The organism is Planktothrix serta PCC 8927 (assembly GCF_900010725.2).
Classification (GTDB): Bacteria; Cyanobacteriota; Cyanobacteriia; order Cyanobacteriales; family Microcoleaceae; genus Planktothrix; species Planktothrix serta.
Map to the genome: position 1 here is coordinate 1 of NZ_LR734871.1, position 56108 is coordinate 56108.

General features: G+C 39.1%; 56 protein-coding genes, 1 tRNA gene and 1 pseudogene. 36 read left to right on the forward strand and 22 right to left on the reverse strand.

The features are described 5' to 3' along the window. The first annotated feature begins 93 nt into the window (after window positions 1-93). Together PL8927_RS13265 and PL8927_RS13270 are read left to right on the forward strand one after the other, a co-directional pair. On the forward strand, window positions 94-1287 hold the full coding sequence (locus tag PL8927_RS13265) for a class I SAM-dependent methyltransferase (RefSeq protein WP_083622231.1): 1194 nt from the start codon (window positions 94-96) through the stop codon (window positions 1285-1287). A 72-nt stretch (window positions 1288-1359) separates the two neighbouring features. Beyond that, on the forward strand, window positions 1360-1986 hold the full coding sequence (locus PL8927_RS13270; RefSeq protein WP_083622233.1) for a GerMN domain-containing protein: 627 nt from the start codon (window positions 1360-1362) through the stop codon (window positions 1984-1986). A gap of 10 nt (window positions 1987-1996) precedes the next feature. Here PL8927_RS13270 and accB read toward each other — a convergent pair whose 3' ends face one another. Together accB and efp are read right to left on the reverse strand one after the other, a co-directional pair. Beyond that, window positions 1997-2527 (reverse strand): acetyl-CoA carboxylase biotin carboxyl carrier protein, encoded by a 531-nt coding sequence (gene accB / locus PL8927_RS13275; RefSeq protein WP_083622235.1) that lies wholly within the window; start codon window positions 2525-2527, stop codon window positions 1997-1999. Between the two features lie 145 nt (window positions 2528-2672). After that, window positions 2673-3230, reverse strand: coding sequence for an elongation factor P (efp, locus tag PL8927_RS13280; protein ID WP_083622238.1), 558 nt, complete (start codon window positions 3228-3230; stop codon window positions 2673-2675). A gap of 132 nt (window positions 3231-3362) precedes the next feature. On the opposite strand from efp, the gene PL8927_RS13285 reads away from it, so the two are divergent. Continuing rightward, the gene (locus tag PL8927_RS13285; protein ID WP_083622241.1) at window positions 3363-4496 is read left to right on the forward strand and encodes a peptidylprolyl isomerase; all 1134 of its coding nucleotides are present in this window, start codon (window positions 3363-3365) and stop codon (window positions 4494-4496) included. A gap of 98 nt (window positions 4497-4594) precedes the next feature. Next, window positions 4595-4909 (forward strand): hypothetical protein, encoded by a 315-nt coding sequence (locus PL8927_RS13290; protein ID WP_083622243.1) that lies wholly within the window; start codon window positions 4595-4597, stop codon window positions 4907-4909. 97 nt (window positions 4910-5006) lie between these two features. On the opposite strand, the gene PL8927_RS13295 is transcribed toward PL8927_RS13290, so the two are convergent. Together PL8927_RS13295 and PL8927_RS13300 are read right to left on the reverse strand one after the other, a co-directional pair. Then, on the reverse strand, window positions 5007-8492 hold the full coding sequence (locus tag PL8927_RS13295; protein ID WP_083622244.1) for a GAF domain-containing protein: 3486 nt from the start codon (window positions 8490-8492) through the stop codon (window positions 5007-5009). 17 nt (window positions 8493-8509) lie between these two features. Next, window positions 8510-10465 carry an AAA-like domain-containing protein gene (locus PL8927_RS13300; RefSeq protein ID WP_083622246.1) on the reverse strand — a complete coding sequence of 652 codons (1956 nt, stop codon included), beginning with the start codon at window positions 10463-10465 and terminating at the stop codon, window positions 8510-8512. A 469-nt stretch (window positions 10466-10934) separates the two neighbouring features. On the opposite strand from PL8927_RS13300, the gene PL8927_RS13305 reads away from it, so the two are divergent. The 4 genes from PL8927_RS13305 to PL8927_RS13320 all read left to right on the forward strand — a co-directional run bounded on the left by PL8927_RS13305 (window position 10935) and on the right by PL8927_RS13320 (window position 13490). Then, entirely contained in the window at window positions 10935-11801 is an 867-nt protein-coding gene (locus tag PL8927_RS13305) for a metal-dependent phosphohydrolase (protein ID WP_231506005.1), read from the forward strand. A gap of 228 nt (window positions 11802-12029) precedes the next feature. Beyond that, on the forward strand, window positions 12030-12353 hold the full coding sequence (locus tag PL8927_RS13310; protein WP_083622249.1) for a hypothetical protein: 324 nt from the start codon (window positions 12030-12032) through the stop codon (window positions 12351-12353). Window positions 12354-12384: 31 nt separating this feature from the next. Beyond that, window positions 12385-13179, forward strand: a complete 795-nt coding sequence (locus PL8927_RS13315) for a YdcF family protein (protein ID WP_083622251.1) — start codon at window positions 12385-12387, stop codon at window positions 13177-13179. A gap of 86 nt (window positions 13180-13265) precedes the next feature. After that, window positions 13266-13490, forward strand: a complete 225-nt coding sequence (locus PL8927_RS13320) for a hypothetical protein (RefSeq protein WP_083622253.1) — start codon at window positions 13266-13268, stop codon at window positions 13488-13490. A 58-nt stretch (window positions 13491-13548) separates the two neighbouring features. On the opposite strand, the gene PL8927_RS13325 is transcribed toward PL8927_RS13320, so the two are convergent. Beyond that, on the reverse strand, window positions 13549-13773 hold the full coding sequence (locus tag PL8927_RS13325; RefSeq protein WP_083622254.1) for a ferredoxin-thioredoxin reductase variable chain: 225 nt from the start codon (window positions 13771-13773) through the stop codon (window positions 13549-13551). Window positions 13774-13984: 211 nt separating this feature from the next. Next, window positions 13985-14266 carry a DUF3288 family protein gene (locus tag PL8927_RS13330; RefSeq protein ID WP_083622759.1) on the reverse strand — a complete coding sequence of 94 codons (282 nt, stop codon included), beginning with the start codon at window positions 14264-14266 and terminating at the stop codon, window positions 13985-13987. A gap of 161 nt (window positions 14267-14427) precedes the next feature. Here PL8927_RS13330 and patX point away from each other — a divergent pair, with 161 nt between their 5' ends. Together patX and PL8927_RS13340 are read left to right on the forward strand one after the other, a co-directional pair. Further along, window positions 14428-14607, forward strand: coding sequence for a heterocyst-inhibiting protein PatX (patX, locus tag PL8927_RS13335; RefSeq protein ID WP_156093191.1), 180 nt, complete (start codon window positions 14428-14430; stop codon window positions 14605-14607). Window positions 14608-14962: 355 nt separating this feature from the next. Then, a complete protein-coding gene (locus PL8927_RS13340) occupies window positions 14963-15199 on the forward strand; it encodes a hypothetical protein (RefSeq protein ID WP_083622256.1) in 237 nt (78 codons plus the stop codon). A gap of 66 nt (window positions 15200-15265) precedes the next feature. On the opposite strand, the gene PL8927_RS13345 is transcribed toward PL8927_RS13340, so the two are convergent. After that, a complete protein-coding gene (locus tag PL8927_RS13345) occupies window positions 15266-16666 on the reverse strand; it encodes a TldD/PmbA family protein (RefSeq protein ID WP_083622259.1) in 1401 nt (466 codons plus the stop codon). 387 nt (window positions 16667-17053) lie between these two features. On the opposite strand from PL8927_RS13345, the gene PL8927_RS13350 reads away from it, so the two are divergent. The 4 genes and pseudogenes from PL8927_RS13350 (at window position 17054) to PL8927_RS13365 (ending at window position 20189) form a co-directional block, all read left to right on the forward strand. After that, the gene (locus tag PL8927_RS13350) at window positions 17054-18799 is read left to right on the forward strand and encodes a sensor histidine kinase (RefSeq protein WP_231506006.1); all 1746 of its coding nucleotides are present in this window, start codon (window positions 17054-17056) and stop codon (window positions 18797-18799) included. Then, window positions 18796-19176, forward strand: a complete 381-nt coding sequence (locus tag PL8927_RS13355; protein ID WP_083622263.1) for a DUF4189 domain-containing protein — start codon at window positions 18796-18798, stop codon at window positions 19174-19176. Before PL8927_RS13350 ends, PL8927_RS13355 begins: the two co-directional genes overlap by 4 nt. 225 nt (window positions 19177-19401) lie before the next feature. Next, window positions 19402-19647: pseudogene (locus tag PL8927_RS28495) on the forward strand (hypothetical protein); the annotation flags it as partial. 356 nt (window positions 19648-20003) lie between these two features. Continuing rightward, window positions 20004-20189, forward strand: a complete 186-nt coding sequence (locus tag PL8927_RS13365; protein ID WP_083622265.1) for a thioredoxin domain-containing protein — start codon at window positions 20004-20006, stop codon at window positions 20187-20189. A 232-nt stretch (window positions 20190-20421) separates the two neighbouring features. Here the strand turns inward: PL8927_RS13365 and PL8927_RS13370 are convergent, their stop codons facing one another. The 4 genes from PL8927_RS13370 to PL8927_RS13385 form a co-directional block, all read right to left on the reverse strand. After that, complete coding sequence (locus PL8927_RS13370; RefSeq protein ID WP_083622267.1) at window positions 20422-20688, reverse strand: type II toxin-antitoxin system RelE family toxin; 267 nt, start codon at window positions 20686-20688, stop codon at window positions 20422-20424. Next, complete coding sequence (locus PL8927_RS13375) at window positions 20688-20894, reverse strand: hypothetical protein (protein WP_083622270.1); 207 nt, start codon at window positions 20892-20894, stop codon at window positions 20688-20690. The genes PL8927_RS13370 and PL8927_RS13375 overlap by 1 nt, the downstream gene beginning before the upstream one ends. A 227-nt stretch (window positions 20895-21121) precedes the next feature. Further along, complete coding sequence (locus PL8927_RS13380) at window positions 21122-21355, reverse strand: hypothetical protein (protein WP_083622272.1); 234 nt, start codon at window positions 21353-21355, stop codon at window positions 21122-21124. Between the two features lie 122 nt (window positions 21356-21477). After that, window positions 21478-21702, reverse strand: coding sequence for an addiction module protein (locus PL8927_RS13385; protein WP_083622275.1), 225 nt, complete (start codon window positions 21700-21702; stop codon window positions 21478-21480). A gap of 331 nt (window positions 21703-22033) precedes the next feature. Between PL8927_RS13385 and PL8927_RS13390 the strand changes: the two genes are divergently transcribed. The 3 genes from PL8927_RS13390 (at window position 22034) to secF (ending at window position 25708) form a co-directional block, all read left to right on the forward strand. Beyond that, the gene (locus tag PL8927_RS13390; protein ID WP_083622277.1) at window positions 22034-23017 is read left to right on the forward strand and encodes an alpha-ketoacid dehydrogenase subunit beta; all 984 of its coding nucleotides are present in this window, start codon (window positions 22034-22036) and stop codon (window positions 23015-23017) included. Window positions 23018-23162: 145 nt separating this feature from the next. After that, complete coding sequence (gene secD, locus PL8927_RS13395; RefSeq protein ID WP_083622279.1) at window positions 23163-24566, forward strand: protein translocase subunit SecD; 1404 nt, start codon at window positions 23163-23165, stop codon at window positions 24564-24566. A 173-nt stretch (window positions 24567-24739) separates the two neighbouring features. Continuing rightward, the gene (gene secF, locus PL8927_RS13400) at window positions 24740-25708 is read left to right on the forward strand and encodes a protein translocase subunit SecF (protein WP_083622280.1); all 969 of its coding nucleotides are present in this window, start codon (window positions 24740-24742) and stop codon (window positions 25706-25708) included. Window positions 25709-25802: 94 nt separating this feature from the next. Here the strand turns inward: secF and aroH are convergent, their stop codons facing one another. The 4 genes from aroH to PL8927_RS13420 form a co-directional block, all read right to left on the reverse strand. Next, entirely contained in the window at window positions 25803-26189 is a 387-nt protein-coding gene (gene aroH / locus PL8927_RS13405) for a chorismate mutase (protein ID WP_083622283.1), read from the reverse strand. 176 nt (window positions 26190-26365) lie between these two features. Further along, on the reverse strand, window positions 26366-27160 hold the full coding sequence (locus tag PL8927_RS13410; RefSeq protein WP_083622286.1) for a TrmH family RNA methyltransferase: 795 nt from the start codon (window positions 27158-27160) through the stop codon (window positions 26366-26368). 58 nt (window positions 27161-27218) lie between these two features. Next, window positions 27219-27302 (reverse strand) — tRNA-Leu (locus PL8927_RS13415). Between the two features lie 241 nt (window positions 27303-27543). Next, window positions 27544-28782 carry a vWA domain-containing protein gene (locus tag PL8927_RS13420; protein ID WP_083622289.1) on the reverse strand — a complete coding sequence of 413 codons (1239 nt, stop codon included), beginning with the start codon at window positions 28780-28782 and terminating at the stop codon, window positions 27544-27546. A gap of 55 nt (window positions 28783-28837) precedes the next feature. On the opposite strand from PL8927_RS13420, the gene PL8927_RS13425 reads away from it, so the two are divergent. The 9 genes from PL8927_RS13425 (at window position 28838) to PL8927_RS13465 (ending at window position 36304) form a co-directional block, all read left to right on the forward strand. After that, window positions 28838-29524, forward strand: a complete 687-nt coding sequence (locus PL8927_RS13425) for an ATP-dependent Clp protease proteolytic subunit (protein ID WP_083622292.1) — start codon at window positions 28838-28840, stop codon at window positions 29522-29524. Between the two features lie 30 nt (window positions 29525-29554). Next, window positions 29555-30169 carry an ATP-dependent Clp protease proteolytic subunit gene (locus tag PL8927_RS13430; protein ID WP_083622295.1) on the forward strand — a complete coding sequence of 205 codons (615 nt, stop codon included), beginning with the start codon at window positions 29555-29557 and terminating at the stop codon, window positions 30167-30169. A gap of 106 nt (window positions 30170-30275) precedes the next feature. Then, the gene (locus tag PL8927_RS13435) at window positions 30276-30896 is read left to right on the forward strand and encodes a DnaJ domain-containing protein (RefSeq protein ID WP_083622300.1); all 621 of its coding nucleotides are present in this window, start codon (window positions 30276-30278) and stop codon (window positions 30894-30896) included. 163 nt (window positions 30897-31059) lie between these two features. Continuing rightward, window positions 31060-31635: a nucleotidyltransferase family protein gene (locus PL8927_RS13440; RefSeq protein WP_083622303.1), complete on the forward strand. Its 576-nt coding sequence runs from the start codon at window positions 31060-31062 to the stop codon at window positions 31633-31635. Between the two features lie 138 nt (window positions 31636-31773). After that, on the forward strand, window positions 31774-32547 hold the full coding sequence (locus PL8927_RS13445) for a glycosyltransferase family 2 protein (protein ID WP_083622305.1): 774 nt from the start codon (window positions 31774-31776) through the stop codon (window positions 32545-32547). Window positions 32548-32602: 55 nt separating this feature from the next. Beyond that, window positions 32603-33292, forward strand: a complete 690-nt coding sequence (locus PL8927_RS13450) for a glycosyltransferase family A protein (RefSeq protein WP_083622308.1) — start codon at window positions 32603-32605, stop codon at window positions 33290-33292. A gap of 29 nt (window positions 33293-33321) precedes the next feature. Beyond that, window positions 33322-34221 carry an SDR family NAD(P)-dependent oxidoreductase gene (locus tag PL8927_RS13455; protein WP_083622310.1) on the forward strand — a complete coding sequence of 300 codons (900 nt, stop codon included), beginning with the start codon at window positions 33322-33324 and terminating at the stop codon, window positions 34219-34221. 29 nt (window positions 34222-34250) lie between these two features. Next, entirely contained in the window at window positions 34251-35198 is a 948-nt protein-coding gene (locus tag PL8927_RS13460) for an SMP-30/gluconolactonase/LRE family protein (RefSeq protein ID WP_083622312.1), read from the forward strand. Between the two features lie 17 nt (window positions 35199-35215). Beyond that, complete coding sequence (locus tag PL8927_RS13465; protein WP_083622314.1) at window positions 35216-36304, forward strand: nucleotidyltransferase family protein; 1089 nt, start codon at window positions 35216-35218, stop codon at window positions 36302-36304. A gap of 75 nt (window positions 36305-36379) precedes the next feature. Here PL8927_RS13465 and PL8927_RS13470 read toward each other — a convergent pair whose 3' ends face one another. After that, on the reverse strand, window positions 36380-37165 hold the full coding sequence (locus tag PL8927_RS13470) for a DUF3226 domain-containing protein (protein ID WP_083622316.1): 786 nt from the start codon (window positions 37163-37165) through the stop codon (window positions 36380-36382). Then, window positions 37165-38343: an AAA family ATPase gene (locus PL8927_RS13475; protein ID WP_083622318.1), complete on the reverse strand. Its 1179-nt coding sequence runs from the start codon at window positions 38341-38343 to the stop codon at window positions 37165-37167. Before PL8927_RS13475 ends, PL8927_RS13470 begins: the two co-directional genes overlap by 1 nt. Window positions 38344-38567: 224 nt before the next feature. Between PL8927_RS13475 and PL8927_RS13480 the strand changes: the two genes are divergently transcribed. Continuing rightward, the gene (locus tag PL8927_RS13480) at window positions 38568-40541 is read left to right on the forward strand and encodes an ABC transporter ATP-binding protein (RefSeq protein ID WP_083622320.1); all 1974 of its coding nucleotides are present in this window, start codon (window positions 38568-38570) and stop codon (window positions 40539-40541) included. Between the two features lie 88 nt (window positions 40542-40629). Here the strand turns inward: PL8927_RS13480 and PL8927_RS13485 are convergent, their stop codons facing one another. After that, window positions 40630-41070, reverse strand: coding sequence for a cupin domain-containing protein (locus tag PL8927_RS13485; RefSeq protein WP_083622323.1), 441 nt, complete (start codon window positions 41068-41070; stop codon window positions 40630-40632). A 159-nt stretch (window positions 41071-41229) separates the two neighbouring features. Here PL8927_RS13485 and PL8927_RS13490 point away from each other — a divergent pair, with 159 nt between their 5' ends. The 4 genes from PL8927_RS13490 to PL8927_RS13505 all read left to right on the forward strand — a co-directional run bounded on the left by PL8927_RS13490 (window position 41230) and on the right by PL8927_RS13505 (window position 45575). Then, window positions 41230-43011, forward strand: coding sequence for a peptide ABC transporter substrate-binding protein (locus PL8927_RS13490; protein ID WP_083622325.1), 1782 nt, complete (start codon window positions 41230-41232; stop codon window positions 43009-43011). A gap of 60 nt (window positions 43012-43071) precedes the next feature. After that, the gene (locus PL8927_RS13495) at window positions 43072-44031 is read left to right on the forward strand and encodes an ABC transporter permease (RefSeq protein ID WP_083622327.1); all 960 of its coding nucleotides are present in this window, start codon (window positions 43072-43074) and stop codon (window positions 44029-44031) included. Between the two features lie 12 nt (window positions 44032-44043). Beyond that, window positions 44044-44940, forward strand: a complete 897-nt coding sequence (locus tag PL8927_RS13500; RefSeq protein ID WP_083622329.1) for an ABC transporter permease — start codon at window positions 44044-44046, stop codon at window positions 44938-44940. Window positions 44941-45050: 110 nt separating this feature from the next. Beyond that, a complete protein-coding gene (locus PL8927_RS13505) occupies window positions 45051-45575 on the forward strand; it encodes a pentapeptide repeat-containing protein (RefSeq protein ID WP_083622332.1) in 525 nt (174 codons plus the stop codon). A gap of 58 nt (window positions 45576-45633) precedes the next feature. Here the strand turns inward: PL8927_RS13505 and PL8927_RS13510 are convergent, their stop codons facing one another. The 3 genes from PL8927_RS13510 to PL8927_RS13520 all read right to left on the reverse strand — a co-directional run bounded on the left by PL8927_RS13510 (window position 45634) and on the right by PL8927_RS13520 (window position 48019). Beyond that, on the reverse strand, window positions 45634-46233 hold the full coding sequence (locus PL8927_RS13510) for a DMT family transporter (protein ID WP_083622334.1): 600 nt from the start codon (window positions 46231-46233) through the stop codon (window positions 45634-45636). Further along, window positions 46160-47581: an RNA-guided endonuclease InsQ/TnpB family protein gene (locus PL8927_RS13515; protein WP_231506007.1), complete on the reverse strand. Its 1422-nt coding sequence runs from the start codon at window positions 47579-47581 to the stop codon at window positions 46160-46162. The genes PL8927_RS13510 and PL8927_RS13515 overlap by 74 nt, the downstream gene beginning before the upstream one ends. Before the next feature lie 147 nt (window positions 47582-47728). Next, window positions 47729-48019 (reverse strand): hypothetical protein, encoded by a 291-nt coding sequence (locus PL8927_RS13520; RefSeq protein WP_083622336.1) that lies wholly within the window; start codon window positions 48017-48019, stop codon window positions 47729-47731. Window positions 48020-48127: 108 nt separating this feature from the next. Here PL8927_RS13520 and PL8927_RS13525 point away from each other — a divergent pair, with 108 nt between their 5' ends. From PL8927_RS13525 to PL8927_RS13540, 4 genes are all read left to right on the forward strand, one after another. Beyond that, on the forward strand, window positions 48128-48922 hold the full coding sequence (locus tag PL8927_RS13525) for an SDR family NAD(P)-dependent oxidoreductase (protein ID WP_083622339.1): 795 nt from the start codon (window positions 48128-48130) through the stop codon (window positions 48920-48922). A 449-nt stretch (window positions 48923-49371) separates the two neighbouring features. Continuing rightward, on the forward strand, window positions 49372-51678 hold the full coding sequence (locus PL8927_RS13530; protein WP_083622342.1) for a sensor histidine kinase: 2307 nt from the start codon (window positions 49372-49374) through the stop codon (window positions 51676-51678). Then, the gene (locus tag PL8927_RS13535; protein ID WP_083622345.1) at window positions 51626-52072 is read left to right on the forward strand and encodes a response regulator; all 447 of its coding nucleotides are present in this window, start codon (window positions 51626-51628) and stop codon (window positions 52070-52072) included. Before PL8927_RS13530 ends, PL8927_RS13535 begins: the two co-directional genes overlap by 53 nt. A 31-nt stretch (window positions 52073-52103) precedes the next feature. Then, the gene (locus PL8927_RS13540) at window positions 52104-53453 is read left to right on the forward strand and encodes a hybrid sensor histidine kinase/response regulator (RefSeq protein ID WP_231506008.1); all 1350 of its coding nucleotides are present in this window, start codon (window positions 52104-52106) and stop codon (window positions 53451-53453) included. A gap of 122 nt (window positions 53454-53575) precedes the next feature. Here PL8927_RS13540 and PL8927_RS13545 read toward each other — a convergent pair whose 3' ends face one another. After that, complete coding sequence (locus PL8927_RS13545) at window positions 53576-54574, reverse strand: ABC transporter substrate-binding protein (protein WP_156093192.1); 999 nt, start codon at window positions 54572-54574, stop codon at window positions 53576-53578. Between the two features lie 124 nt (window positions 54575-54698). Here PL8927_RS13545 and PL8927_RS13550 point away from each other — a divergent pair, with 124 nt between their 5' ends. Then, window positions 54699-55736 carry a trypsin-like peptidase domain-containing protein gene (locus tag PL8927_RS13550; protein WP_231506015.1) on the forward strand — a complete coding sequence of 346 codons (1038 nt, stop codon included), beginning with the start codon at window positions 54699-54701 and terminating at the stop codon, window positions 55734-55736. Window positions 55737-56108: the final 372 nt, after the last annotated feature.

The window sequence follows — 56108 nt, forward strand, 5'->3', positions numbered from 1 at the left end:
TCTGTTTCTTCTGATGCTATCCCCGTTGATGCTAGAAGCCCACACTTACTCGTAGAGAAGTGTGGGTAGTTCACTTCTTAATTTGGTACAACAATGGAAGAAGTTAGTTCTGCGGTTAAACGGCTTTATGATACCTATCCCTTTCCTCCTGACCCCCTGTTAGATGAACCGCCTCCGGGTTATAACTGGCGATGGTCTTGGCCAGCAGCTTATAGTTTTTGTACGGGTCAAAAGCCGAAACATCTTGATATCCGTATTTTAGATGCGGGATGTGGAACGGGTTCAAGTACGGAGTATTTAATTCAACTCAACCCCGAAGCTTCGGTTTTGGGAATTGATCTGAGTGAAGGAGCCATCCAAACGGCCATCGAGCGCTGTCGTCGCTCTGGAATTTCTACCCCAGGTACACCCTCCCCTGAATTTCGCCGTTTAAGTTTGTATGATGCGGGACAGTTGGAGGGACAGTTTGATTTGATTAACTGTGTTGGTGTTTTGCACCATTTACCTGATCCAATTCGAGGCATTCAAACCCTAGCATTAAAGTTAGCTCCGGGGGGGTTAATGCACATTTTTGTTTATGCAGAATTGGGACGCTGGGAAATTCAATTGATGCAGAAAGCGATCGCCCTTTTACAGGGAAAAAAACAAGGCGATTATCAAGATGGGGTTAAAATTGGCCGTCAAATTTTTGAAGCTCTACCGGAAAAAAATCGTTTAGTTCAATATGAATCTCAACGCTGGGGAATGGAAAATCAGCGCGATGAATGTTTTGCGGATATGTATGTTCATCCCCAAGAAATTGACTACAATATTGAGAGCTTATTTGAGTTAATTGATGCGTCTGGATTAGAATTTATTGGGTTTTCTAATCCGAATTATTGGAATTTAGAGCGTCTGGTAGGAAAAGCACCCGAATTGGTGGAAAGAGCCAAGGAATTAAGCGATCGCCAACGCTATCGTTTAATTGAACTCCTCGATCCCGAAATTAGTCATTACGAATTTTTCTTAGGACGTTCACCTTTACCGCGGAACAATTGGTTAAATGATCAAGCGTTATTAGCCGCAATTCCTGAGCGTAGTCCTTGTATGAATGGCTGGCCGAGTCAAAATTTGTTTGACTATAATTATCAAATTGTAAGTTTATCGGATGCTGAATTTGAGTTTCTGAAAGCTTGCGATGAAAATTTAGAATCTCCTCGAACTGTTGGGGAAATTTTAACTCAAAGTCAACTGGATTTAGAAGGAGTGCGATCGCTGATCACTCGACAATTCATTTTATTAAGTTAAACCGCCGGATGGGCATAGCCCATCCTACCTGATCAAATTAAACAATCACCTGAAATTTATAATTCAAAATCAATGGAAGATCCCCAAAAGACTCGTATTATTCCCCTTAGAATTGTGGCTGGAATTGCCTCCGTTTTAGTTGCTGTGGGTGCAGGGTTAACCTGGTGGACATCAACGTCTCGTTCTCCCCAAGAACCCGTTATTTCTTCCCCGGATACAACCTCACCCAGTCCTCTAATTTCTCCTTCTCCATCACAAACCGTTGAAAAAACCCTTTCCCTTTATTGGGTAGAGGATCAAAACGGTAAACAGAATATTGTTTCTCAACCTGTACAAATTCAAGCCCAAAATGATCCAACAGCATTTTTAACTGTTGCTTTTAATCAATTATTAACGAGTTCTCCCGATCCGAATCAATTCAGTGAAATTCCCAAAGGAACAACAATTCAAAAGTTAACCACTAACAATGATGATGTTTATATAGATTTATCCCCAGAATTTACCCAAGGTGGGGGAAGTGCATCGATGATCGGACGTTTAGGACAAGTGGTGTATACCGCTACAACCCTTAACCCCGATAGCAAAGTTTGGCTTTCCGTTGGCGGTAAACCCTTAACTGTTTTAGGCGGAGAAGGGTTAGAAATCCCTCAGCCGATTACTCGTCCGATTTTCGAGAAAGAATTTTTACCTGTTCCCTAACGGCCCGTTTTTAATCCGGTTTAACTCGCATTAACGGTTGGCCATATTCAACGGGGGAGCCATTTTGAATTAAAAGTTCCATCACTTGGCCAGAAAGTTCGGCTTCAATTTCATTCATCAACTTCATGGCTTCAATAATACAAACGGTCTGACCCGTAGAAATGCGATCGCCCACTTCTACAAAGGGCGATTCATCGGGGGCGGGAGAACGATAGAAGGTTCCCACCATCGGGGAAGTAATTTCAACCCACTTAGATTCAGCCGAAGGAAGGGGAGGAGATGTAGATACAGTTGGGCTAGATGCAGGGGAAGTTCTGCCAACGGAATCAACAGCAGTGGGAGCCCCTGGAGACGAGACCAACTGTGAACTAACCCCTGCACCTGTTAATAGCGTCTCAACGGGTGGTAGAGTCCCAGAGATCAGCGAAATTTCTTTCCGAATAGTCAGTTCAAAATCTGCGCTTTTGAGCGTTAGCTCTGAAATGTTGGTTTTATCGAGATCAGCCAGCAGTTCACGAAGCTGGTTCAAATCTAGTTGCACAGTTGGTACGTCTCCCCTAAATTTGCAGTCTATCTTAATTCAGTTTGTTGGGTGGGTGTACAACCAATCGCCCAACATCCTAAACCCTTTGGGTTTTTATGTAAGTTTGGCACGCTTAAAGATCAAATCATGGTTCGGTGCGTCTTTATTCTCGACCTTGATAACTGTCAGTCCGGGTATCAATCCGAATCCGTTCCCCTTGAGTAATAAATAACGGAACCATCACTTGAGCGCCTGTTTCCACAATAGCGGGTTTTGTACCCCCTGTTGCCGTGTCCCCTTTAACTCCGGGATCGGTTTCAACCACTTCCAAGGTGACAGAGTTCGGGAGTTCTACATCCAGAACTTGCTCTCCCCAACGAACCACGTTAACGGTCATTCCATCTTTAAGATATTTAACCCGATCGCCTATTTCACTTGCCTTTAAACGGGCTTCTTCATAAGTTTCCATATCCATAAAGACGTATTCTTCCCCGTCTTTATAGGTATGTTGCATTTCGCTTTTTTCCAGGGTCGCTTGAGGAACAGTCTCTCCCGCCCTAAAAGTACGTTCTACGACACTACCGGTTTGTGAGTTTTTGAGCTTTGTCCGCACAAAGGCGGAACCTTTACCGGGCTTAACGTGAAGAAATTCTACTACACGCCAGACTGACCCATCTAATACAATCGTGACACCTGTGCGAAAGTCGTTACTGGAAATCATGCAAGCTAATACCTGGGCAGAATAATCGGCATCTTATTTTACCCTTGAACGGGGAATAGGGAATTAATTTTTTTCGGATGACTGGTGACGGAATAATGGCAAGATCAGTAAAGAGAACAAACGTTAAGATTTATGTTGCATTGGCCTAATTCCATGAGAAACATCTATCAACACTGGTTGAGAACGGGTTTGGTTGCTGTACTGTTGTTTACCCTATCGGTGGGTCTGAGTGCAGCCTGGTGGGAAGGTGACAGTTCACCGAAACGGGACAGTATTCTACCTCAAGGAAATGCCATTACCGATGGCTCGGCGTTGCTACGCTATGCTCTGCCAATTGATAATGAAACGGTGAGAAAACTGCAATCGAGTTTAGAAGTGATTTCCTCCCAACTGCGAGGAAAGCGTTGGAGTAATATCAATGGAGATATTACCCTCGCCTCCAGAGTTTTAGCGACACGGGAGACGGAACTCTTAGCCAATATTCCAGAGGAACGTCAACCTCAAGCTCAAGCTTTAGTTGAGCAATTAAAACAAGATATTGATCCCCTGCGTTCTGCCGTTGAGGTTAAAGATGCGGCAATGGTGTTAGCAACACGGGGAAAAATGTTAGATAGCATTGGTCAATTAGAAGAATTAATGGTGCAGGAATTTCCCTTTGAAGTTCCGGCAGAATATTCTAATTTACCTCAACTCAAAGGTCGCGCTACCATTGAAATTCAAACCAATAAAGGCAACTTAACGGTTGTTGTTGATGGCTATAGTGCCCCAGTCACTGCCGGGAATTTTGTGGATTTAGTTCAACGGGGATTTTATGATGGCTTAAAATTCATCCGTTCAGAAGAATCCTATGCCTTACAAATAGGAGATCCTGATGGTGCAGAAGATGGCTTTATTGATCCCCAAACTGGACAATATCGGGGAATTCCTTTGGAAATTTTAGCTCAAGGAGATCAAGAACCCATCTATAATATTACCTTTGAAGAATTGGGTCGTTATCAAGATCATCCGGTTTTACCTTTTTCTGCTTTTGGAGCGGTAGCGTTAGCCCGTCCTGAAGCGATTCCTGATGGAGGATCTTCTCAAATTTTCTTCTTCCTTTTTGATCCAGAATTAACGCCCGCCGGACTTAATTTATTAGATGGTCGTTATGCCGTCTTTGGGTATGTCACCGAAGGCAAAGAAGTTTTAGAAGAACTTCGCAAAGGTGATGTGATTGAATCCGCAAAAGTGATTCGAGGGGCTGAAAATCTCGTTCAAGCTTCTTAGTCAAGGTTAATGATTAACAGTTGACAGTTGACTCTTTTAAGAGAACTGTTAACTGTTAATATTTCTATATTTGATTCCTATATTATGGATTCTAAACTATGGCTATCGTTGAATTACTTTCTATTGCTGGATTGGGTGTATTAGTCACCTTATTGATTGTTAATATCGGGAATAATAGAGAACAGCAGCGCCAATTAGATTCCGCATTTTATCGATTAATTTCAGCCCAAAATGGTCGAGTCTCCCTAATTCAACTCTCTGCTTTAGCCGGAGTTAGTGCGGAAGTTGCCCAAAAATATTTAGATCATCAAGTTCAAGTTTTTGTGGCATTTCCCGAAATTGATGAGGAGGGAAATACCTTTTATCAGTTTCCTAAACTGCGTTTACCTCCTCGTTTAGAACGAGAATGGTAATAATAATTACAGACTAAAATCCAATAATTAGATACAATTTTTATTTCCCTATTGCCTATTGCCTATTGCCTATTGCCTATTGCCTATTGCCTATTGCCTATTCTCCTTTCCCCTGATTAAATTGTTCGCGCAAACTTTGTTCTTGGTATTTAACGGCTGCTAAAAGTTCAGCATTTTGTAAAATTACCCCAACTTGATTATTAAAAATTTGCATATATTTCTGATCATTGCTATCAAAACTGACTCGAAAAGCGTCGGGAACTTCCGTATCATAACTTAACACTTGATCATGATCTTCAAGGGGTTTCTTTTTATTAACTAATTGAGTCACACCAATTAACTCACCATCGGGGTTCCAAACAGGCATACACAATAAACTACAGGTACGATATCCCGTTTTCTGATCGGTTTTTTTAGCCGTTTCCGAGTCAGGATAATCATATAAATCAAAGGGAATATTTAAAGAAACCCCCATTTCCGCAACTTTTCCCGCATACCCTTGACCCACTTGAATTCTAATTTCATGTTCTGAACCATCATTAAAAATAATTTTAGTCCAAAGTTGATTATTTTGCCGATCTAATAACCATAATGTACTCCGATCTGCCAACATTAAATCCTTGGCGGCAGCCATGACTCGTTTGAGAATTTCATCCAGTTCTAAACTACTTTGACTCACAGAACGAGTCGCGGCCATTAGCGCGGCTGCAACTCTTTGTCCTCTGGCGGTTTTATGATAAGAACAAAAACTTTCTAAAATCATCCGAATTAAGGGAGCATTTTCTAAAAATTGTTGTTCATCATCACTGGTAAATCCTTGATGATCGATTTTTTCTGATAAGGAAAGACTGCGATCGCATCCTGATTTTAACTTATTAATTGCTTGCACAACCGTGACTAAAATTCCCTGTTCATTTAATAACGGAAAAGCCAACATTGAATAAGTTCGATAGCCATTTTTCTGATCGTGTTCTTGAGCCGTTTTTGATCGAGGATCATCATAAAAATCATAAGGAATATTCACGACTTTTTTAAATTTAGCAACTTCTCCCACAATCCCTTTATCCGCCGGAACTCGAATTTCTAGCGGACAATTTTCTTCACTTTCAGCAATCATTGACCAAAATTCATTCCGTTCTTCATCTAACATAAAAATAGTCGTGCGATCTGCATTTAATAACTTTCCGGTTTTTAAGGTAATTGAGCGTAATGTAGCATCTAAAATTTCATCAAACCCCTGTCCATCCATAACTTGATTTAACATGGCTAAGGTTTGGCTAATCACGCCTTGGGGAGTATTTTCTGCGTGTTGTTTCATCGCTTCATATTGTCTGGCATTATATAAAGCGACCCCGACTTGGGAATTAAAAATCTGCATATATTTTTGACTATTAGCATCAAAACTCGCTTCAAAACATTCCGGTGCTGTCGGCCAATCATCGGGTTCATATTCGGCAAATTCACCCTGTTTGCGCTTATTAATTAATTGAGTTACACCAATTAATTCACCATCGGGATTCAAAACAGGCATACACAATAAACTACAGGTGCGATATCCAGTTTTTTGATCCGTTTTCTTAGACATTTCCGACTCAGGGTGATCATATAAATCAAAGGGAATATTTAAACTATTTCCCGTTTCTGCAACTTTTCCAGCAAATCCTTGTCCGATTTTTAATCGCAGTTCTCGAATCGAGCCATCTTCAAAGGGAATTTGTGTCCAAAGTTCCTGGGTAATTTTATCTAATAACCATAGGGTACTTCGATCTGCATTCATCAATTTTTTAGCGGCTTTCATCACTCGTTGAATAATTTCTTCACAGTCTAAACTACTTTGATGAACCGTTCTAGTGGCTTCTGTTAAGGCTTCAGAGGCTTGTATTCTTTGGGTTAGTTTATAACTTTCATAACAGCTTGCTAAAATGCGTTGTAAGCCGGGAGCATATTGTAAAAATTGCTGTGCTTCGATTTCAGTAAATCCAGTTTGATCAATTTTATCTTGAAAACAATCGGCTGAAAAATGATTTTTTTTAAGTTTATTAACTAAATGCACAAAAGCAAAAATTGTTTGATTATCTTCTCCCAGAGGAAGGGTTAACTGATTATAAATTTGATACCCAATTCTAGGATTTTGGGTTTCAGCAAAAATCGAATACCAATCCGCAGAATAATATGAAGTCGTGGGAATCGCTTTTTTATAAATCGTGACTCGTCCGGCGGTTTGATTATTCGCTAAAATTGAAATTTTTGTAGTTTGATTTCCAGTAAATCGGGTACTAATTGACCAAATTTCGTTTTTATCTTTATCAATAAAATAAATCGTCATCCGATCCACGCCCATTAATTCTACCAGTTTTAAGGCAATTGATCCTAAAATTTCACTTAAAATATCATCAAATTCTTTCCCTTCCATTTCTCGCAACATGGACAGGAGTTTTTGTTCTTTTTCGGCAATAATTTGATTAAAATTAGGTTCTTGACTGGCTAAAGTTTTTTGTAACCAATTTTCATTAAAAACTGTTTCATAAATTCGGTTATAGACTTTTAATTCGGTTCCCTGTTTAACCACTAATCCCGATAATCTCAGTTCCATTTGTTCCACAGTAATATCCGTCGGAATACTGCCTTTTTGCAAAATATTTTGATATAAACTTAAGCGAGATGTAATTCGGTTATCGGCTTTTAGAATCCGATCTCGAATAGTTTTTAAATGGGGAGGTTCATCTTGAGATTCCCAATTTTCAATAAAACGGGTATGGATTAACTGTTCAACCCAACTCTGGACTTGAGAATTAGGAATATCCAAAAATTGAGTATTTTCAATCACTTTTTGATGAATCAGATAACACAGTTTTTGAGTTAAAAAAGGTTGTCCTCCTGTCCACTCTAAAATAGTTTTTAGGACTAATTCAGGCTGACTAATTTTCCCGATTAATCCATTAATTAAGGGTTGCACTTCTTGATAACAAAATCCATTCAGTTGAATGGGACGACCGACATTAAAAGGATTACAGCTTTTATCCTGCATTAAATCATTGGGTGTGGCGACCCCTAATAAAGCAAAGGTTAATAAGGGATATTCGTCACAGCTTCTAATAAAGGCAAAAAAATCATCTACACAAAAATTCAAGCTAAGAATACTATCAACTTCATCAATAAAAATAATAATCGGTTGTTGAATACAGTCTAATAATACCTGTTCAATTAACTCGCTTAACCGTTGAATGGGGGGTAAAAATTCTCGTTCCTGTAACCAAGCTTTTAAATGAATGGGAAGCCGAAAACTGGTGACTAAACGCCTCATAATTCCCGCATACCATTGATCAGGTGTAATATCTTGGGAACCAATTTTTGTTAAATCTACCGCCGCACAAGCAAAACCTTGATCTTGGAGTTGATGTAAAGTTCTGACTCGTAAACTGGTTTTTCCCATTTGACGTGCATTCAAAACATAACAAAATTCTCCCGCTTTTAAGGCTTCATACAAGTCTCGATCTGCTTGTCGAATTACATAACTAGGAGTATCTAAAGATAAATGTCCACCAACTTTATAATGATAGCTTGAAGTAGATGTTAAATTCATATAATTAAAGTAAATTATTAGGTTTTAATCATTAAACGATGACCAAAATAGTTTTGATAAAGCTCAAAGCGAGGAGTGACTTCATTTCCTTGTAAATGAACTAAACCTAAACTATGTAATTTAAACGCTAAAATTGATTCTAATTCCACAGGTTGAGAAGAACAAACCACCTGATAAAAAGCTTGAGCTAATTCAGGATGTTGTTGTAAATTCCATAAATGTCGGCGGAGATGGTCGCCATAAATTCCGGCTTCTGTGGGTGCTATTTCTGCGAATTGTTCTAAACTCATGGAATATTGAACCAGATGATAAAGTGCTACTCGAACTAAATAGGGATGTCCACCTACTATTCTCATTAAAGTTTCGACTTCAATATCTCCCCAATTTAATCCATGTCGGTGTGCTAACTCGTTAACTTGAGTTGCGGTAAATTCGGTTAATTCAATGGGTAAACCCACATTAAAGGGGGATTGATTAATATCTAAAGGAATATAAACTTCTGTGGAATGAACAATCACTAAGCGTAGTTTTTCCCACAGTTCACTATCTCCTCCCCCATAGTTAGCTTCTTCATACCAAGCTCGAAGTAAACTAAAGAAATCATCAGCAATATTCGGATATTGAAACACCCGATCTACTTCATCTAATCCTAGGACTAAAGGAGTATTACTTTCTGATAATAAATAATCTTCAAAATAAGCCGTACAATTATCTTTACTCCCAAAGGTATTACTCCAATAATCAGGAACGTGATAGTCTAATTTTAACTTGCGAGTTACTTTAGAACATAACCATTGTAACAGATGATTTAAGTTTGTAAAAATCGATTTATCGGCGTGTTGAAAACTTAAAGGAACCGTGCGATAACCCTGTTCCCGTCCCTGTTCTAAAATTCGCGCCATTAGTGAAGTTTTCCCCATCTGACGGGGTGCTTTTAAACGAATTAATGCGCCGGGATGGATCATTTCGTGATAACATTGATCTTCATGGGGAACCCGTTTAATATAAAAGGCAGATTCTAAACGGACTTGTCCACTGGGTAATTCCGGTTCTGCTACGGGAAGGGGAGAGGGAATTTCCGAGGAATAAATGGGTTTAATTGAAAGGGAAGAAACTGAGGATAGTTGATGGGATTCTATGGCTAAATTCAGATGTTCTTCGAGTTCAGATTCATCCCAATTTAACTGTAAATTTTGCTGTGGAGATTCGGGAATAGACTCTTGCAAAAAAACCAGAATTTCTTGTATAATTAAAGTCGTATCTTGTTGACCTGTCCAGGTGCGTTGAACGGTTCCCAATAAATAACTTCTTAGATCATGATTTAAGGCTAAATTTGCCGGACAATTCACCCAAATTGGAATAATTATTGGTAAACGGTGAGGATGAGTATCTTGTAATTCTCGGATTTGACGCAATTCTTCAATCACCATTTCACTAAGGGTTGACTGAGGGGATAACAGTAAAATAAAATAGTCACAGTGTTTTAATTCTGTATCAATTTCAGCTAAAAAATCGGTTTCCTGTTGATTGAGTTGAGAGCGGGTAACTTCCCAAGCTGCTAGGAATACAGAATGTCCCACTTGAATTAAAACCGCTTCTAACTGCTGTGCAAAATGAATATTTAACTCAGTATTTCCGTGACTGATAAATACTCGATAACAATGGGGTGAGAGTTGCAGCAATTCCCTGGGAATTTCACTCAACTGAACAAAATTATCTTGGTTTTGATAGCGTTCTACTGCTCCTCTAATCGTTTTTTTTGTGACTTTTTCTCCAAAAGTTTGAGAGATTTTCTGCCAAAGTTTATATCCAACATATTTTTCAATATAGCTAGGATTTAAAGGATAAATTTCAGGGTAACTTTTCCCTTCCCAAGAGCCAATAAAAACCTCCCTTTCTAAATCATTGAGATGCTTACCCTGATGTTCAAAAATTAATTGATCAATCCATTCTAGTGCTGCTTTAGCATCCATAGTCTCGCTCTAATATATTTAGTTTATTCATAATAAATACTGTGATCAAACTGATGATGTTACAATTTTAATCAAGATTTTTGCACAAACCTCTCCCATCCGTGACCATTATACCCTTTACGCACAGGTACATTTTAAATTATAAGTATTAATTTTGATCCCGGTGTGAGTGAAATCACTGAAAGTGTATAGAGAATTGTGATAAAAGTCAATTTAACCTTGGTAATTCCTGAATATTTCTGAGGTTTTATGAGGTTTTAAGGAGACAATTCAGGATAAAATATTAACTTAGCCTGGGGGGATTTTACCGATCGGTAAAAATTTGGCAAAACTAATGAGCTTTTCTGGTTTTCATTCGGTTCAAATTGAATCAACATATAAGTAAATCCATTCTTGATCACAATTGAATGGAAAATCCCCTCTATCTTTAAGGAAAACCCTCTATATGTGCTATCGAACTCAAACTCTTATGATTCAAGACTGCATTCATCGTTTATATACAGGTTATTATCAAGCCTACGGTCAGCAACAACTCGATTATGTTGATCTGATGGTGGAAGTGGCTGACTTTGCTTTGCATCAAATTTTACAAAGTGATGCTCCCTATCACAATGTTGAACATACAATTTTAGTCACCTTGTCTGGACAAGCAATTTTGCAGGGAAAAAACCTCTGTGAAAAAAATGTTTCTCCTCAAACCTGGGTGCATACTATTATTGGTTTACTCTGTCATGATATTGGCTATGTTAAAGGCATTTGTCGTCAAGATAGAATTCCAGACAGAATTTATGTCACTGGACAATGTGGAGAAATGATTCAACTATCACATGAAGCCACAGACGCCAGCCTAACCCCTTATCATATTGATCGGGGAAAACAGTTTGTTCAAGAATATTTTGAGCAGAATTCTTTAATTGATATTCCCACAATTCAACGCCATATTGAGTTAACTCGTTTTCCGGTTCCCAATGATCAAGAACATCAAGATACAACGGATTATCCCGGTTTAATTCGCGCGGCGGATTTAATTGGTCAATTAGCTGATCCGAAGTATCTGAATAAAATGCCGGATTTATTTCAAGAATTTAAAGAAACCGGAATCAATGAACAGTTTGGATACCACCAGCCTGATCATATTAGACAGGCTTATCCCAAGTTTTTTAAAAATGTTGTGGCTCAATATATTCAAACGGGTTTGCATTATTTATCTTTGACGGTAGAGGGAACTCAAATTATCAATCATCTCTATCAAAATGTTGAATTTGCGGAACAGGATGCTAAAAATAAGCCGATGAACTCCTCCCTAATTTCCTGTCAGCACCCCGCACTGAAGTGACGGGGCTTCATGCCTCTAGCTTCAGTTAGTTGACCAGCCCAAGTCTTAACTGACTACGTTACCTGAGTCAAGATAAACAGGTTTACCTATTTCAACTGGCTCTGGAGGGTTAACTAAATTCAATCCTTCCCATGTTTTTCTGGTGAAAATTCTCCAATTGCTTGCAATCTTTATTAAAATTTGACCTCCCAGGAAGGATTTTAAGATCCCCTCAACCCGGAAAATTTTATGTTAAAATCAGCATTAGTATTTCGTGCAGGATTTGGAACGGGATTATTTTTTACTCTCTGCTTTATTGCTTTGGGAGATTCATTATTCACCAGTTTAGGATTAGGTATGATCTCAGGATGGTCTGTCGCCTGTTTAGTGAAATGGTGGCAAATTGACCAAACACCAGAACAGGCTGAACCTTTTGAAATTGAGGTAATTACCGATAATTTATCGGGTATTCTAGCTAAATCTAAGCTATTACCACCCCCACCTAAAGCAACTCCCCGTCCGACCCAAGCCACAACTCTTTTAGGTTGGATTTTTAAACGAAATAAAAGTTAAATGGTCAAAAAAAATTTATGAATACTTTCCTATGTTTCTATTTTTATCTAAACTTTTACCTCTATTTATTTATCCTTTGGGATTGAGTTGTTTATTAATGTTTTTGGCTTTATTTACTCTGTGGAAATATCCCCGATGGACAGGTGCTGTTATCAGTTTCGCCTTAGCAATTTTACTGTTAGGAAGTAGTCGGGGAGTTGCTCAAGGATTAGTGCGATCGCTTGAATCCCAAAATGTTCCTAATGGTGAACTTCCTAATGCTGCGGCAATTGTGGTTTTAGGCGGAGGAACAAAACCGGCTTTACCGCCCCGTCCTTGGGTAGATGTCGGGGAAGCCGGCGATCGCATCTTATATGGATCATTATTATATCGCCAGAAAAAAGCCCCTTGGTTAATCTTAAGTGGAGGAAGAATTAACTGGCAAGGAGGGGGCGATCCTGAGTCTGAAGATATGGCGAAAATTGCTGAAGCTATGGGTGTTCCCGCCACAGCAATTTTACAAGATCCGACCTCATTAAATACTTATGAAAATGCTGTAAATGTGGGAAAAATTTTGCAAGAAAAAAATATCCAAGGGCCGATTTTATTAGTCACATCTGCTTTACACACACCGCGATCGCTCTTAATTTTTAAGCGTCAAGGGATGAATGTCATTCCTGCACCAACAGACTTTTTAATGATTCCTTCTGAAATTAATCAAGCTCAAAAAACTTGGCAAGGAATTCTACTCAGTTGGATACCCGATACCCTCTCTCTCCATCAAACGACTCAAGCTTTAAAAGAATATATTGGATTAGGAGTTTATCGGTGGCGAGGTTGGTTATAGAAATAGGTAATAGGTAATAGTCAACCGTCAACCGTCAACAAACTATGTTAACGTGACAGTATTCCTCAATTCAGAATTATGTAATCATGTCATTTGAATGGGAACAGATTGTTCAACAACCGAATCAACCTGTGGCGGAAGTTCTCAAAGCGCATCAACTTACCCGTGAATTTCACCAAGAAGTTGAATATCGGGAAGAATTTACTCAATACTGCAATTGGTATTATGAAACAGCCGCACGCCACCGTCAAGAAATCGAAAAAATGCGAGGCGATATTAATATTTTCGGCTGGTTTCTAGGTGGAAAATAGCAGAGGAGACTCGGAGAAACAACTGATCGAAAATCCTCCTGTCTCCTGTTTTGTGAAACTATTGTATCAATTCCAACTCATCTTCTCGGAAGTGAGCTTTAAATTTATCGCCAAAATCGACGACAACAGGCAAATTAGGACTAATGGGTCTTCCCCGCCAATCGGTAATAATAGATACAATATTTCCTGTCAATCCCTGAGCATCAAACTCCTGATTCCGATGTTGGGGATGGACATAAACGATAACAGATGTTTTAACAGAAACGCGATCGCCAACCTTCATAGATTCCAACCTAGTATTTCCTCTCCAACTCTCTGATACTGGAGTCTGTAAGTATTACGGACACTCTGATCAGACAGCCTTTCCATATTTACACAAAACCGTCACAAAACCTACAGAAATATCGGGGAAGTTTTAACGGCTGATATTGTCCATAGACCTGCACTCACCCGGAAAGTCCGATCTCGACAATGAAGAAGCAAGAATAGAACTTTTAAATCCAATCTTCTTGATCAGTCTTTTTCCTCCGATAAATTTGGCCAGTGGCGTGAATTTGACGAGTTTTTTCAAATAAGGTTTCGTCTGTATATCCCCAAATTTGTAAAATTTTTTCTAAATCATTTTGAATATCCTTTGCACCCGGAAAACCTCGATAACGAATTTTTAGACGAGCTAACTCCACTAGATTATATTCTGTTGCTTCTTGCTCTAAAAGACTAAAGACAATCTTTCGGTCTGTATTGTATTGAGGATGTTTTTGTTCTTGAGCCGTCATAATTGCGATCGCTAACCCCATTCTTTATCACAATATTAATTCTATTAATTATAACACAATCATTAAACTTAAAGGGAATTCTTGGAAAGTTTTCCTTTTTTACCGGATCAATTTAAGTCAACCCGTATTAGAGAATGGACACTCTAAAACGGACAACTGTTATGCGAATCTACAACACTATTTTACTTTCTACTTTGTTAGTAGTTGGCATGAATCATCACCCTTCTACTCCTATTAATGTTGCTTTATCGCCCACTAGCGAAGTAACAGCCGTTCTTGCGACTCAAAGCAATCCAGAAGTTGATCCACAAGCCGCTCCTCACCGAGGCAGTGGACGTTAATGATCATGATTAAAACCGCTCAGGAGTGAGTTAAAAAACAACAGGATAAGCCTGGTTTGTTTCTGGGTATTGGAGACTCACTCCATTTTTTTAAACCCTGGTCTTAATAAGATCTACAAAAATTTACCACTGTTCTCTATTTGCAGAACTTCAGTTGGTGTTGACAAGATTCTATCTTAATCTCCTGCGGTAAACCCCTTGATTCTTTAAAAATTGTGCAAGTCTAAAGTCTGAATTCACGGGTTTTTCGCAGCCATTTTATGAAGGGATTATTAATCAGGATTTTATTAACGATCCGGATAGGGAATTAAAGCATTGGTATTGAAAAATAGCCGCCTAAATACCTAATCCCAAAATGTCTAACTTCATTGCTGTGTTAATGATCAGTGCTGTTGTGGGTTTACCTCAAAGTGTGAACCCTCAACATCAAATAATTCAAGAGCTTGATGCAGAACAGATTCAGTCTTCCCAATCCAGACGCGCCCTGATATCTATTAACAGTTATGAAATGCAAGTTGCCAATCATAACAGTGCGGGAGAAGACCCCAGTGATAAAGCACCCAAACCGGGTGATGGACGACGAGAAAACTGATCACGGATGATAAGGGATTTCACGGATTTCACGGATTTAATCAATTTCAGGGATGATTCTTTCTTGTTAATCGATTGCTTCTCCTCCGACGACAACATTGCGAATCCGTAAACTAGGGCCTCCACAGCCAACGGGTAAACCGTTTTGTCCCCCTTTTCCACAACCCCCCGATTCATCCCAGTAGAAGTCATTACCAATGGCTTCGATATCTGCCAACGTTGTGAACACATTTCCCGATAACGTCACATCTCGAACAGGTTCTGCCAGTTTACCATTGCGAATCATCCAGGCTTCCCCCGCACTGAATGTGAACATTTCGCCATTGGTCATTCCCCCTAACCAATTGCGAGCATAAACCCCTTCTTTAACATCACTCAATAAGTCCTCAACAGATGTATCCCCCCTTTCAATCCAGGTGTTAGTCATCCGTACCAAGGGAGGAAAATGGTAATTTAAACACCGGGCATTTCCCGTAGGGACTTCTCCTAATTTTCCAGCCGTTTCACGCGAATGAAGGCGACCGACTAAAGCACCATCTTGAATCAGTTGGGTTGTGGTCGCCGGAGTTCCTTCATCATCATACTTATAGCTTCCCCGATGGTTAGGAGGGGCGGCGCCATCAAAAATTTGTAGGTTTTTGGGGCCAAATTGACGCCCCAAAGTCATGACTTCTAAAATATCAGGATTTTCATAGGTCATATCCGCTTCAGACAAATGACCAAAGGCTTCATGAACAAATAAACCGGATAAAATCGGGTCAATGACAACGGTATAAACATTACCTTTAACGGGGGGGAGAGCTAAGGAATTAACGGCCCGTTGCGCCGCACTGCGAACTTGTTCATCCAAATTCGTTAAATCTTCATAAGCTTTACGCGAACCTGTGGTTTCTCGTCCCGTTTGTACGGTGTCCCCATTTCTGGCGGTGGCTGCAAACCGCATTTCCATATCCACCCAGGATTGTTCTAAGAAGGTTCCTTCAGAGGTAATCAAAATTAACCGTTGGGTGCTGTCATTGTAACGGACAGAAATCGTGGCAATGCAGGGGTCAACACTGCGAAGAATGTGGCCGTAGCGATCGCATAATTCTTTTTTTTGAGCGAGGGGAACTTGACGCGGATCGGTTCCCGTTAAGGGTAAGGTACAGCTATCTTGAATAATAGGAATTGGTGCGAGCAGGGTTTCTTCATCCCCAATCAGTTTTGCTGCGGTGATCGCTTCGGTAATCCGATCTTCAAGGGTAGAGAGTCGATTAAAACTAGCAAACCCCCATCCTCCTCGATAACAAGCTCGGACTTGTCCCCCAATAGAAAGTCCTTCACTTAAGGTTTCAATCCGATCTCCTCTTAATAAAATATCCGTTTCTTCCGCTTCCTCCAAACGAATTGCCAAATAATCTACTTGGGATTGGTAACGGGCCATTAAATCGGCTAACAGATTCTTCACATCAGCAAGCAAACTGGGCATAATGGTCAGCAATATTGACTGTATTTCCCTATTTTGCATCATATTGGGGTTGTTGACTGTTAACAGTTGACGGTTGGCTGTTGACGGTTAACGTGTTCCCCTTCAGGGTAAACTCCCCCCTAGGGGGTTCGGTTCTACGAATGTACGAATTAGACAAATTTGGCTATTCTGAAAGCAGTAGGACTTACGCACTCTCCACGAAATTCTGTCATTCTGAGTTCCGCGAAGAATCTCACAGAGGGCTGAGATGCTTCACGATCAGTCGTTCAGCATGACACTTGAGTGCGTAAGTTCTGAGCAGAACAAACCGCACTTGTTGAGGGGTTTGGTGAGATTGATTTATTTCTAAAAGTTATTTCTATATTTTACAATTTGTTTTGGTGCATAATGATGAATCAAATATTATTACCTACGCTCAGTGATCTTTTAGCTCAAGATGAAACCCATATCTTAAGTTGTTCATCTTTGCCTAAATCCTCCTGTAATTCCAACAATAATTCCCATCTTTCTTCTGGGGTTCAACGATATTTAAAAGCCGAAAAAGAATGGTATAGCGGAGTTCAATCTATCAATTATCTACTAGAAGAACTTCGATTAAATACTGATTCAATATCAGAACATATCATTTCCAATTCTCATCCTTTTAAACCCTTAGAAATTGATTCGCCGAATTCTGATCAGGCTAATTCCCTTGATTCTAACTCATTATCTCGTTTAGGATTAATTATTTCTGGCCCAGTTCCGGTTTTAATTCATCCCCATTTAGCCATTCATTTTGCAACTCAAATTTTTACCTCGGATCTCTCAAAACTGGGGGATGAATTAATATTAAAATTACGCCATCCTCTGGCTTTACTTCCCGCTTGTGAGGGAACTTCCACATCCATCCCTCAAACCTTAGCCTGTCCTTTACATGGGAAAGATCCCTTAGTGAAAGAACAGTTTTGTTTGGTTTTAACAACTCAATTTAGTTTAGTTATGGTATTGGGTCAAGATATAACCGGAAACCCAGCTTTTCTATTTTCCTTTAATCCTGATATTATTGAAAAAGCATTATTAATGCTGCGCGATCGCATGGATTTCATTCAAGGAACAGCAAACCGAGAGTTAGGAAGGTCAGTAGCAATACAAAAAGCCCAATTAGAGCAGAGCATTGCCCAATTTTCACCCATTGAACCCCATTATAAAACCGTCATGAAATTTAGCCGATTATTGTTAAACAATATAGGCTTAGATCCCGAAAAAAAAGTAGAATTAAGACCGTTAAAAAATAACTTAAAACCCGTTGAGATTACCGTTCCTAACCTAGCAAAAGTCGCTGAAAAAATTAGTTCAAAATCCTCGGCTTTCGTCCCAGAAACAACCCTTTTGGAGAATTCAATTCAAGCGGCGGAAGTCGAATTATTACAAGTAATTGCCCATGAAGTGCGGACACCCTTAGCCACAATTCGTACCTTAACACGATTGCTCTTAAAACGGCCAGATTTACCGCCAGAAGTTGTTCGTAAGCGTTTAGAAATGATTGATCAAGAATGTACAACCCAAATTGATCGCTTTAACCTCATTTTCCGGGCTGTTGAGTTAGAAATAGAACAACGGGACTTTTCCAGCCAAGGTGATCATCAAGAGAAACCTCTACCGTTAACAGCAATGTCATTAGGAGATGTTTTTCAAAGTAGCCTTCCTCGGTGGCAAAAACACACGAGTCAGCGTAACCAAACCTTAGAGGTGATTTTACCCCAGAAATTACCGACTGTGATCAGTGATCCTACTATGCTGGATCAAGTATTAACGGGAGTGATCGAAAATTTTACCCGTAGTCTTCCCGATGGTAGCCATATTCAAGTCGGGGTGAGATTAGCCGGACATCAGTTAAAGTTACAATTAGAATCCCATCCCCAACCGGAACAAGAGGGTGATTCTACATTTGCGGTATCTCCCCAATCTCCCTTAAAATCAATAGGGCCGTTGTTAATGTTCCAACCGGAAACCGGAAGTTTAAGCCTGAATCTGGCGGTAACAAAAAATCTATTTCATGCGTTGGGAGGGAAACTCGTTGTTAAACAGCGCCCTCAACAAAGGAACATTATGACGATTTATTTACCCTTACAAAATGCTGCGGAAACTGAATGAAAAAACAATTAATAAAACAACCTTTTCTATTAATTAGTGCTTCTGTTTTTATCCTTGAAGGTTTAATGGCCGGGGTCGCCCTAGCTCAACCGGATCATTATGGAGCGATCGCAACCTCAGCATCGGGAGGTTGGGGTTATGCTTACGATTATCCGACTCGACAACAAGCCGAACAAAAGGCATTGAGAGAATGCGGTAAATCCGATTGTCAAGTCCAGGTTTGGTTTAAAAATGCCTGTGGTGCGGTAGCTAAGAGTCCAGAAGGAAACCTCGGTTGGGGTTGGGCGAGCACTCCTGAACAAGCCCAAGCTTATGCTCTAACTGAATGTGGTACAGGGACTTGCAAAATTGAAACCTGGGCTTGTACAACCCGATAATTCAGTTCAATGGTTTTTATACGGGAGATCGTTAGCAACAGTCCACAACCAATTGTTAAGTATGTTTAAATTGAGATTTCAAAATTGCATTTCTCCCCAACCTTTCGTCCAGGTTCACCACAAAGCTAGGCTACTCTCTGATAATAAGTGCGATCGCCGATCTTGTAAGATGCGTTAACGAAGTGTAATGTGCTAATCCCCCCGTAAACCCTCAAAATAAAGCTCAAAAGCAATCTACCTTCAAAAGCATCCAACGATTCTTTACACATAGCACTAGCAACCGTCTATAGCTTAGATTATCTGCTAACCTGGAACTGTAGGCACATGGCAAATGCCCAAATTCAGCGCAAGCTGGCGCAGATTAGTTCCGATCTGGGTTATGTGTTGCCAATCATTTGCACACCCTGTCAGCACCCCGCTCTGAAGAGACGGGGCTTCATGCCTCTGATTTGGATAGCTGACCAGCCTTAGCCTTAACTGGCTACGTTATCGGGAAGCGTTAAAGTTCTTACCTTGGGATGCGAAGCTAGTCCCAAGCTCTAAAACTTGAAAGTTAAACAGTTTTACGAGGGGTAAGACCGTGCTTTTGAGATAGTACCGACCGATAACATTGGCGAAGCTAACATTACCCTAGCAATAGGAGTGGGAGAAATCCCAAAAAACCGGGAATCGGCAAATACAACAATTTTTGTCGATTCCCAATCCAATATTCAAGGGGAATAAATTCCCCTGAGTCGTTTTTCCTCCGCGCTCGCTTATAGACGCGGTTTCCAAACTTCCCATTTTTTTTATTATGAGTTTAGTGGATATAACCTAGAGGTCTAGTTATGTATAAAAATGAAATTCTTGATGAAATTCACAGTTATAGAGAAGAATACGCTCAATCGTTTCAATATGATTTGAGAGCGATTTTTAATGACTTACAACAGAAGCAACTGGCTCACAAAGATAGATTGGTTAAGTTACCAATTAAGCGATGGTCTAACAAATCACCGCACCCGACCGCAGGCTAAAGCATTCGATCAAACCGCAAAATCTATAGTGGAAGGTGAGTTCAGTCGTTAGGGGGAAATTGAGGTGCGATCGCTTTTTGGGGATGGGAAATTGAGGTGCGATCGCGCTTGGGAATGTAGGGAGTTTGTAGAGTGGGTAATTATAAAAGTTATTCGTTAGGAATCACCATTTAACGCTAATTGACTACTGTACAATTATGTTTATTGATTGGCAATCATACATTTTTATTAATCAAGGAAAAAATTTATAAATATCTTTTCGATGTAAAAATCTAGTAAAAATAATTGTATCTTCACTCAATTCTATCCCTATTCTATAGTTGCCTAAACGGATACGATAGAATGTATCATAACCTTGTAATTTTTTGAGATGATTAATTTCTGATAGGTTATCTGTTGTTTTACATTGAATGATTATTTGCTTTAACTCAGATAAAACTTTTTTATCTTTAATTTTCCTTAAATCTTTTTCAAATCTTGATTCAAATTTGATTTTCATTAATCTTCACTATCTAATAAAGCAAATATTTTTTCTTCAGAAACAAAATCATCTTGTCTTCCTTCTTTAATGGCATTAGCTAGAGAAATTTCCTCCACTGCTTCTAGGATAAGATCATAAAATAAATCTTTTCTTGTTTTAATAATTTCTACCATTATTTCTGTCAGCATTTCCTTTGTAGTTTCGTCATCAATTGATAATTTCATAATTTTACTGCAAGATTAAACAGTTTTGAATACTATTGTATTACGTTTTTAGACTTTCTGCAACCTATTTGTGCGATCGCTCTTATTCGTTTTTTCCACAGTTGAGGATCACGCTTAACATGAAAACAAGTGAATTTTAAAAATTTTAGTTTCATCTGAATTAATATCTTGAGTTCCTATAATATAAATATTAGTATCAAGGAATAATCTATTTAATTCAAGCATTTTTAAATTAGTCCTTTCTCTGTTAACATTTCTCTTTTAACTTGCTTAATTAAATCAAGAATTTTTTCTTTAGAATCATAACCTTTCTCTCTAGCAATTTGACGCATAAATTCGAGTTCATCAGGTTCATTTTCAGCTAAAATCACTAAATTAACTTCTCCATTACTAAAATCAGGGGGAATTGTAGCCGTTACTGTCCCATTGTTGACTATTCCTTTTGTTTGGATAATTCTCATTGCACATTCCTCTTTAATAATAAACTCCAGATCATTATAACATTTTTGGATAGCTTGTAACCTTGTTACACTGATAATAAGCCTCATCTAAATCTAATTCAGCTTCCTCTGAGATTTTAATTTTATATGTCATCTTTAATAATTCTTCGCTTAACGACTTCCCAAGATTTGCCTTTATTTTCAATATTTTGATAAGATGCTAAACGCCGATCTAATTCCTGTTTCTGAGATTGAGTTAAAGGAATTTGATCAGCATCCATAACAACACTATCCCAAATTTCTTCTATTAATTGAAGCTTTTCGGGAATAGTTAGGGGTAAAATTTGTTCAGATAATAGACTATTCATAATAAAAAAATGGAAAGTTTGGAAACCGCGTCTCTTCAGAGCCGGGTGCTGACAGTTTTACTGCAAGACAAGATTAAACAGTTTTTGATGCTATTATATTACGTTTTTAAGCCTTCTGCAACCTAGTTGTGCGATCGCTTTTGTGGGAAAATCGAGGTGCGATCGCCCATATTGAGAATCGGTAATAATGACGCTTGATAGGTCGTTGCGAGGAAAGTTCCCAAACCCTAGTGGGACTCAAACCTAAAAAGCATAATTAGAATAAGGAGGCTTTAAACTCAATCTTTTGGTAAGATTAGCTGTGATCCACACTTGCTTATCAACAATTGCAATGGCACCAACCCTACTTTTTAATGCCCTGAGACAAGCAACCGATGAAGAAATGGCCCATGACCCCAGAGTGTTTGTGTTAGGGGAAGATGTGGGTCACTATGGCGGTTCCTACAAAGTCACGAAAGACCTCTGTGAAAAATATGGGGACTTGCGGGTTTTAGACACTCCCATTGCAGAAAATAGTTTTACCGGAATGGCTGTTGGGGCTGCAATGACGGGGTTACGACCGATTATTGAAGGGATGAACATGGGGTTTTTGTTACTCGCCTTCAACCAAATTGCCAATAACGGGGGGATGTTGCGCTATACCTCTGGAGGCAATTTTAAAATGCCTTTGGTAATTCGTGGCCCTGGGGGTGTGGGGCGTCAATTGGGTGCGGAACACTCTCAACGCTTAGAATCCTATTTCCAGTCTGTTCCAGGGCTAAAAATGGTCGCCTGTTCGACTCCTTATAACGCTAAAGGGTTACTGAAAGCGGCAATTAGAGATGATAATCCGGTTCTGTTTTTTGAGCACGTTCTGTTATATAACCTTAAAGAAGATATCCCCGACGAAGAATATATTGTCCCGATTGATAAAGCGGAAGTGGTGAGACAGGGGAAAGATGTCACGATTCTGACCTATTCTCGGATGCGTCATCATGTTATGCAAGCGGTTCCTGCTTTGGTGAAACAAGGTTATGATCCTGAAGTGATTGATTTAATTTCTCTTAAACCCTTAGATTTTGACACGATTGGTGAATCCATCTGCAAAACCCATCGGGTGATTATCGTTGAAGAATGTATGAAAACCGGGGGACTGGGGGCAGAAATTACCGCTTCAATTAATGATCGTCTTTTTGATGAATTGGATGCACCTGTATTAAGATTGGCGTCTCAAGATATTCCCACACCTTATAATGGTGCTTTAGAACGACTAACTATTGTGCAACCGGAGCAAATTGTTGAAGGGGTTCAAAAAATTATGAGTAAGAAATTTTAATCAGTTATCAGTTATCAGTTATCAGTGTAGAGACGTGCCCTGGCGCGTCTGTACGAGTTAAGAGTTAAGAGTTAAGAGTTAATCAACTGTCTACTTCTTGACTAATTACTGATTACTGATTACCAATTACTGATTACTGATTAAAATGCGAAAACAACGTTCTGTTTTAATTCTGATTTTGGTGATGATTATCGTCTCCATTGTTGTCATTGCTAATCGTCCCTTCCGCTTGGGTTTAGACTTGCGGGGAGGTTCTCAACTGACGATTCAATTAAAACCTTCAGAAGCGGTTCCAACAATTGATGAACGGGTTTTAACCTCGGTTCAAAGTGTGATTGAAAACCGGGTAAATGAACTGGGAGTCTCCGAAGCGGTGGTGCAAACGGTGGGACAGGATCAAATTGTTGTGCAGTTACCTGGGGTGAATAATCCTGAAGAAGCAGAACGAGTTTTAGGAGGAACGGCGCAATTAGATTTCCGAGAACAAAAACCGGGAACGGAACAACAACTTCCAGTGGAATTGCAAGTCCAACAAGGAATTAAACAACAAATTGAAGACGCTAAAAAAAAGGCAGATTCTCAAGCTTTAGCCACCGCTATTGAATCGTTGAATAAGAGTAATGAAGCGATCGCTCAACTCTATAATAACCCTCTTCTTCGAGGACAAGATTTAAAAGATGCCTATCCTGAACCCGTACAAGGAGGAGGAAACTGGAATATTGGTTTAGTCTTTAGTCCTGAAGGAGGTGATAAATTCGCGGAACTGACGAAAAATTTAGCCGGAACTGGACGAACAATTGGTATTTTTCTGGATAATGATTTATTAAGTGCTCCGTCGGTGCCGGTAGATTTTGCGGATACGGGAATTACCGGAGGTCGAGCCGTAATTACAGGCCGATTTACCGCCGAAGATGCCAATGCTTTAGCCGTACAATTGCGGGGTGGAGCCTTACCTGTTCCTGTGGAAATTGTGGAAAATCGTACCGTTGGCGCTACCCTGGGACGAGATAGTATTCAACGCAGTATTTATGCTGGGGTAACGGGTTTAATTTTAGTCCTGATTTTCATGGTAGTTTATTATCGATTACCGGGATTAATAGCGGATTTTTCCTTATTAATTTATGCGTTATTAAGTTTAGCTCTGTTTAATTTATTGGGTGTGACTTTAACGTTACCCGGAATTGCGGGATTTATTCTGAGTATCGGGATGGCGGTGGATGCTAATGTTCTGATTTTTGAACGCACTCGTGAAGAATTGAAAGCGGGAAAAACCCTTTATCGTTCTGTAGAATCGGGCTTTTATCGAGCGTTTAGTAGCATTTTAGATGGTAATGTAACTACGGTTATTGCTTGTATTGCCCTATTTTGGTTTGGAACAGGATTAGTCAAAGGATTTGCCTTGACATTAGGATTAGGGGTGGTGGTGAGTATGTTAACAGCAATTACTTGTAGTCGCAGTTTCCTTTTCCTAGTTCTTGATTTCCCAGAGTTAAGAAAACCGGAATTTTTCTGTCCCAATGTTGTGAAAAAATCAGTAATTAGTAATTAGGGAACAGGGAACAGGGAACAGGGAACAGGGAACAGTCGTAGGGGCGGGGTTCCCCCCATCGGTGTCAACTTAACGCCAAAAGCCTTGAAATAAATTTCAGGCTAAAAGCTTAAANCGATGGGTTCCCCCGCCCGTAACAGTCAACAGTCAACACCTCAACAGTTAACAAATTTATGGCTTTTAGTGTTATTAAACAACGCAATTTATGGTGGGCGATTTCCGGTGCAATTATTCTAGCGGGAATCATTGCTATGGGGATTTCTTGGACTCGCCCGGATATTGGCGCACCGTTACGTCCGGCTTTAGATTTTGTGGGAGGAACTCGTCTTCAGTTAGAACTCGATTGTTCTGTTCCCAATAATTGTAACGGCCCGATTGAGATTACTGAGGTTCGGGAAGTTTTAGCGACTCAAGGATTAGCGAATAGTTCAATTCAACTGTTAGATAAAGATTCGGGTCAAAAAGATAAGCAAATTGTTTCTATTCGGACAAAAAATTTAAACGTTGAAGAACGTTCAAACCTACAAAATGCTTTAAGTCAAAAAATCGGAGTCTTTGACCCGAAAGGAATTCAAATTGATACCGTAGGCCCCACCATTGGCCGTCAAATTTTTATATCGGGATTAACGGCTTTATTATTAGCTTTTGCGGGAATTACGGTTTATTTAACCTTTCGGTTTAAGTTAGATTATGCCTTTTTTGCCTTTGTTGCTTTATTCCATGATGTTCTGGTTACACTGGGAATTTTTTCAATTTTAGGTTTGTTTTTAGGTGTAGAAGTTGATAGTTTATTTTTGGTTTCCCTCTTGACAATTGTGGGATTTTCTGTTAATGATACGGTGGTGATTTATGACCGGGTTCGAGAAGTGATTGCCCGAAATCCCGAACTTCATATTAATCAAGTGGTGGATGAGGCAGTAGAACAAACTTTAACTCGATCCATTAACACCACATTAACGACTCTGTTGCCCTTAATTTGTATTTTCCTGTTTGGGGGTGAAACTCTGAAATATTTTGCTTTAGCATTATTAGTGGGCTTCATTGCCGGGGCTTATTCCAGTATTTTTATTGCTAGTACAATGTTAGCCTGGTGGCGCGATCGCAAACCCGCTTCTGTGTCTTTAGCAACCGAAAAAGATTAAATTGTGTTGGTTGTTGGTTGTTGGTTGTTGGTTGTCTCAGTTGTCAGCCAACAGTCAACAGTCAACAGTCAACAGTCAACAATTTTCAAGAAGTTCAAGAATGATGAACAGGAGTTAAATTCCAGTCGGGACGGAGGTTTTTTGCCCCTCTTAAATAGGGATGATAAACTTGAGTTTGGATGGGTAAGTTAAGATGAATTAAGAAGCGAATACACTTTTCTAAACTGCCTTCGACGTGCATTTGTTGAACATCTAATAAAGGAACATTGTGCCAAAGGGGACGTTCACGAGCGATCGCGGCGGGAAAAATAGCATCTAAATCTTTAGTAACAGAAAAAGTCAGACTAATAATTTCATCAGGATCAAGTTGATTACGGGTTTCTAATTCATCTAATAATTCTATGACCGCTTCTCGAATGGCTGCAACCGAATTTTCTGAAACCGTCGTTGCGCCACGAATTGCACGAACTCGCCAGTCCACAAATAGAATCCTCCGATATTGAGATGTTCATCGTTCCCAGTGTAGCAAGAGAGGGAAACAGCCAAAAAGATTATCAAGAATCAAATCAATCGGATTTCAAAATTCACAGCCTACTTTTCCTCCATAATTTTCAAACATGAAACAGCCCGACTCTGAAACCCGACACCTGTTAACCGTCAACCGTCAACCGTCAACACCCCTCTTCTTTGGCGTTGAGCTTCATAGAGCATCAGGGCGACACTAATCCCAACATTCAGGGATTCAACCCCTCGCTGTAAGGGAATTTGAACCTGATGATGGGCTAAGGCTTGAAGGTCGGGAGACAGTCCAGCGCCTTCATTGCCAAATATCATCAGGGTCGGTTGAGTAAAATCTAATTCCCAATAGGAAATAGAAGCCTGGGGAACAGTCGCTACAATTTGTAATCCTGGTTGCTGAAAATTAGTAATATCAGCCATTAAACTCGAAGATACTGTTTTATTTAAGCGGAACCAAGCGCCCGCAGAGGCTCTTAAAACTTTAGGGTGATCCAAATCTACACTATCGGCACTCAACCACAACCCGTCTACACCTGCGGCGGTGGCTGTCCGAATAATAGTTCCTAAGTTACCAGGATCTTGCACAGTTTCTAAGGCGATGCCTAAACCCTCAAGGGTGTGGGGTTTAGAGGGCATTCGAGGCGCTAAGGCAATGACTCCATCGGGGTGAACGGTTGTAGCGATCGCTTCCAATACTTCTGGACTGACCAATTCAAAGCGCTGGGAACACTGGCCTAAAACCTCCGATAGGAGTTGATGACGCTCTTGCCAAACAGGAGTACAACAGACCGTTGTTAACGGATATTCCACCGCACAGGCTGCTTCGACTAAGTGGGTTCCTTCCAATAAAAATAACTGTTGTTCTTTTCGTCCCTTAGCTTGGTGGAGCTTGCGAATTTGCTTCACCAAGGGATTTTGCAGACTGGTTAACATAAAACCCTGATTCCTAAACGATAATAGGGGCGCGGAAACCACGCCCCTACCTGTTAGATGCGGAACCCGGGACTTGAACCCGGAAGTCTTTGCAAACACTAGAACCTGAATCTAGCGCGTCTACCAATTCCGCCAGTTCCGCTTTTTTATTGATTTATTCGCACAATTATTAATCTTGTCATGGTTTTGGAAATTTGTCAATCCCTTTTTCGATTTAATTATAGTAGGGAGTAGGGAACAGGGAACAGGGAACAGGGAACAGGGAACAGGGAACAGGGGGACAGGGGATAAGGGGATAAGGGGACAAGGGATCGAGAGTTATTTTTACTCCCCACAAAAACCGATGATTTGCAGTTAGGTGTGAGGAGTAATGTTTAAGTGTATTATTTCAAAACGGTTTTAGAGACAATTCGGGTTTTCTTCTGATCAGCTTCCGATAATTCTTCCCCAGATTGTAATTTTGTCGCGCTGGTTTGAAGTACCGTTGCTGCGCTTTTATCTCCCATTTGTAAAGCGGTTTTAGCCGCAGTTTGTAACATCGTTGCTGCTCCAGCGCGATCGCCTTGTTGGAGTTTCGTTTCCGCAATTTGAGTTTGACGATATTTGGCTAGAGCTAAAATTTGTTGTTGAACAAAGGGATCAGATTTCGGTTGATAGGAATTGACAAAATTACCTTCTACTAGAATCGGATCAGAATATAAATTTTGTAAGTCTAATGATGGATCATCATAACGAATTTGCACTTGGGCGATCGCTTGTTTTCCTTCAGAAAATTTACCAAAATATAAATTAGCTAAAACCACCCGATCGATATCTTTCATCACATCCCCTAAACGGACAATCCATTTATCTCCTTCTTTTTGGATCGGTAATTCTATCGTATCAGGGGCAACTTGGGCAATGGGTTTGAGTTCAGCTAACCGCACACTTGGCATTAAATCCAAGAGTAAATAAGCATTAGTTAACCCCACCGACTGCATTTTATTAAACAAACGACTAAATTCATCTAACGCTTGTTCAGGATGTTCAATATAAGCTAAAGTTCCCCCGGCTGCATCAGCAATTTCTTCTAAGACATCGGAGTTCCAATCTTCCCCAAATCCCAAGGTATTGATTGTTAAGTTATAAGTAGCAGCGAGTTGGGCTAATTTTAAACAGCGAGTATTGTCACCGTGTTCGTTTTCGCCATCGGTTAATAAAAAGGCTTGGGAAATTCGTTCGGCTTTGCCTTTGCCCAATTCCTCAATGCCTAATTTTAGGCCTTCATCAATGGCCGTTCCCCCGGATGTTTTTAAGGCTTTAATTTTACATTTAATATTTTCCAAATCTTGAATATCTTGATTGGGAATTAATACTTTTGCACGATGATCAAATGTTATAATTGAAATGCGATCGCCGGGTTTTAATCGATCCACTAACTCGATCGCCGCCTGTTTGACGGTTTCCAGAGGTTTTCCACTCATGGAACCGCTATGATCTAAGATCAGGCACAAATTCAAAGGGACATCAGCATCAGTTTGAGAAGGAAAGGCCGAAATGGAGATCGCAAGCTGACGTTGACTCGTAGCCTGGGAGACATCGAAGTTGGGATCGCTAAGAATCGCTTGCAAACTGACTTTCATAGGATTACCTGGAGTTGCGTTACTATTTTTATAAGTTTAAGGATGAGAATTCCTCATGAGAGAACCCATTCAAGCTGTGCAATCGGCATATTCTTACACCGATAGCCCGATTCGGACTCCCCCCCCAGATTTGGAATCCCTTCTATTGAAGGAAAGGATTGTCTATCTGGGACTTCCCCTGTATTCGTCCGATGACATCAAACGTCAAGTGGGGATTGATGTCACTGAACTGATTATCGCTCAACTGCTTTACTTACAGTTTGACGATCCAGAGAAACCCATCTATTTCTACATCAACTCGACGGGAACTTCCTGGTATGGAGGGGATGCAATTGGGTTTGAAACGGAGGCCTTTGCTATTTGCGATACCCTCGGCTATATTAAACCTCCCGTTCATACCATTTGTATTGGTCAAGCCATGGGAACTGCTGCCATGATTTTAGCAGCCGGAACTAAAGGTTTTCGGGCAAGTTTACCGAATGCCACCATTGTTTTAAATCAAGCCAAAAGTGGGGCAAGAGGTCAAGCAACGGATATTCAAATTCGGGCGAAGGAAGTTCTTGATAACAAGAGGACGATGTTAGAAATTTTGGCAAAAAGTACCGGACAAACGGTGGCAAAAATTACCAAAGATACCGATCGGATGTTCTATTTAACGCCGGATGAAGCCAAGGAATATGGTTTGATTGACCGGGTGTTAAAAAGTCGCAAAGAACTACCTTCATTGGTGGCAACGGTTTAAAATTCATCTAACTTCAAAAGGGGTAAAGCTATGCCTATTGGGATTCCGAGTGTTCCTTATCGTCTTCCGGGTAGTCAATACGAAAGATGGATTGATATTTATACCCGTTTGGGTGTAGAACGAATTTTATTTTTGGGTCAAGAAGTCACCGATGGGTTAGCAAATCGGATTGTCGCCCAAATGCTGTATTTAGATGCGGAGGATTCTAATAAACCCATTTATTTGTATATCAATTCTCCGGGGGGATCGGTAACAGCAGGTATGGCGATTTACGATACCATGCAATACATTAAAGCCGATGTGGTTACAATTTGTGTGGGTTTAGCTGCGTCAATGGGGGCGTTTTTATTAGCGGCCGGAAGCCCCGGAAAACGTTTGGCTTTACCTCATGCTCGGATTATGATTCACCAACCTTTAGGAGGGGCAAGGGGTCAAGCAACGGATATCGAAATTGAAGCCAGAGAAATTTTGAGAATCCGCAGCTTATTGAATGAGATTTTAGTCAGTCGTACCGGGCAAACCTTGGAAAAAATTCAGAAAGATACGGATCGAGATTATTTCCTTTCTGCCCCGGAAGCGAAGGATTATGGTTTAATTGACCAAGTGATTGAAGAACGGGTTCCGGTGGCATTAACCGCAGGTTAACCGTTTATTATTCACAACAATTGGTGGGCAAAACCCACCAATTCACCCTCCAATTGTTTTTCTATTTCCCCTCCCATATTGATCAAAGTCACTGATAGAATTAGTGATGGATACAACAGATTATTATCGACAATTAGGCTTAAGATTCGGCGCCAGTTTAGAGGCGGTGAAATCGTCTTATCGGAAGTTAGCCAGACAATATCATCCTGATGTAAATCCGGGGAATGAAGCCGCCAGAGACAAGTTTATGGCGATCACAGAAGCTTATAAATTTTTGTTAACCGTAGCCAAACCAGAAGCGGAATTAGAACCTGTAACGGCTTCGACTAAACCCGGAGGATCTCAGTCGGGATTTTCTCATTATCAAGCTCCAAAAGTTAAAATTACAGCTAAAAGTCCACCGATTCAATTTAATGTTGAATTAACAAAAGAAGAACAAAAAATTAAACAAAGTTCTTATTTAGAGTTACAAAATCTATTAAAATATAAGCGTTTTCCCCGTGCGATCGCTTTAATTGAAGGGTTAGCCCAACGCATTCCCCATGACCCCGAAATTCGCCAATGGCAAGCCATTTCCTATCAACGTTGGGGACGACAATTAATTGCAGAAAAGCAGGTAGAAAAAGCTAGAAATTATTTAAAGAAAGCGTTAAAAACCGATCCCCATAATCGGGCATTATGGGCAGAAGTGGAACGAGATTTTAGGCAGTTAGAGAAAATTTATTAGCCTCTCTATTCCCGTGATTAATTTTAGGGAAATAGCTCTAGGTCTACAGTTTTTTTGGAAATAGTATTCTGAGCAAGGGGAATTTAGATAGGTATTACTCACAACTTGCGTTAATCCATAACTTAGGTTACTAATGAAGTTATAGCCAGACAATTGGAGTCAAATGTTACTAAAATCAACGGGTTTGTCTTCATCGGTAGGAATTCAGCCTGAATTAGAAATATTGCTAATTTGTGCTAACACTCAGGTAGACACCAAAAGCAGAGAGCGACTGAAAATTCTACTGCAAGAGAATATAGATTGGGCAGAGTTAATCCAGATGGCAAATCAACATAAGGTGATGCCACTTTTGTACTCAAACCTAAACGCCATTTGTCCAGAATCTGTTCCCAAACCGATTTTGACAAAGTTAAAAATAGAGTTTCAGTTTAATACTCGCAAAAGCCTTTTATTGAGTGGTGAACTGGTTAGAATACTGAATTTATTTGAAAAACAAGGAATCCCCCTTCTTCCGTTTAAAGGGCCTGTATTAGCGGTTTCTGCTGCGGATCTGTTAAAAGCAGATAATCATCAAAAAACCTTAGATCAAATTTTTGATTATTTGGAGATTGAATCTAATCCTATCAAAACTAACTTAAAAAAAGTTTCTAGTAACCATCTATCAAATGACATCAAAAACTATCAAGAATTGGTAGATTTTATTAACACAACAGATTATAGCCATTTTCTAGAAAATTAGTTAATGAAGATGGTGGCACAATGCTTAAAATTTACGATAGGGAAATCGATCAAATGGAAATGTCAGAAATTGTCGGAGCAAAATAAAGTCTCTTGAGCGTAAACGCAATTCTAAAGTAGTTAAAAAGGAGTTAGAGTAATGGCGGAAAATGAATCTCTTGTATCTGTAATCATACGAGTTTACAACGGCGATCGCTATCTGGCTGAAGCAATCGAAAGTGTTTTGGCACAGACCTATCGACCAATCGAGGTTATCGTAGTTGATGATGGTTCGACAGATAAAACTGCGGAAATAGCTGCCCAATTCAAAGACTGTATCCGCTATATTTATCAGCAAAATAGTGGGCCAGCAGCGGCTCGTAATCACGGTATAAAAATAGCCAATGGTGACGTAATTGCCTTCTTAGATGTTGACGATCTCTGGTCGGATGATAAACTGAAACTGGAAGCAAATTACTTAGCAGATAATCCCTCAGTAGAAATTGTACAAGGATTAATCCAAAACCTGAAAATTTCTCACTTGACAAATGACAATATAGAGATATTTGAAAAAGAGTATCATCCCTATAATTACATTAACTTAGGGAGCGGATTGTATCGTAAATTAGTTTTTGATAAAATTGGCTTATTTGATGAATCTCTACGCTATGCAGAAGATGTTGATTGGTTTATTAGAGCCTGGGAAAATAGTATATCTAAGGTTGTCTTAAAGCAGGTAACGCTGTTTTATCGAAAGCACCGGGAAAATATGACTGTGGGGAAAACTTTAACTGAGTTGGGGTTCGTTAGGATATTTAAAAAACATCTTGATAGGTGCAGAAAAAAAGGAACTTCTCCCCGTAGTGTATTGCCAGGAATGCCAACTATTAATGAATACTTGGGTGCGCCTCCTAACACTCCAAAAATATCTTAAAAAAAGCCAAATTGCTCCGACAAATTTTAACAATTAAGTAAAAGGATATCTGCGAATGGAAAATAATTTTTTAGTCAGCGTCATTATTCCAGTTTATAACTGTGAAAAGTATCTAGCAGAAGCGATTGAAAGCGTACTAGCTCAAACTTATCAGCCACTAGAAATTATTGTAATAGATGATGGTTCAACTGATGGTAGTGCAGAAGTAGCAAAGCGCTTTGGTACTACAATCCAATACTGTTTTCAAGCCAATAGCGGTACGGCGGCGGCTCGTAATCGAGGCATAGAATTAGCCAAAGGCGATTTTTTTGCCTTTCTCGACGCAGATGACCTTTGGGTAAAAGATAAATTAACCAACCAAATGGCAGCATTTACAAATAACCCCAATCTTGATGTCATATACGGACAGGTTCAACAGTTTATTAGTCAAGACTTGGCCGAGAATCTGAAAGCCAAACTACAGGTTTCTCCTAAATTAGTACCAGGACATATTCCCTCAGCATTGCTGATCAAACGGGAGTCTTTTTTTGAAGTTGGCTTATTTGAAACTCAGTGGAAAATAGCCGAATTTGCTAGTTGGCAGATTCGTGTTACAGAGCTAGGACTCCAGACGATGATGTTACCCGAATTAGTAGCCAAGCGGCGACTGCATGAAACCAATAAGGGAATTAAACAACGCGAATACCAAACTGAATATCTTCAGATTTTGAAAGCATCACTAGACCGTCGCCGCGCTAAAAGTTAGGCTATTGAAATGAGCTATGATTGACGGATATGAATTTCAAAACTCGGCTAAACAACATTAAAACTCGTTTCAAAGCTGCATCTAAAGCCTTCCTCAATCCGATGCCTACGCTCAAACCAAAAGTTTTTGTCAAAACAGTAGAGCCTTTGGTTGTTTTAGATAATCAGCTTTTAGCTGGAAAAAATGTCTTGATTACCGGAGCCGCAAGAAATATTGGTAGAAGTATTGCGATTGAAATGGCAAAACAAGGCGCCAATATTTTCTTCACCGATATTGTTGAGGAAGAATGTTTAAAGTTAGAAAAAGAATTAAATACTTATTTAGTTAAGGTAAAAGGATTTGTTTCAGATATATTAAAGCCTGAAGATATTGATCGCTTATATAGCATTTTGGATGAAAACAAAATTATAATCGATATTCTTGTCAATAATGTAGGCATTCAATTTGAAACGAGCGGGATAAATAACTTGAATTTGGAAGAATGGCAAAAAACTTTTCAAACCAATATCTTTGGGCCAATGTACCTTACCAAATCGATCTCCAAAATGATGGTGAGTAATTCTATTCAGGGTTCTATTATTTTCCTAACTTCTATACATGGAGAAATACTTATCCGTTGGCCTAGTTATAGTTCTTCAAAAGCAGCATTAGGCATGATTATCAAAGAATTAGCGGTCGAATTTGCTCCCTACGGAATTAGAATAAATGGAATTGCTCCCGGTTGGGTTGTAGAAGATGAGCAAGGAAATCCATTCAGCCACGAGTATACACCCCTGAATAAAAGTTCTATTAATCCTTGTTATATCGGCAGAGCAGCTGTTTATCTAGCTTCTGATTATTTTTCCAGGTTTACTACTGGTAGTATCATTAAAATTGATGGGGGATTATCGTTATTTCATTATCGTGTATTTCAGCAGCCACCCCAATAAAAAAGCACTGTTTATTTGGATGAAATATAATGTTGCGTATCGCCAAATGGGTCAATAGACAGATAAAACAACTAGGTTCGATTTTTCCCAAAAAATTAGCATCCGGTCGATTAGAAGCCAAATCTCAAGGGTTTAGAACTCTCTTTCCTAAAGAAGTAAAGATTGATCGTGTAGCTACCGGATTTCAGTTTACTGAAGGGCCGATTTGGATAGCTGAAGAAAAGCATCTACTCTTTAGCGATATTCCTGCTAATAAAATTGTGCAGTTAACTCCCAATGGGAAGGTAAAAACCTTTAGAAAACCTAGTCATAATTCTAATGGTTTAACCCTAGACAAACAAGGACAATTAATTGCGTGTGAACAGGGGACGCGCCGAGTTACCCGCACCGAAAAAGATGGTACAATTACGATTTTAGCCGATCAATTTCAAGGCAAAAAACTCAATAGTCCCAATGATGTTATTGTTAAAAGTAACGGTGCAATTTATTTTACTGATCCTCCCTATGGAATTAAACCTGAACAACAGGAACAACCCATCCAAGGTGTTTATTTAATTCCGCCAGATCATCAAGAAATCATTCTCCTAGCCGATGATTTTTATAAACCCAATGGTTTAGCATTTTCACCGGATGAAAAACAGCTTTATATTGACGATTCACAATGTCGTCATATCCGAGTTTTTGATGTCAAAATTGATGGTACACTGGCGAATAGTCGTGTTTTTCACGATATGAATATCGAGGAACCCGGTTCACCGGATGGGATGAAAATTGATGTCCAGGGAAACATCTATTGTACTGGAGCCGGAGGCGTGTGGGTGTTTGATTCTGAGGGTAATCATTTAGGAACAATTGTCACTCCAGAACGTCCCGCAAATTGTGCTTGGGGAGATGAAGATTGGCAAAGTCTTTATATCACCGCTCGGACTTCAGTTTACCGAATTAGAGTTAATATTCCGGGGATTCAATTACCGTAATTAATTAAAGATACACCATGAATTTTAATCTTAATCAAGAGCAACAATTACTATTGCAAGCCGCACTTTTACAAGGTGAAGCCGCCATTAATTCCTGGCAAAAATGGAGAACATTGGTCAATATTGACGATGTGGATCAAGACTCTTATCGGTTATTACCGTTACTGTATCGCAATTTATCGGCTCATAATGTCACAGATTCATATATTGGCAGACTTAAGGGAGTTTACCGACGTGCCTGGGTTGAAAACCAAGTTTGGTTTCAAAAAATCCGATCTATTTTAGGTTCTTTTCAAGAGGCTGATATTAAAATCATGCTGCTTAAAGATCCGGCTTTAAATTTGCATTATTATCAAGATTATGGTCTACGTTATATTGATCATCTCGATTTTTTGATTAACTCAAAAGATGTTTTAACAGCTATAAAGCTATTACAAGAATTGGGTTGGATAGCAAAAGAAAAAATTTCTAATCCCACTGTTCCCTTTAGTCATTATATTGGATTTGAAAATGAATCTAAGCAATATTTAAGTCTGCGCTGGCATCTTTTCGCGGATGGTTTTAATGAAAATGCGGAAACGGAGTTTTGGCAGAATGCAATATTAACTCAAGTCAACGATTTTCCCGTTTATATTTTATCGGCAACTGACCAGTTATTTTATACCTGTGTTTTTGGAGGATTAACGAATTTAATTTCGCCTATTAGTCGGTTAACAGATGCTGCGATTATTATTCAGTCCTACCCCTCGGAAATTGATCAAGACCAACTGCTAATATTAGCGCAAAAATACCGCTTTATCTTACAATTAAAATCGAGAATCATGCAGTTACAAGAAATTCTCAATTTACCCATCTCATCCTCAATTTTGCCCGAACTCAAAAAATTATCAATTTCTCAATTTGAACATCAGGAATATCAAATGATAACGGGTAAAACAAATACCGCCTTAAATCGTTTAAAAATGAGATATTTCCAATATTCCAGAATAGTCAATACGGATAATTTTAACCTCTTAAATTTTTTCAGTTATCTCCAATATCTTTGGGGTTTAGAAAATTTATGGCAAGTGCCAATACAAGTTATTATCCGAGGAATTAAGCTGTAGTCTTACAAACCTCGATAGACTAAACTATGAATAAAAAGCCGTTCTTCGAGGACGGGACTTTCAACTCGCTTAATCCTAAGATACACTTTTTAAATCTAACAATCTGACTAAAAAATTACTTAAGTTGCTAAGTTCAGGAATCTGATTTTGTGTGTCAAGGCTTATCCAACTATTATCAGCAATACTAGCTGTATTAGTTTTACCCGGTTTAAGAACACTTACTACAGTCGCAATTGTAGCTTTTTCTCTATCAAACGGTTTCCAACCTAGCTTTTTAGTTTCTATTTCAGAGAACTGATTAATATAGTCTTTAGCTCGCTGCATATATTCAGGATATACAACTTCTCCACAAGCACATAATAGAGTATCAAGTACACCTTTATTAGTATTATCCGGTAAAATATAGATTCCCAATTTAGGTTTACTGTCGGTTACAAAACCCATTTCATTAAGTTGATTTGGAAAATCTGGAAAATATTCTTTTAATCCATTATAATATGTTGTTACAACCTGATTAGGTATATTTTTGTCGGCATCGGCTACAATACCAAAAGCTGATAACGAGCTAGAATAATCAGAAATATTAGAGAGTTTATCACCTAAGTTTTGAATTAATTTACTGCCTTCCCCTGCATAGATACCAACTAATAAATCATCTTTATACAAAATTGTTGGCATATCTAACCTAATATGTAGTTTTAAGGATTTAGGTGGATATATAGGGATAAATTTTCGCCAAAATAAATCTTGATTAATCTGTTCATTCTCTAATTTAGAAAACCCTAACAACTTACGCAAAATTTTTTCTAAAAAAGCTTGATCATGATTTCCCTCTACCCCAATTAAAGCATATCGACTCACTACCGTACCTCCTGACCTTGTTCTTCTCTTAAACGTTTTAATCGATTCCAATCATGTCTAATCACTAAAGTCTTTGTTTCTTTAGGTTCTAAACGATATAATACTAAATCTGATGCAGATTCCGTGACCTCTAATAAACCATCAACCGCTTCTAAACTATGAGTTGTTGCAAATAACTGAACATCCATTTTTTTACACCATTTAACCAACCAGTTAAATGAACTTTGAAGTGCTTCAGTGTGAATTGTAGATTCTAATTCGTCAATTAAAAGAACTCCGCCTTTAACGCTGGCAAGTTTTAGGGCAATATGAAGTAAACGACGAATCCCATCTCCGAAGGTACTAACGGGTGCAAGTCCCAACTTTTCATGCTGAATATAAATATTGAATCGTGATCCGATTGATTCAGGAGACAATAAAATTTCGATGTCAGAAATATTTTGATCTATCTGCTGTAGTAATTCTAATACATCGCACTTAAAATTCTCAAATCTTGCTTCTGAAAGTAACCGAAACTGACCAATATCTGAACGATGAGAAGATGGAGTAACGATTGCCGTCAGTAAACTAGGGTTATGCTTACCATGAAGTTTATATAGAATATCATTTTCCCATAGTTGAAAGGTTTCAGCCATTTTATCAAGCTCTGGAAATAGACTAGCCTGATTAGTATTTAACTCTATTTCTACATTTAATTCGATTCCTTTTCTGATGCCGGGAAGTTCATCAACTTCAAGCATGGGTTCATCAGAATCAATGATTTCCTCATCTTGACTTGCGGCTAAATTTGTTTTATTATTTTTTTCCGATAGCCATATTTCCTCCATCTCTTTATAACTAGCTTTCATTGTTTTAATCGGAAAGTCGCCCTGACTAGAAATTAGAATTGTCTCTTTTATATATTGAGCTTGGTTAGCTAGGGAATAATGCGTAAATAACCATCGCAATGAATCAAGTATAGAAGTACGCGATCTTCGATTTTCTTGTTCTCGTTGTCTAGCTGTGCTTAACCAAACCCTAATATCTAAAGGATGACAATAGATAGATAGAGCTTCAAGCACACTCGTTTTCCCAGAATTATTGATACCTACCAGCAAGTTAACCTGTCCAAGATGCTCTAACTTGACATCTCGTAGCCCCCTAAATTGATGAATTGTAATACTTTCAAGATGCTTCATACTTTTTGTGGAAGTGATTCTTGCTCTTATATATTAACTGCTTTATGCAGCTTTTGAGCCAATAAAATAGATTAAATTAGCGAGTGAGGACACTCGCACTGCTTTTGAGGAAAATTTCATTGATGCAATCTTTTCGGGTCAGTGCGACCCCATTTTATCCCCTATTTCCCCATCTTCTGTTAAATTGATTCAATATATAAAAATGTATAGAGGCGGTAACTTCCATGCAATATGTTGTTCTGAATGTGAATAATCTGCGGGTTGAGTTTGAAACCGATGAACGAATTGTTACCGCCGTTGATCAAATTTCGTTTCAGGTCGGACGGGGGCAAACCTTGGGAATTGTTGGAGAGTCCGGTTCAGGAAAATCAGTAACAGCATTGGCAATTATGGGGTTACTGCCAACAGCAACAGCTAAAGTAGAGGGAGAAGTTTGGTTTCAAATTCCTGAATCTGAAGATTATAGTCCCTATTCTCAACCTGTTAATTTATTGCAACTGTCATTAACGCAAAAACAAACCTATCGAGGCGGTCAAATTTCCATGATTTTTCAGGAACCCATGACCTCCCTTAACCCCGTGTTTACAATTGGGTTTCAATTGACAGAAGCAATTATGCAGCATGAACAGCTATCCCCCAAACAAGCAATGTGGAAAGCCGCGTCATTATTACAGGAAGTGAAATTACTCCCCAGTGATGATGAATTAATGCAGCAAGCATTAGAAGAACAAAACCATCAATCAATATCTCGTTCTCCCCAGGAATTACAAGATAAACGCACCCGAAAACGGGAAGTGATTCAACAAGTTAATGCTCAAAAACGGGCAATTTTGGATCGATATCCCCATGAATTATCGGGGGGACAATTGCAACGGGTGATGATTGCCATGGCAATATCCTGTAACCCGATTTTATTAATTGCTGATGAACCTACAACTGCTTTAGATGTCACCGTCCAAGCCACTATATTAGACTTACTTCAAGAGTTACAAGAACGCCGAGGAATGGCGATGATTTTTATTACCCATGATTTGGGTATTGTCGCTCAAATTGCCGATCAAGTAGCGGTGATGTTCCAAGGAAAAATTGTAGAATCAGGAACCCTTGAGCAAATTTTTATGGCTCCTAAAAATCCCTATACAAAAGGGTTATTAGCCTGTCGTCCTACTTTAGATAGTCCTGCGGATCGCTTGCCAACGGTTGCTGATTTTATGGATATTATTACCCTAGAAACGGGAGAGGTAGAAATTCGAGAAAAAACCTCCACAGACAGAAATAAAATTTATAATAATATTTCCTTAACTTCTCAAGCATTTTTATCGAGTTTGCCCTCAGATAATCCGATTTTAGCGGTTAAAAATTTAAGAGTTGCTTTTAAAATACCTGGAATATTGGGTCAAACAAAACGGTTATTAATGGCGGTTAATGATGTTTCTTTTGAGGTATATCCAGGGGAAACATTAGGATTAGTGGGAGAGTCAGGATGTGGAAAAAGTACCTTATCCAGAGGGATTTTACAACTAATTAAACCCTTGAGTGGTCAGGTTTTATTTGAAGGTCAGGATATTACTGCACCCCCTTTAGAAACTTCTATATGGAGTGGAATAAAAAATTACCATAATCAACAACGATTTAATCAAAAAATGCGTTGGGTCAGACGAAATATGCAAATTATTTTTCAAGATCCCTTTAGTTCTCTTGATCCGAGAATCAGTATTGGGGAAGCCGTTATGGAACCTTTAATTATTCATCAAGTGGGACAGAATGTTAAAGAAAAACGCGATCGCGTCGCTTATTTATTAGAAAGAGTGGGATTAAATCCTGATTTAATGCGTCGTTATCCCCATGAATTTTCAGGAGGACAACGCCAACGGATTTGTATTGCGAGAGCCTTAGCATTAAATCCTAAATTTATTATTTGTGATGAATCTGTTTCAGCATTAGATGTGTCAGTACAGGCGCAGGTTTTGAACTTATTGAAAGAGTTACAATCAGAATTTAATTTGACTTATATTTTTATTTCCCATGATTTAAGTGTGGTTAAATTTATGAGCGATCGCCTAATTGTGATGAATCAAGGAAAAATTGAAGAAATGGGGACAGCCGAGGAAATTTATCGCCATCCCAAACAAGCCTATACTCGTCAATTAATTGCTTCTATTCCTTCAGGAATAGTTAAAAGTCACCCCTTTAATTAATTACATCAAGGGTAAGAATTCAGGGGGTTAAAGAGGTAATAACTTGCCATTTTATCAACCTATCACCCCCAATATTCCTAACCTCACATTAAGCCGTTAGGGGATAATCTAAACGTTCTAACGCCTGTTTTACCGCAACTAAATTGTAGGGAAAAGGTGGTTTTAAGGGGCGATAATCTCGTTCATGGGGTTCTCCATGTCGCAGTAACGCATTCACCATTAAACAGGGTTCAGCACTAAGATTAATCGCACCGTGAGGAACTCCTGGAGGAATTTTAACCACAGTTGGAACCCGATCACTTAGGGGAATATAGCGATATTGACGATTTTGTAAAATCACCAGGACAAATTGACCCCGGACAACTAATAATTGATCAGTTTGAAAACGATGGACAAATAACTGCTCTACCGCACCCGCCTCGACCTGTACCGTCATCGTTTCATCGCTAGTTTGGGGGGTGAAAAATTCAACCATCCCAGACCTCATAGAGTTGAGTTGGCGAATTTCAACTTGGTGGATCAGACCCATAATCTAGTCCTCACAATGCAAAACCTTACGCTTTTGTCAAGTGTAAGGGGAGTTTCTGTAAAATTTTGTAATAAAATTAACGAAATTGGGCAATGGAGTCATACTAAATAGAGGTATAAATGCCTGACTCCGGTAGTTTACGGTTAATTTGAAATTTTTATGAAACCTATTCAATACCAGACGAGATCGCCTTTTCGTTTAATTAATATCAATTTTTATCGGTTTTATCTATTCATTTCTCTGATTAGTTTAACCCTAACTTCCTGTGGGTCTTCCCCAAATTCTACCTCAACTAATCCCCCTCATTCCAATCAGCAACCCCCAGAAAAAACCCTAAAACTATTATATTGGCAAGCGCCAACAATTCTCAATCCCCATTTATCAACCGGGTTCAAAGATTCCGAAGCCAGTCGGATTACCTTAGAGCCCTTAGCCAGTTTTAATCATCAATTAGAATTAGTTCCTTTCTTAGCCGCAGAAATTCCGACTTTGGAAAATGGAGGTATTGCGAAAGATGGTAAATCAGTGACTTGGAAACTCAAAAAAGATGTAAAATGGTCTGATGGAACTCCCTTTACCGCAGATGATGTGATTTTCACCTATCAATTTATTACTAATCCGAAAGTTGGAACTACCACATCCGGGACTTATGAAATTATTAAAGATATTGAAAAAATTGATGATCACACGATAAAAATCAACTTTAAAGCGGTGACACCAGGATGGTATTCGGTGTTTGTGGGAACGGAAGGAATGATTTTACCTCGCCATATTTTTGAATCCTATAATGGGGAAAATTCACGACAAGCGCCGGGGAATTTAAAACCTGTGGGAACAGGGCCCTATCGAGTCGTAGAATTCAAACCTGGGGATGTAGTTGTTTATGAAGCCAACCCCAATTTTCGAGAAGCAAAACAGTTAGGATTTGAACGGCTAGAACTCAAAGGGGGAGGGGATGCAACTTCTGCTGCTAGGGCTGTTTTACAAACGGGAGATGCAGATTATTCCTATAATCTTCAAGTTGAATCTAATATTTTAAAATCCTTAGAATCAGCAGGAAAAGGGAAAATTGTTTCTAATTTTGGGACGTTAATGGAACGGATTATGATTAATCAAACCGATCCCAATAAAACCACCCCTGATGGAGAACGATCCAGTTTAAAATTTCCCCATCCTTTCTTTAGCGATCCTAAAGTTCGTGAAGCCTTGAGTTTAGCCATTAATCGAGAGATTATTGCGAATCAACTCTATGGAATTTTAGGGAAACCTACGTCTAACTTTGTGGTTAATCCGCCTCAAGTAGTGTCTCCTAATACAACATATCAATTTGATTTAGAAAAAGCAGCAAAACTATTAGATGAGGCGGGATGGAAAGACACGAATAATAATGGAATTCGAGATAAAAATGGGGTAGAAATGAATTTAGTTTTTCAAACTTCCGTCAACCCATTGCGCCAAAAAACCCAAGAAGTGATTAAACAATCCTTAGAACAATTAGGGATGAAAGTCGAACTCAAAAGTATTGATCCGAGTGTATATTTTTCCGGTGATCCTGCTAATCCTGATACCACAGAACGATTTGCGGCGGATTTACAATTATTTACTACCGGAAATACGAACCCTGATCCCACCGCCTATTTAAAAACCTATACCTGTGATCAAATTCCTCAAAAAGCAAATAGCTGGACAGGGGATAATTTTTCTCGCTATTGTAATCCAGAATATGATACCCTCTGGAAACTAGCCACCACTGAAATTGACCCCGAAAAACAAAAACAAATCTGGATTAAAATGAATGATATATTAGTCAATAATAATATTGTAATTCCCTTAATCCATCGCGCCGAAGTAGAAGGAGTTAATCAAAAATTAACAGGCGTAAACTTAACCCCTTGGGATTTAACCGTCTGGAATATTAAAGATTGGAAAAAGACCCCGTAGTAAGCCCCGTAGTAAGCCCTTCAGGGCTATCTTTTATTTGATTAATATGTTAAAATCACCATGACCCGATACCTCATAAACCGCATTCTAACCTCAATTCCCACCCTAATAGCGATTAGTCTTGTGGTATTTTTAATCTTAGCATTAGCCCCCGGTAATCCGATGGGAGAATTTGCGACTAATCCTTCAATTACACCCGAAGTCAGAGAAAATATTCGCCGATCGCTCGGTTTAGATCAACCGATTCCGATCCGGTATTTAAAATGGGTTTTCGCATTTTTACAAGGAGATCTAGGCTATTCCTTTACCAGTCGCAGCCCAGTTTTAGATTTAATCTTACAACGTTTACCCACAACTCTATGGATTATGGGATTAGCCTACCTTTTAGCGGTTTTACTCGCCTTTCCGTTGGGGATTATTTCGGCTTTAAAACGCTATTCTGTTTTAGATCAAATCATAACAACAGTTTCTTTTATTGGGTTTTCCTTACCAACATTTTTTACGGGGTTACTGTTTATTATTGTTTTCAGTGTGCAGTTAAAATGGTTTCCCTTCATTTATAATAGTACCTTAAAAGTGACTAATTTACAAACCTTTTGGCAACAAATCCAACAGTCTATTATGCCCGTTTGTGTGTTAGGCTTCTATCAAGCTGCAATTTTAATGCGGTTTATTCGGTCTTCCTTTTTGGAACAGTTAAATCAAAATTATGTTCGCACCGCTTATGCGAAAGGTTTACCAAAATTGAATGTAATTAACGGTCATATTTTAAGAAATGCTTTAATTCCGGTGGTGACTTTAATCGCCTTACAAATTCCCGGTTTATTTGCGGGATCATTAGTCACAGAACAAGTATTTAGAATTCCGGGTATTGGGGCGTTATTAATTGACTCAATTTTTCGTAGTGATACCCCCGTAATTATGGGAATTACAATGGTTTATGCGATTTTAGTGGTACTTTTTAATCTATTGGCTGATCTTTTATATGGATTCTTAGATCCGCGAGTTCAATATCAATAACGAAGGATAAATATGACTGTAATTAAACCGTCTCAACCTAGAACCCTAATTCAGACTGCTTGGCGACAATTTAAACGAGATAAAATCGCCCTTTTAGGAACAATTATTCTGTTATTAATTACTTTAGCTGTGATTATTGGCCCTTGGATTTATGGGATTCGTCCGACAGAAATTGATTTTGTTAACTCCCTCTCTCCTCCGAGTTGGAAACATCTTTTAGGAACAAATGATTTAGGACAGGATCAATTAGCCCGTTTATTAATCGGAGGACGAGTTTCTTTAACTGTTGGTGTGGCGGCGATGGTCGTAGCAATTTTGTTAGGAACATTAGTTGGGGCGATCGCAGGATTTTATGGAGGAATTATTGATAGTTTACTGATGCGATTAACAGATTTATTTATTTCCTTACCCCAATTACCTGTATTATTATTAGTAATTTATTTATTTCGAGAACCCCTCAAACAAATTGCAGGGCCAGAAACGGGTATTTTCCTATTAATTATTATCGTTGTTGGCGGGTTAAATTGGATGTCAGTGGCGCGATTAGTTCGGGCGAGTTTTCTAACTACAAAAGAACAAGATTTTATTACCGCAGCTAAAGCTATCGGTGCATCCTCTAAGCGATTAATTTGGGTACATATTCTTCCTAATGTTTTAAGTCCGGTGATTGTAGCAGCGACTTTAGCGGTCGGAACTGCAATTATTACAGAATCTACATTAAGCTTTTTAGGATTAGGATTTCCCCCCGATGTTCCCACCTGGGGAAGAATGCTTTATGATGCTCAAAATTATTTAGAAACCGCCCCCTATTTAGCATTATTTCCAGGGTTAGCGATTTTTTTAACGGTTTTGAGTATCAATGCAGTAGGGGATGGTTTAAGGGATGCTTTAGATCCCCAATCTCATTAAATTGATTTTAGATTTAAGTTAAAACTCACGGATTCATTTTAACTTAAGAATTGACATTTTTGTAGTTATGTGTTAACAATTAAATCATAAAATATTTAGGTTCATGATCAATGAAATATAAACAATTAGCAATTTTAGCTTTATTTGCGCCTGTTGTTTTTGTAGCACCAACAGTTGCTCAATTTAATACAACTGATCCGGCGGTTTTTTTAAAGGGTCAAGCTCGTTCTTGTCAAGGATGTAATTTACAAGGAGCAGATTTAAGTAATCAAAGCCGAGTTAATGCTCAGTTACGACAAGCCGATCTGAGTAATGCTAACCTCAGTGGCGGGAACTTCCGAGGTGCTTATTTTACCTGTGCTAACCTTTCTAATACTAACTTGAAAGATGCTCAATTCCCCTATGCTAATTTTGTCGATGCTAACTTAAGTGGGGCTGATTTGAGTGGGGCTGATTTAAGTAAAACAGACTTAAGCGGGGTAATTTTTGATGCTAAAACCAATATAACCGGGGCTAACTTAGATGGAGCTAAACTCTGGGATGCAAAAACACTTTATCAACCGGGAATGGATTTAAGCACAATTCCTCGGAATGAAAATATAGAAAGCCAAAGAGTCAAATGTAATAACAGATAAAAACAAGGGTAGGGTGCGTAAGCCACGCGCACGCACCGCCCTATATTTCTAATTTTAATCAAGAATTAATCACAGCGATCGCCACTCCCATTAAAATAATTATCCCCCCAATTAATACCGCTACAGGCGGAACTTCATTAAAGAATAAATAGCCTAAAAAACTCGCTCCTATCGGTTCAAATAAAATTGCCAAGGTGACGGAAGTAGGAGAGATTTGATTAATCGCCCAATTAAAACTGGTATGACCGACTAATTGAGGGAAAATTCCCATTAATAAAAGATAGACATAAACGATAGAAGGATAATCGGTATAACCCACCCCAAAAATTAACGGTAAGGGTAATAAAATTATCGCAGCAACGGTATAAGCAACGATGACATAACCGCCAAGGGGAAACCCCCGTTGTTGGGCTTCTCGCCCAAACATTAAATACAAACTGACCGTCCAAGCTCCAATTAAAGCTAAACTATCCCCCAGTAAAGGATGAGAATAAAAACCTCCCGCTTCAGTATCACTAAACCCAATAATAATTCCTCCTAAAAAAGCAATTCCAATCCCGATAATTTTCAGGGGAGAGAGTTTTTCATTTAACCAAAATTTTGATAAAATTGCCACCCAAATCGGGGTTGTTGTGACTAATGTTGTCGAAGCTGCAATGGAAGTATAGGATAAAGAATTGACATACTCCCGCCGTCAAGCTTCGCGCTCGACGGGGGATTCTCCCAGAATCACTTCTTGAGATTACTGGCTCAACGAGACGACTTAAATCTTCAACATCTCTGTTAAAGACCCAGAGGCCGGACTCTCCCCAGTCGTTTGGGTCGGTTTCTGTTTGCCCAACAGTACCGTTGAGATCGGCTCCCAAATATTTCAACCCTTTTTTAAGAATATTAATTGCCGCATTCCAGTCTCGATCTAAAACTGTTTGGCAATCAGGGCATTGATGAGTTCTCGTACTCAATGTTTTATAAACTTTTGCCCCACAAACCGAACAATCAATAGTCGTGAATTGTGGTGGTACAGCAATGCAAGTTATCTTGTGAATCTTGGCAAAATAATTCACCCATTGCGTGAATTGATACCAAGAAGCATCGCTAATACTTTTTGCTAACTTGTGATTTTTCACCAAATTAGATACTTTCAAAGCCTCGTAAACTACCAAATCATTAGATTGGACTAACGCCAGAGCATCCTTGATAGCTCTGTCTTTACGTTGTCGAGAAACTTTTAAGTGTAATTTAGCTACTTTTTGCCGTTGCTTGTGATAGTTATTGGACTGTTTCTGTCCGTTCGGCTGACGCTCACGGAAGCCTTTTCGATGACGCTTAGATAGCCTTCTTTGAGCTTTTTTTAAGCGTCTCTCCGACTTTCTTAGGAAGCGAGAATTTTCTACTGTGTTGCCATTAGAGTCGGTATAAAACTCTTTTAACCCTAAGTCTATTCCTACTACAGAGCCAGTGAATTCATGCTTTTCTTCTCGGTCATAGTTAATCAGAAACTGGCAATAATATCCATCGGCTCTTTTTACTACTCTAACTCGCCTAATCTGCTGAGATGAGTAATAGACTAAGTTTTTCTGGCTGCACCACAGGTCAAAAGTTCCCGCTTTAAATCCATCGGTGAAAGTGATTTGTTTCCTGTCATCTGAAAGCGAGTATCCAGTCGTTTTATATTCTACTGACCTACTGTACTTTTTAAACTTAGGAAATCCTTTCTTTCTGATTGATGAATCTCGACAGTTAGCGTAGAATCGAGAAATGGCTTGCCATGCTCTATCTGCACTTGATTGTCTTGCTTGTGAATTTAATTTGTTTACCCAAGGAGTTGTAGAGTCTTTCGCCAAAACAGCGCAAAGTTTCTGCAAGTTATTTCTTGTAGTCCCTTTGTTCTCCATCCAATATTTAACGCATTTGTTTCTGACAAATTGTGCTGTCCTAATAGCTTCATCAAGCTTTTGATATTGCTCTGGAGTGCCGTTCTTTAACTTAGTTTCTACAACTAACATAATTCCCTCGACCTGGGGTTGACCACTATTATAACACACTTTACCCAAGATTTGTAGAATTAAATCGTTACTTCGCATCTGAGTTAGTGGGTGGGATTTCATCCCCCGTTAAGCTACGCTCTCCACGGGGGCATTCATCCAACATTTTTAGGTAATCCAAGTTGCAAAATGGAACGCCAAACAAAATCCGGCGGCGGAAGCATAGATTAAAGCTTGGGGAGAAAGCGATCGCCATTGAACTTTAAACCCCGTTGGTAATAAAATAATAGAAGCCAAACTTAGCCGTGAAGCTGCCATTACTAAACTAAAACCCATTCCCCTTTGTTCCGCAGCATTCAGCGTCAGCCGAACTAAAATTGAACCGACTGAAATCGCCATTACCCCAACAATAACCACCCCCCAAACTAAACCCGGAGAGATTGAAGAAAAACGTCGCATTTATGCTCTATTCCCGATAAAAATTGATCTCTAAAGTTTAACGCTTAATCTCCACATTTGTAGATTTATGCGTTACCCTATAAAGTAGAATCTTATTCTTTAATTACTATGACACCAACGGTTTTAATTACAGGAGCCTCTCAAGGAACGGGTAAAGCAACGGCTTTATTGTTTGCACAGAAGGGCTACAATGTTATTTTAGCAGCACGGGAACCGGAACGATTAGAAGCGGTTGCTGATCAAGTTTTATCATTAGGGGTTTCAACCTTAGCCATTCCGACGGATGTTACAAATATCGAACAGGTTCAATATTTAGTTGAAAAAGCTTTAGATTATTATGAAACTATCGATATTCTCGTTAATAATGCTGGAATTTGTTTAACCGCATCCGTTGAATATACAACCTTAGAAGATTGGCATCAATTAATGAATACTAACTTTTTTGGTTATGTCAATATGATTCAGACTTTATTACCCCATTTTTTACAACAACAACAGGGAACAATTGTTAATGTCGGTTCCTTTGCGGGGAAAATGCCTATACCCCAAATGGCGGCTTATTGTGCGAGTAAATATGCGGTGACGGGATTAACAGAATCCTTGCGATTAGAACTGTCTAAAAAAGGAATTCAAGTCTGTGCCGTTCATCCGGGTATTATTAATAGTAATTTTATGGAACGAGCCCAATTTCGAGGAGAAAATCAGTTAGAAATTGAACAACTTCGTCAACGCCTGGACTCAGCTTTAGCCTCTACTTGGGTCAGTCAACCGGAAGATATTGCTCAAGCGATTTGGAATGCGGTTGAGAAAAAACAAAATGAAGTGATTGTTGGCCCTGCAATATTAGCCACAGAAATCTATCGATTATTCCCTGGATTAATGCCACTAATTTTTAATCAATGAAAAAGTCAGAATTTCTCCAGAATTAAAGGGAACAGGGAACAGGGAACAGGGAACAGTAAGAATTGAAAGGGTTTTAGGGTTTAAAAATGTCCTAACCGTAATGCGTAGCGCTATATAACTCCTGACTCCTACTGTTAATATGTATAGTTTTTTAAACAAACATAAAGAATTATAGGGAAATATCTCAAATTAGTATTATTTCAACTTGTTTTGACGGATTTATAAAATGCTATACTAAGGAAATAACAGTTCATAACTGCTAAGGAAAATTTTCTAAAACTCTCAAAACACTAAGGAATTCACCATAAATAACTGTTTCCTTTTCCAATTTAGGGATAAAACAGTTGATGCAGAATCTGAGGAAAGGCAGTGATCAAAACCGGATAAAGAGAGGTTCTGCACGGAGATTAGCTTCAGTTTTCGGTTAATATGAATTCAGGAGAATCGTTATGGTAGATATAGATGAACAGGATAATCGTTTGAGCTTAAGAAGTTTGGATGAACAACCTATCCACATTTTAAGCCAAATTCAACCTCATGGGGTGTTGTTCGTTTTAGAAGAACCCAGCCTGAGAATTTTGCAAGTTAGCAGCAATATTGAATCAATTTTAGGAATTGCTCCTGAAATTATGCTGCATAACACTTTAGAAGATTTACTTGATCCCGTCCAAATGGAACGGATTGAAACGGGTTTAAAACAAAATAACCTCGATTTTATCAACCCGACTAAAATTTGGATGCGAATTCAAGGCGATGATTATGTGATTTTTGATGGGGTATTTCATCGCAACTCAGAAGGTTATTTGATTCTGGAACTAGAACCCGCAACCTCACAAGAAAATATTCCCTTTCTGAGTTTTTATCATTTAGCTAGAGTTTCTATTAATCAACTCGAAGCCTCCTCAAATTTACGAGATTTTTGTCAAATTATTGTGCGGGAAGTCCGAAAAGTCACCGGGTTTGACCGCGTGATGTTATATAAATTTGATCAAGATGGACATGGGGAAGTCATTGCAGAAGAAAAACGGGAAGAAATGGAACCCTATTTAGGGCTACATTATCCTGAGTCCGATATTCCTAAACCCGCGAGACGGATGTTTAGTTCTAATTGGATTCGTTTAATTCCAAATGCAGTTGCACAACCCGTTAAACTGTTTCCAGCAACCAATCCTCTGACCCATCGACCCACCGATTTAACCTGTTCAATTCTTCGCAGTGCGTCCCCTTGTCATCTCCAATATTTAAACAATATGGGAGTCGGTTCTTCCTTAACGATTTCCTTAATTAAAGAAGGAAAACTTTGGGGTTTAATTGCTTGTCATCATCTCACCCCTAAATATGTTTCCTATGAACTGCGGAAAGCTTGCGAATTTTTAGGACGAGTGATTTTTTCTGAACTTTCTGAACGAGAAGAAACCGAAGATTATGACTATCGAATTCAATTAACCAATATTCAATCGGCCTTGATTGATTATATGGCTCAGGAAGAAAACTTTATTGATGGTTTAATTAAACATCAACCCAATCTTTTAGATTTAACTAATGCTCAAGGAGCAGCAATTTACTTTGGGGGAGAATTTACCCTAATTGGAGAAACCCCCTCAGAAGAAGACTTAAATTTCTTAGTTCAATGGTTACGAAAACAGAGTGAAGAAGAAGCCTTTTATACCGATTCTTTGCCTATAATTTATTCGGATGCTGAACGGTTTAAAGCGGTCGCCAGTGGGGTGTTAGCCATTCCCATTTCTAATAAAAATTATGTGATCTGGTTCCGTCCTGAAGTTATCCAAACCGTGAAATGGGGGGGAAATCCTAAACAGGCTTTTGAAACCACCCACTCGGAAGGTCAAGTGGTTTTGTCTCCTCGAAAATCCTTTGAACAGTGGAAAGAAACCGTGCGCTTAAAATCTTTACCTTGGAAACAGGTAGAAATTAAAGCCGCCTTAGAACTGCGAAAAGCCATTATTAATATTGTACTGCGACAAGCGGAGGAATTAGCACAGTTAGCCCATGATTTAGAACGGTCTAACGCTGAGTTGAAAAAATTTGCTTATGTGGCTTCCCATGATTTGCAAGAACCCTTAAATCAAGTGGCAAATTATGTACAATTGTTGGAAATGCGCTATCAAAAAGCCCTAGATGAGGATGCCAAAGAATTCATTACCTATGCCGTTGAAGGGGTGAGTTTAATGCAAACCCTAATTGATGATGTTTTAGCTTATTCTAAAGTGGATATGCAGGGCATTGAGTTTCAATTTACCGAAGTTGAAACGGCCTTAAATCGAGCTTTAGGAAACCAGCGAAAACGCATTGCTGAAAGCCGGACTACTATTACCCATGATCCGATGCCAACGGTAATGGCCGATAGTACCCAATTAATGCAATTATTCCAAAATTTAATTGCAAATGCGATTAAATTTCGCAGTGAAAAACCGCCACAAATTCATATTGGGGCGCAACGCATTGAAGATGCTTGGTTGTTCTCAGTTCAGGATAATGGAATTGGCATTGATTCACAATTTGCTGAACGAATTTTTATTATTTTCCAACGTTTACACACGCGAGATGAGTACCCCGGAACGGGTATGGGATTAGCAATTTGTAAAAAAATTGTTGAATGCCATCGGGGGAAAATTTGGGTCGAATCTGAACTCGATCAAGGATCAACATTCTATTTTACAATTCCTGTAGGAGGACGCGAACGTGAGCGCCGAAATGGACGAAAAATCCAAAACGATCTTTTTGGTCGAGGATAATAAAGCGGATATCCGTTTAATCCAAGAAGCATTAAAAGATAGCCAACTCCCTCATGAAGTTGTAACGGTTAGAAATGGGGTAGATGCGATGGCATTTCTTCGTCAAGAAGGGGAATATGCAGACGCGCCTCGCCCCGATTTAATTCTTTTGGATTTAAACTTACCTCGAAAAGATGGGCGTGAGGTACTCGCTGAAATTAAAGCTGACCCAAGCTTAAAACGAATTCCGGTCGTTGTCCTCACGACTTCCCACAATGAAGAAGATATCCATCATAGCTATAACCTTCATGTCAATTGTTATATTACCAAATCCCGAAATTTGAGCCAACTTTTTACAATTGTTCGAGGAATTGAAGAATTTTGGCTAAAAACTGTCACCTTACCCTGTGATTAAAATATCTTTTGGAGAAGGAGAAGGATAGAAAATGAGGCAAATTTGGAACAATAAAGGAACAGGGAAAAAACCCGAAAATTACTATGGATATTCGACTGAGTTAGAAGGTTTATCCTGCTATTCTGAAGCCTCCATTCCTTCGAGTTCTGAAGTTCTTTATTCTGTCCATTCTTCTTCATCTTTCTCCTCTTTAAAGAGGAAGGGAAGCGATTCAACGATGAGGCCTGCTAGTTCAGTGAAAATCTTATTGATTGAAGACAGCCTAGCTGAAGCCAGATTATTACAAGAATTACTGAAGGATTCTCTAGGTGAGCCCTTCAGTTTGGTTCATGTTAAACGCTTAGGAGAAGCTCTCAATCAATTAAATGACTCTATTTTTGATGTGGTTTTATTAGATTTAACCCTACCGGATAGTCAAGGGTTAGAATCTTTAGCCCGTTTAATTGAACAAGTTCCTAGTTTACCCATTGTCGTTTTAACGAATACCAATGATGATGAATTGGCAATTAAAGCCGTGCGTCAAGGGGCACAAGATTATTTAGTTAAACGACAGGTGAATGGCAGTGTTTTAGTCCGTTCTCTCAGATATGCGATTGAACGAAAGCATAATTTAGAAAGTTTAAAAGCGATGAATCAAACATTAGAAATGCGGGTTCAAGAACGAACTGACGAATTAGTGAAAGCTCAGGAACAAAATCAAATGAGATCTGAGTTTGTTTCGATGATTTCCCATGATATTAGAAATCCCTTAAATACAATTTTGGCTTCAACGGTATTACTACAAGATTATGAGCAGAAATTGTCTGCTGATAAAAAAGTTACTTTGTTTCAGCGTATTCGATCCGCTAGTAAAAATATGGCTCAATTATTAGATGAAGTTTTATTAATTGGTGAGGCGGATTCCGGTCAACTCCAATATCAACCCAAAACGATTAATTTAGAGGTTTTTTGTCGGCAACTGCTTGAAGAAATGCAACTCGATAGCACAGATGAATCTCCAATTAATCTGAGTTTTAACTTATCTGTTAAAGACGTATTTGTTGATCCCAAATTATTGAGAAGAATTTTAATTAATTTATTAGAAAATGCTCTTAAATATTCTCCTCAATCCCAGAGTGTTCAATTTAATGTGATTATTCAAGATCAGATGATTCACTTCTGTATTCAAGATCAAGGTATTGGTATTCCTGCGGATTCATTTTCCCAACTCTTTGAACCCTTCCACCGCGCTAAAAATGTAGGTTCGATTCCCGGTACAGGTTTAGGATTAGCCATTGTTAAACATTGCGTGGAGGCTCATGGAGGGGATATTTGGCTGGATAGTAAAATTGGCATCGGAACAACTTTTATTGTCCGTTTACCTTTAATTCAAATTAGTTAAAATAGAGTAGGGAACAGGGAACAGGGAACAGGGAACAGGGAACAGGGAACAACGAAGGAAAAGACTTTCTAACTGTCTTGGTAACTGTTATCCCTGGAGGATGGGCGAAGCCCATTCTAAATTTATTCAATCCTTTTATCCGCTTTTTTTAACACAGAATCAGGAATTTTAACGCCCATTGCTGTTGCAGATTTAGGATTAATAAATAACTCTAATTTTTCCACCGATTCAACCGGAATATTACCGGGACTTTCCCCATTTAAAACCCGCAAAACCAACTTTCCGGTTTGTCGTCCAACCTGATAATAATTAAAACTTAATCCCGCCATCGCCCCCCGTTTTACAGAATCCGTATCTCCGGCATAAACCGGAATTTTATTGTCAATTCCCACTTGAATCACCGACTCTAACGCTGACACAATCGTATTATCCGTTGGAATATAAATAGCCTCGACTTTTCCTACTAAACTCCGGGCAGAAGTTGCCACATCACTCGAACGATTTGCCGTCGCTTCTATTACCGTTAATCCCCGTTTTGTAGCCTCTGTTTTCAATAATTCAATTAAAGAAACCGAGTTCGCCTCCCCAGCATTATAAATCACTCCCAGTCGTTTCACCGTTGGCGTGATTTCTTGAATTAAATCAAGCTGTTTGTCAAGGGGAGATAAATCCGTTACCCCCGTTACTAACCCTCCGGGTTTTTCTAAATTATTCACTAATTTTGCCCCAATAGGGTCAGTAACAGCCGTAAAAATTACCGGAATATTTCTCACAATAGCCACCGATGCTTGGGCAGAAGGCGTGGCAATTGCCACCACAACATCAGGATTTTCCCCAGCAAATTTACTGGCAATTTGTGTTGCTGTTGAAGGGTTGCCTTGGGCACTTTCCCACTCCCATTTTAAGCTGTCTCCCGCTTTCAATCCCGCCGCCGCTAATTCATCTTTAATTCCCTCTCGCGTCGCATCTAAAGAGGGATGTTCTACAATTTGAGTTACGGCTACAAACCGTTGAGGGATTCTTGAATTAGACGTTGAAGAAGACTGTCCTGAATTACATCCAAACAATGTGGCAACAAGGACACTAGCAATAAACGCCAATCTTACGTTAAACTTGATCATATCAAGGGTTCCTAATTTCTAAACTTTTATTGTTTAATCTGTTGAATTCAATATGAATTTACTCTCAAAAATTGTTAAGCTTTTTCATCAAAATCGGGGTGCAATTGCCCTTAGTATTCCCTTGATGGGTATTCCGGTTCTCTTCCTCCCACAATCTGTTCCGGCGGTGATTCCTATTTCCCAAGAAATTGCTCTATCTCCCGCAGAAGTAAATACAATTGCTGGGGAAATTACTGTTAGAATTGATGGGCCGAAAGGCGGTTCGGGATTTATTGTCGAAAAACAAGGAAATACCTATTATGTGTTAACCAATTGGCACGTTGTTAATCGGGTCGGAGACTATGAAATTGTCACCGCCGATGGTAAACGCTACTCTGTTTATTATAGTTTAATTCAACAACTTCCTAACCTCGATTTAGCCCTGGTTCCCTTTAGTAGTTCCCAACGATATCGAGTAGCAATTCCGGCTGATGCCAATCAAGTTGTTCCAGGTAGTTCTGTGTATGTTGCTGGATGGCCCCGTTCGGGGAGTTCTCTAGGACAGCGACTTTTTTTAAGTACCAATGGCACTCTCAGCGAACGTCAACAACCCCGTTTAGGATATAGTTTAGTTTACACGAATTTAGTCAGAAGTGGGATGAGTGGCGGCCCGATTTTAGATGCAGAAGGAAAGGTAATTGGAGTTAATGGAATTGTTCAGTTAGGTACGAATCCTGACAAAATTGTTTCCGCCGGAATTCCGATTAATTATTTTTCAGATTGGCGAAAAACGGCGAGATTATCTTCAATTCCAACTCCCCCAAATAATTCTGCACCTATTACAACTAATCCCGATCTCAATTCTTCTCCTTCACCCTCAAACTCTTCTAATACAATAGCTGCGGTGAATAATTCTTTTACTTTAGCCACCACTTTAACGGAAGAGTCAGGAGAAATTTTAGCCTTAGCTTTATCCTATCCTTATATTATTGTTGGGAATAGTAACGGAAGCCTTTCGATTTGGAATATTACCACCAGTGGACTGACTCGAACTTTACCCGCTCATCAAGGTTCTATTCCTAGTATTACCCTGAGTCAAGATCGTAAATATTTAGTCACTGGAGGTGAAGATGGATTGATTNTAGAATCGAGAAATGGCTTGCCATGCTCTATCTGCACTTGATTGTCTTGCTTGTGAATTTAATTTGTTTACCCAAGGAGTTGTAGAGTCTTTCGCCAAAACAGCGCAAAGTTTCTGCAAGTTATTTCTTGTAGTCCCTTTGTTCTCCATCCAATATTTAACGCATTTGTTTCTGACAAATTGTGCTGTCCTAATAGCTTCATCAAGCTTTTGATATTGCTCTGGAGTGCCGTTCTTTAACTTAGTTTCTACAACTAACATAATTCCCTCGACCTGGGGTTGACCACTATTATAACACACTTTACCCAAGATTTGTAGAATTAAATCGTTACTTCGCATCTGAGTTAGTGGGTGGGATTTCATCCCCCGTTAAGCTACGCTCTCCGCGGGGGCATTCATCCAGCATTTTTAGGT

What these genes read in the sequence shown, in the direction of transcription:
- PL8927_RS13295 (WP_083622244.1), bottom strand. Translation starts at nt 8,492, where the DNA reads ATGAATTTAACATCTACTTCAAGCTATCATTATAAAGTTGGTGGACAT.
- PL8927_RS13370 (WP_083622267.1), bottom strand. Translation starts at nt 20,688, where the DNA reads ATGAAAATCAAATTTGAATCAAGATTTGAAAAAGATTTAAGGAAAATT.
- PL8927_RS13310 (WP_083622249.1), top strand. Translation starts at nt 12,030, where the DNA reads ATGTTAAAATCAGCATTAGTATTTCGTGCAGGATTTGGAACGGGATTA.
- PL8927_RS13460 (WP_083622312.1), top strand. Translation starts at nt 34,251, where the DNA reads ATGTTGCGTATCGCCAAATGGGTCAATAGACAGATAAAACAACTAGGT.
- PL8927_RS13445 (WP_083622305.1), top strand. Translation starts at nt 31,774, where the DNA reads ATGGCGGAAAATGAATCTCTTGTATCTGTAATCATACGAGTTTACAAC.
- PL8927_RS13340 (WP_083622256.1), top strand. Translation starts at nt 14,963, where the DNA reads ATGTCTAACTTCATTGCTGTGTTAATGATCAGTGCTGTTGTGGGTTTA.
- secD (WP_083622279.1), top strand. Translation starts at nt 23,163, where the DNA reads ATGCGAAAACAACGTTCTGTTTTAATTCTGATTTTGGTGATGATTATC.
- secF (WP_083622280.1), top strand. Translation starts at nt 24,740, where the DNA reads ATGGCTTTTAGTGTTATTAAACAACGCAATTTATGGTGGGCGATTTCC.
- PL8927_RS13380 (WP_083622272.1), bottom strand. Translation starts at nt 21,355, where the DNA reads ATGAGAATTATCCAAACAAAAGGAATAGTCAACAATGGGACAGTAACG.
- PL8927_RS13375 (WP_083622270.1), bottom strand. Translation starts at nt 20,894, where the DNA reads ATGAAATTATCAATTGATGACGAAACTACAAAGGAAATGCTGACAGAA.
- PL8927_RS13490 (WP_083622325.1), top strand. Translation starts at nt 41,230, where the DNA reads ATGAAACCTATTCAATACCAGACGAGATCGCCTTTTCGTTTAATTAAT.
- PL8927_RS13430 (WP_083622295.1), top strand. Translation starts at nt 29,555, where the DNA reads ATGCCTATTGGGATTCCGAGTGTTCCTTATCGTCTTCCGGGTAGTCAA.
- PL8927_RS13495 (WP_083622327.1), top strand. Translation starts at nt 43,072, where the DNA reads ATGACCCGATACCTCATAAACCGCATTCTAACCTCAATTCCCACCCTA.
- PL8927_RS13425 (WP_083622292.1), top strand. Translation starts at nt 28,838, where the DNA reads ATGAGAGAACCCATTCAAGCTGTGCAATCGGCATATTCTTACACCGAT.
- patX (WP_156093191.1), top strand. Translation starts at nt 14,428, where the DNA reads ATGCGAATCTACAACACTATTTTACTTTCTACTTTGTTAGTAGTTGGC.
- PL8927_RS13485 (WP_083622323.1), bottom strand. Translation starts at nt 41,070, where the DNA reads ATGGGTCTGATCCACCAAGTTGAAATTCGCCAACTCAACTCTATGAGG.
- PL8927_RS13515 (WP_231506007.1), bottom strand. Translation starts at nt 47,581, where the DNA reads ATGTTAGTTGTAGAAACTAAGTTAAAGAACGGCACTCCAGAGCAATAT.
- PL8927_RS13300 (WP_083622246.1), bottom strand. Translation starts at nt 10,465, where the DNA reads ATGGATGCTAAAGCAGCACTAGAATGGATTGATCAATTAATTTTTGAA.
- PL8927_RS13500 (WP_083622329.1), top strand. Translation starts at nt 44,044, where the DNA reads ATGACTGTAATTAAACCGTCTCAACCTAGAACCCTAATTCAGACTGCT.
- PL8927_RS13455 (WP_083622310.1), top strand. Translation starts at nt 33,322, where the DNA reads ATGAATTTCAAAACTCGGCTAAACAACATTAAAACTCGTTTCAAAGCT.
- PL8927_RS13435 (WP_083622300.1), top strand. Translation starts at nt 30,276, where the DNA reads ATGGATACAACAGATTATTATCGACAATTAGGCTTAAGATTCGGCGCC.
- PL8927_RS13315 (WP_083622251.1), top strand. Translation starts at nt 12,385, where the DNA reads ATGTTTCTATTTTTATCTAAACTTTTACCTCTATTTATTTATCCTTTG.
- PL8927_RS13465 (WP_083622314.1), top strand. Translation starts at nt 35,216, where the DNA reads ATGAATTTTAATCTTAATCAAGAGCAACAATTACTATTGCAAGCCGCA.
- PL8927_RS13475 (WP_083622318.1), bottom strand. Translation starts at nt 38,343, where the DNA reads ATGAAGCATCTTGAAAGTATTACAATTCATCAATTTAGGGGGCTACGA.
- PL8927_RS13320 (WP_083622253.1), top strand. Translation starts at nt 13,266, where the DNA reads ATGTCATTTGAATGGGAACAGATTGTTCAACAACCGAATCAACCTGTG.
- PL8927_RS13350 (WP_231506006.1), top strand. Translation starts at nt 17,054, where the DNA reads ATGATGAATCAAATATTATTACCTACGCTCAGTGATCTTTTAGCTCAA.
- PL8927_RS13385 (WP_083622275.1), bottom strand. Translation starts at nt 21,702, where the DNA reads ATGAATAGTCTATTATCTGAACAAATTTTACCCCTAACTATTCCCGAA.
- PL8927_RS13330 (WP_083622759.1), bottom strand. Translation starts at nt 14,266, where the DNA reads ATGACGGCTCAAGAACAAAAACATCCTCAATACAATACAGACCGAAAG.
- PL8927_RS13525 (WP_083622339.1), top strand. Translation starts at nt 48,128, where the DNA reads ATGACACCAACGGTTTTAATTACAGGAGCCTCTCAAGGAACGGGTAAA.
- PL8927_RS13345 (WP_083622259.1), bottom strand. Translation starts at nt 16,666, where the DNA reads ATGCCCAGTTTGCTTGCTGATGTGAAGAATCTGTTAGCCGATTTAATG.
- PL8927_RS13545 (WP_156093192.1), bottom strand. Translation starts at nt 54,574, where the DNA reads ATGATCAAGTTTAACGTAAGATTGGCGTTTATTGCTAGTGTCCTTGTT.
- PL8927_RS13540 (WP_231506008.1), top strand. Translation starts at nt 52,104, where the DNA reads ATGAGGCAAATTTGGAACAATAAAGGAACAGGGAAAAAACCCGAAAAT.
- PL8927_RS13285 (WP_083622241.1), top strand. Translation starts at nt 3,363, where the DNA reads ATGTTGCATTGGCCTAATTCCATGAGAAACATCTATCAACACTGGTTG.
- PL8927_RS13440 (WP_083622303.1), top strand. Translation starts at nt 31,060, where the DNA reads ATGTTACTAAAATCAACGGGTTTGTCTTCATCGGTAGGAATTCAGCCT.
- PL8927_RS13355 (WP_083622263.1), top strand. Translation starts at nt 18,796, where the DNA reads ATGAAAAAACAATTAATAAAACAACCTTTTCTATTAATTAGTGCTTCT.
- PL8927_RS13410 (WP_083622286.1), bottom strand. Translation starts at nt 27,160, where the DNA reads ATGTTAACCAGTCTGCAAAATCCCTTGGTGAAGCAAATTCGCAAGCTC.
- PL8927_RS13305 (WP_231506005.1), top strand. Translation starts at nt 10,935, where the DNA reads ATGATTCAAGACTGCATTCATCGTTTATATACAGGTTATTATCAAGCC.
- PL8927_RS13420 (WP_083622289.1), bottom strand. Translation starts at nt 28,782, where the DNA reads ATGAAAGTCAGTTTGCAAGCGATTCTTAGCGATCCCAACTTCGATGTC.
- PL8927_RS13450 (WP_083622308.1), top strand. Translation starts at nt 32,603, where the DNA reads ATGGAAAATAATTTTTTAGTCAGCGTCATTATTCCAGTTTATAACTGT.
- PL8927_RS13520 (WP_083622336.1), bottom strand. Translation starts at nt 48,019, where the DNA reads ATGCGACGTTTTTCTTCAATCTCTCCGGGTTTAGTTTGGGGGGTGGTT.
- PL8927_RS13505 (WP_083622332.1), top strand. Translation starts at nt 45,051, where the DNA reads ATGAAATATAAACAATTAGCAATTTTAGCTTTATTTGCGCCTGTTGTT.
- PL8927_RS13290 (WP_083622243.1), top strand. Translation starts at nt 4,595, where the DNA reads ATGGCTATCGTTGAATTACTTTCTATTGCTGGATTGGGTGTATTAGTC.
- PL8927_RS13270 (WP_083622233.1), top strand. Translation starts at nt 1,360, where the DNA reads ATGGAAGATCCCCAAAAGACTCGTATTATTCCCCTTAGAATTGTGGCT.
- PL8927_RS13365 (WP_083622265.1), top strand. Translation starts at nt 20,004, where the DNA reads ATGTATAAAAATGAAATTCTTGATGAAATTCACAGTTATAGAGAAGAA.
- efp (WP_083622238.1), bottom strand. Translation starts at nt 3,230, where the DNA reads ATGATTTCCAGTAACGACTTTCGCACAGGTGTCACGATTGTATTAGAT.
- PL8927_RS13390 (WP_083622277.1), top strand. Translation starts at nt 22,034, where the DNA reads ATGGCACCAACCCTACTTTTTAATGCCCTGAGACAAGCAACCGATGAA.
- PL8927_RS13265 (WP_083622231.1), top strand. Translation starts at nt 94, where the DNA reads ATGGAAGAAGTTAGTTCTGCGGTTAAACGGCTTTATGATACCTATCCC.
- PL8927_RS13325 (WP_083622254.1), bottom strand. Translation starts at nt 13,773, where the DNA reads ATGAAGGTTGGCGATCGCGTTTCTGTTAAAACATCTGTTATCGTTTAT.
- PL8927_RS13480 (WP_083622320.1), top strand. Translation starts at nt 38,568, where the DNA reads ATGCAATATGTTGTTCTGAATGTGAATAATCTGCGGGTTGAGTTTGAA.
- PL8927_RS13530 (WP_083622342.1), top strand. Translation starts at nt 49,372, where the DNA reads ATGGTAGATATAGATGAACAGGATAATCGTTTGAGCTTAAGAAGTTTG.